At 51.1% G+C, this 57,671-nt stretch carries 44 protein-coding genes, 1 tRNA gene and 1 pseudogene (2 of these 46 cut by a window edge); 23 read left to right on the top strand and 23 right to left on the bottom strand.

Translation table 11 applies throughout. The features are described 5' to 3' along the window. The 11 genes from cobN to DESTI_RS31520 all read right to left on the bottom strand — a co-directional run. A protein-coding gene (cobN, locus tag DESTI_RS27095; protein ID WP_014813146.1) for a cobaltochelatase subunit CobN crosses the window boundary here: on the bottom strand, nt 1-3,067 show its 5' portion. It extends 722 nt beyond the left edge of the window; only the first 3,067 of its 3,789 coding nucleotides appear in the window; its start codon is at nt 3,065-3,067; its stop codon lies beyond the left edge, outside the window. A gap of 14 nt (nt 3,068-3,081) precedes the next feature. Continuing rightward, complete coding sequence (locus tag DESTI_RS27100; RefSeq protein WP_014813147.1) at nt 3,082-3,828, bottom strand: ABC transporter permease; 747 nt, start codon at nt 3,826-3,828, stop codon at nt 3,082-3,084. Next, nucleotides 3,825-4,658: an ABC transporter ATP-binding protein gene (locus tag DESTI_RS27105; RefSeq protein WP_014813148.1), complete on the bottom strand. Its 834-nt coding sequence runs from the start codon at nt 4,656-4,658 to the stop codon at nt 3,825-3,827. Before DESTI_RS27105 ends, DESTI_RS27100 begins: the two co-directional genes overlap by 4 nt. Further along, entirely contained in the window at nt 4,655-5,434 is a 780-nt protein-coding gene (locus DESTI_RS27110) for an ABC transporter ATP-binding protein (protein WP_014813149.1), read from the bottom strand. The genes DESTI_RS27105 and DESTI_RS27110 overlap by 4 nt, the downstream gene beginning before the upstream one ends. Continuing rightward, entirely contained in the window at nt 5,431-6,438 is a 1,008-nt protein-coding gene (locus DESTI_RS27115) for a FecCD family ABC transporter permease (RefSeq protein WP_014813150.1), read from the bottom strand. Before DESTI_RS27115 ends, DESTI_RS27110 begins: the two co-directional genes overlap by 4 nt. Continuing rightward, nucleotides 6,428-7,417 (bottom strand): ABC transporter substrate-binding protein, encoded by a 990-nt coding sequence (locus DESTI_RS27120; RefSeq protein WP_014813151.1) that lies wholly within the window; start codon nt 7,415-7,417, stop codon nt 6,428-6,430. Before DESTI_RS27120 ends, DESTI_RS27115 begins: the two co-directional genes overlap by 11 nt. Nucleotides 7,418-7,428: 11 nt before the next feature. Beyond that, nucleotides 7,429-8,418 (bottom strand): ABC transporter substrate-binding protein, encoded by a 990-nt coding sequence (locus DESTI_RS27125; RefSeq protein ID WP_157212291.1) that lies wholly within the window; start codon nt 8,416-8,418, stop codon nt 7,429-7,431. A gap of 19 nt (nt 8,419-8,437) precedes the next feature. Then, nucleotides 8,438-9,211 (bottom strand): energy transducer TonB, encoded by a 774-nt coding sequence (locus DESTI_RS27130; RefSeq protein ID WP_014813153.1) that lies wholly within the window; start codon nt 9,209-9,211, stop codon nt 8,438-8,440. A 100-nt stretch (nt 9,212-9,311) separates the two neighbouring features. Continuing rightward, on the bottom strand, nt 9,312-9,644 hold the full coding sequence (locus DESTI_RS27135) for an ExbD/TolR family protein (protein WP_014813154.1): 333 nt from the start codon (nt 9,642-9,644) through the stop codon (nt 9,312-9,314). 94 nt (nt 9,645-9,738) lie between these two features. Further along, nucleotides 9,739-10,158, bottom strand: a complete 420-nt coding sequence (locus tag DESTI_RS29545; RefSeq protein WP_052316115.1) for a MotA/TolQ/ExbB proton channel family protein — start codon at nt 10,156-10,158, stop codon at nt 9,739-9,741. Further along, on the bottom strand, nt 10,155-10,424 hold the full coding sequence (locus DESTI_RS31520) for a hypothetical protein (protein ID WP_052316116.1): 270 nt from the start codon (nt 10,422-10,424) through the stop codon (nt 10,155-10,157). The genes DESTI_RS29545 and DESTI_RS31520 overlap by 4 nt, the downstream gene beginning before the upstream one ends. 121 nt (nt 10,425-10,545) lie before the next feature. Here DESTI_RS31520 and DESTI_RS27145 point away from each other — a divergent pair, with 121 nt between their 5' ends. The 3 genes and pseudogenes from DESTI_RS27145 to DESTI_RS29555 form a co-directional block, all read left to right on the top strand. Beyond that, entirely contained in the window at nt 10,546-11,778 is a 1,233-nt protein-coding gene (locus tag DESTI_RS27145; protein ID WP_014813155.1) for an ABC transporter permease, read from the top strand. A gap of 972 nt (nt 11,779-12,750) precedes the next feature. Further along, nucleotides 12,751-13,635, top strand: coding sequence for a hypothetical protein (locus tag DESTI_RS27150; protein WP_014813156.1), 885 nt, complete (start codon nt 12,751-12,753; stop codon nt 13,633-13,635). A gap of 6 nt (nt 13,636-13,641) precedes the next feature. Next, nucleotides 13,642-14,199, top strand: a pseudogene (locus DESTI_RS29555) (tyrosine-type recombinase/integrase); the annotation flags it as partial. Here the strand turns inward: DESTI_RS29555 and DESTI_RS27160 are convergent. The 4 genes from DESTI_RS27160 to DESTI_RS27175 form a co-directional block, all read right to left on the bottom strand. After that, nucleotides 14,162-14,238, bottom strand: a tRNA-Pro gene (locus tag DESTI_RS27160). The pseudogene DESTI_RS29555 and the gene DESTI_RS27160 sit on opposite strands and share 38 nt — an antisense overlap. A 158-nt stretch (nt 14,239-14,396) precedes the next feature. Next, the gene (locus tag DESTI_RS27165) at nt 14,397-15,641 is read right to left on the bottom strand and encodes an acyl-CoA dehydrogenase family protein (protein WP_014813157.1); all 1,245 of its coding nucleotides are present in this window, start codon (nt 15,639-15,641) and stop codon (nt 14,397-14,399) included. 162 nt (nt 15,642-15,803) lie between these two features. Continuing rightward, a complete protein-coding gene (locus DESTI_RS27170; protein WP_014813158.1) occupies nt 15,804-17,309 on the bottom strand; it encodes a class I adenylate-forming enzyme family protein in 1,506 nt (501 codons plus the stop codon). A gap of 2 nt (nt 17,310-17,311) precedes the next feature. Next, entirely contained in the window at nt 17,312-17,719 is a 408-nt protein-coding gene (locus DESTI_RS27175; protein WP_014813159.1) for a MerR family transcriptional regulator, read from the bottom strand. A gap of 436 nt (nt 17,720-18,155) precedes the next feature. Between DESTI_RS27175 and DESTI_RS27180 the strand changes: the two genes are divergently transcribed. The 3 genes from DESTI_RS27180 (at nt 18,156) to DESTI_RS27190 (ending at nt 22,341) form a co-directional block, all read left to right on the top strand. Continuing rightward, nucleotides 18,156-19,079: a tetratricopeptide repeat protein gene (locus tag DESTI_RS27180; protein WP_014813160.1), complete on the top strand. Its 924-nt coding sequence runs from the start codon at nt 18,156-18,158 to the stop codon at nt 19,077-19,079. Beyond that, on the top strand, nt 18,982-20,091 hold the full coding sequence (locus DESTI_RS29560; RefSeq protein WP_083846926.1) for an ankyrin repeat domain-containing protein: 1,110 nt from the start codon (nt 18,982-18,984) through the stop codon (nt 20,089-20,091). Before DESTI_RS27180 ends, DESTI_RS29560 begins: the two co-directional genes overlap by 98 nt. 138 nt (nt 20,092-20,229) lie before the next feature. Next, on the top strand, nt 20,230-22,341 hold the full coding sequence (locus tag DESTI_RS27190; RefSeq protein WP_014813162.1) for a hypothetical protein: 2,112 nt from the start codon (nt 20,230-20,232) through the stop codon (nt 22,339-22,341). 392 nt (nt 22,342-22,733) lie between these two features. Here DESTI_RS27190 and DESTI_RS27195 read toward each other — a convergent pair whose 3' ends face one another. Beyond that, the gene (locus tag DESTI_RS27195) at nt 22,734-23,630 is read right to left on the bottom strand and encodes a CBS domain-containing protein (RefSeq protein WP_014813163.1); all 897 of its coding nucleotides are present in this window, start codon (nt 23,628-23,630) and stop codon (nt 22,734-22,736) included. Between the two features lie 47 nt (nt 23,631-23,677). After that, entirely contained in the window at nt 23,678-24,145 is a 468-nt protein-coding gene (locus DESTI_RS27200) for a CBS domain-containing protein (RefSeq protein ID WP_014813164.1), read from the bottom strand. Nucleotides 24,146-24,807: 662 nt separating this feature from the next. Between DESTI_RS27200 and nifH the strand changes: the two genes are divergently transcribed. The 11 genes from nifH (at nt 24,808) to DESTI_RS27255 (ending at nt 37,806) form a co-directional block, all read left to right on the top strand. Further along, entirely contained in the window at nt 24,808-25,632 is an 825-nt protein-coding gene (gene nifH / locus DESTI_RS27205; protein ID WP_014813165.1) for a nitrogenase iron protein, read from the top strand. Nucleotides 25,633-25,667: 35 nt separating this feature from the next. Then, nucleotides 25,668-25,994: a P-II family nitrogen regulator gene (locus DESTI_RS27210; RefSeq protein ID WP_014813166.1), complete on the top strand. Its 327-nt coding sequence runs from the start codon at nt 25,668-25,670 to the stop codon at nt 25,992-25,994. Between the two features lie 22 nt (nt 25,995-26,016). Further along, entirely contained in the window at nt 26,017-26,424 is a 408-nt protein-coding gene (locus DESTI_RS27215) for a P-II family nitrogen regulator (RefSeq protein ID WP_014813167.1), read from the top strand. A gap of 2 nt (nt 26,425-26,426) precedes the next feature. Next, nucleotides 26,427-28,055, top strand: coding sequence for a nitrogenase molybdenum-iron protein alpha chain (gene nifD, locus DESTI_RS27220; RefSeq protein ID WP_014813168.1), 1,629 nt, complete (start codon nt 26,427-26,429; stop codon nt 28,053-28,055). 96 nt (nt 28,056-28,151) lie between these two features. After that, nucleotides 28,152-29,525, top strand: coding sequence for a nitrogenase molybdenum-iron protein subunit beta (gene nifK, locus DESTI_RS27225; RefSeq protein WP_014813169.1), 1,374 nt, complete (start codon nt 28,152-28,154; stop codon nt 29,523-29,525). A 2-nt stretch (nt 29,526-29,527) separates the two neighbouring features. Continuing rightward, nucleotides 29,528-29,836, top strand: a complete 309-nt coding sequence (locus DESTI_RS27230) for a (2Fe-2S) ferredoxin domain-containing protein (protein WP_014813170.1) — start codon at nt 29,528-29,530, stop codon at nt 29,834-29,836. A gap of 211 nt (nt 29,837-30,047) precedes the next feature. Continuing rightward, nucleotides 30,048-31,439: a nitrogenase iron-molybdenum cofactor biosynthesis protein NifE gene (gene nifE / locus DESTI_RS27235; RefSeq protein ID WP_014813171.1), complete on the top strand. Its 1,392-nt coding sequence runs from the start codon at nt 30,048-30,050 to the stop codon at nt 31,437-31,439. 368 nt (nt 31,440-31,807) lie between these two features. Continuing rightward, a complete protein-coding gene (locus tag DESTI_RS27240) occupies nt 31,808-33,178 on the top strand; it encodes a nitrogenase component 1 (RefSeq protein ID WP_014813172.1) in 1,371 nt (456 codons plus the stop codon). Between the two features lie 12 nt (nt 33,179-33,190). Beyond that, nucleotides 33,191-34,462 carry a radical SAM protein gene (locus tag DESTI_RS27245; RefSeq protein WP_014813173.1) on the top strand — a complete coding sequence of 424 codons (1,272 nt, stop codon included), beginning with the start codon at nt 33,191-33,193 and terminating at the stop codon, nt 34,460-34,462. 433 nt (nt 34,463-34,895) lie between these two features. After that, nucleotides 34,896-35,837 (top strand): IS110 family RNA-guided transposase, encoded by a 942-nt coding sequence (locus DESTI_RS27250; RefSeq protein ID WP_014809154.1) that lies wholly within the window; start codon nt 34,896-34,898, stop codon nt 35,835-35,837. 430 nt (nt 35,838-36,267) lie between these two features. Next, nucleotides 36,268-37,806 (top strand): sigma-54-dependent Fis family transcriptional regulator, encoded by a 1,539-nt coding sequence (locus DESTI_RS27255; protein WP_014813174.1) that lies wholly within the window; start codon nt 36,268-36,270, stop codon nt 37,804-37,806. Between the two features lie 295 nt (nt 37,807-38,101). On the opposite strand, the gene DESTI_RS27260 is transcribed toward DESTI_RS27255, so the two are convergent. The 5 genes from DESTI_RS27260 to DESTI_RS30395 all read right to left on the bottom strand — a co-directional run bounded on the left by DESTI_RS27260 (nt 38,102) and on the right by DESTI_RS30395 (nt 45,128). Continuing rightward, nucleotides 38,102-39,949 (bottom strand): ASKHA domain-containing protein, encoded by a 1,848-nt coding sequence (locus DESTI_RS27260; RefSeq protein WP_014813175.1) that lies wholly within the window; start codon nt 39,947-39,949, stop codon nt 38,102-38,104. Nucleotides 39,950-40,153: 204 nt separating this feature from the next. Beyond that, nucleotides 40,154-40,876, bottom strand: coding sequence for a vitamin B12 dependent methionine synthase (locus DESTI_RS27265; RefSeq protein ID WP_014813176.1), 723 nt, complete (start codon nt 40,874-40,876; stop codon nt 40,154-40,156). Next, nucleotides 40,860-42,113, bottom strand: coding sequence for a uroporphyrinogen decarboxylase family protein (locus DESTI_RS27270; protein ID WP_014813177.1), 1,254 nt, complete (start codon nt 42,111-42,113; stop codon nt 40,860-40,862). Before DESTI_RS27270 ends, DESTI_RS27265 begins: the two co-directional genes overlap by 17 nt. Nucleotides 42,114-42,184: 71 nt before the next feature. Then, on the bottom strand, nt 42,185-43,459 hold the full coding sequence (locus DESTI_RS27275) for an L-lactate MFS transporter (RefSeq protein ID WP_014813178.1): 1,275 nt from the start codon (nt 43,457-43,459) through the stop codon (nt 42,185-42,187). Nucleotides 43,460-43,526: 67 nt separating this feature from the next. Continuing rightward, complete coding sequence (locus DESTI_RS30395) at nt 43,527-45,128, bottom strand: dihydropteroate synthase (protein WP_014813179.1); 1,602 nt, start codon at nt 45,126-45,128, stop codon at nt 43,527-43,529. Nucleotides 45,129-45,458: 330 nt separating this feature from the next. Here DESTI_RS30395 and DESTI_RS29565 point away from each other — a divergent pair, with 330 nt between their 5' ends. Together DESTI_RS29565 and DESTI_RS27300 are read left to right on the top strand one after the other, a co-directional pair. Continuing rightward, a complete protein-coding gene (locus DESTI_RS29565) occupies nt 45,459-48,584 on the top strand; it encodes a sigma 54-interacting transcriptional regulator (RefSeq protein ID WP_014813180.1) in 3,126 nt (1,041 codons plus the stop codon). A 472-nt stretch (nt 48,585-49,056) separates the two neighbouring features. Continuing rightward, complete coding sequence (locus DESTI_RS27300; RefSeq protein WP_237671475.1) at nt 49,057-50,274, top strand: IS4 family transposase; 1,218 nt, start codon at nt 49,057-49,059, stop codon at nt 50,272-50,274. Nucleotides 50,275-50,751: 477 nt separating this feature from the next. On the opposite strand, the gene DESTI_RS27310 is transcribed toward DESTI_RS27300, so the two are convergent. After that, the gene (locus DESTI_RS27310) at nt 50,752-52,149 is read right to left on the bottom strand and encodes a metallophosphoesterase (protein WP_014813181.1); all 1,398 of its coding nucleotides are present in this window, start codon (nt 52,147-52,149) and stop codon (nt 50,752-50,754) included. Between the two features lie 685 nt (nt 52,150-52,834). Here DESTI_RS27310 and DESTI_RS27320 point away from each other — a divergent pair. The 4 genes from DESTI_RS27320 to DESTI_RS27335 form a co-directional block, all read left to right on the top strand. Next, nucleotides 52,835-55,126, top strand: coding sequence for a fused MFS/spermidine synthase (locus DESTI_RS27320; RefSeq protein ID WP_014813182.1), 2,292 nt, complete (start codon nt 52,835-52,837; stop codon nt 55,124-55,126). Between the two features lie 591 nt (nt 55,127-55,717). Beyond that, the gene (locus tag DESTI_RS27325) at nt 55,718-56,797 is read left to right on the top strand and encodes an efflux RND transporter periplasmic adaptor subunit (RefSeq protein WP_014813183.1); all 1,080 of its coding nucleotides are present in this window, start codon (nt 55,718-55,720) and stop codon (nt 56,795-56,797) included. Nucleotides 56,798-56,823: 26 nt separating this feature from the next. Further along, a complete protein-coding gene (locus DESTI_RS27330) occupies nt 56,824-57,522 on the top strand; it encodes an ABC transporter ATP-binding protein (protein ID WP_014813184.1) in 699 nt (232 codons plus the stop codon). Beyond that, nucleotides 57,519-57,671 carry the 5' portion of an ABC transporter permease gene (locus DESTI_RS27335; protein ID WP_014813185.1) on the top strand. Its footprint extends 1,056 nt past the window's final position, so 153 of the gene's 1,209 nt are visible here — the first part of the coding sequence; it begins with the start codon at nt 57,519-57,521; its stop codon lies beyond the right edge, outside the window. Before DESTI_RS27330 ends, DESTI_RS27335 begins: the two co-directional genes overlap by 4 nt.

A 57,671-nucleotide genomic window follows, 5' to 3' on the forward strand; every position in this document is an offset into this window, starting at 1 on the left:
AAAGGTCCTTCTCAGTTTTCCATGCCGATGCGTATACCGCGAGTTGAGTGCCTGCCTGATACGTGCCCGGCATGCTTGCAAAGATACGATATGTGGCGGCTCGCACTGCTTCGGCGTCATCGATTGAAGAGCCGTTGAGCCTCTCCAGTGTGTGTTGTCGTACATAGTTCTGATCCAGCGGCTCATCAAGCATTGCAACCGCCTGAACGATCTCGTCGAGTACATCGATCGTGGAGGGGAAGTTGTCTCGCGTAATCCCTGAAACACGAATGGTGACGTCAATTCTCGGTCTTCCCAGTTCCTCAAGTGGAATGACATCGAATCCCTTGAGTCGGCCATTGTTGCGCCAAATGGGTCGAGTCCCGAGAAGGTACATCATCTGGGCCATTCCCTCGCCGTCGGACCACATGATGTCTGTACATTGCCAGTAGAATGCAATTGTCTCAGGGTAATGGCCTTCGTCATTCAGATACTTCTCAACGGTTCTGTCTGCCAGTTTCTTGCCTATTTCCCATGCGGATGTCGTCGGAACACGCTGAGGATCCAGGGAATAGAAATTGCGGCCGGTAGGCAGAATGTCGCTTCGACCGCGGGTAATCAAACCGCTTGGACCAGGCTCGATATAACCGCCATCAAAACCGTTTAGGAGCGATCCAACTTCATCGGTATCCTGAACATTGCAGATGACCGATGCTATGTTTTTTTCGAGTTGCGGAATGTGATAAGCGAGGTCGTCCGGAATGCGGTACCGCTCTTCCAGTGCGGTCCTCAGGGTTGAGTCGTTAAGGACCATCACTCTGCAGATTCGGTTGCATTCGTCATCCGCTTGCTCTCGAAGGGCCTCCTCATCCAACGTCTGCATCTGTTCGATAAGCCGGGCGATAAGCCATCTCAGTGATCCTTCTCCTGTATCAAATCTGATTATAGCATGGACGAAATCAGCAAGTTTTTCATCCGACGGCAGTCTGCCGAAGATGTGCATCCCTTTTGGTATGTGCATCTCCTTGAGCACCTGAAGCGAATCATGGAGATCGTGAATGCGTTCCGAGAAATTGTCATGGTTGAGTTCTTTGCCATCTAAAAGGTTCAGAGTCTTTGCTTGCTCCATTATCATGTGCTGAATAGTGTGGGCACGAGCCGGTTCCGTGTTTTGGAACCGTTGGTACTCATCGATCAGCCGAGCCAACTGGTCAAGATCGCCGTAAAGCTCGCCTTTGACCATGACGGTTTGCATGTGATCCACGAGAACAGCGATGCTTCTTCTCTTTGCAATAGTTCCTTCGGGTGGATTGTCGGCGTTGTAGATGTACAAGTGCGGCATAGTGTCGATGCCGATGTCCGGGAAACAGCCTGAAGAAAGGCCGGTCGCTTTTCCCGGCAGGAATTCAAGATTGCCATGAGTGCCCACGTGCACGATCGCATCGACCCCGAATTCACGTGAGAGCCATTTGTAAGTCGCCACATATTGATGTGGAGGCGGCACGTCGGGATCGTGAAGAATCTTACATACCTGTCCGTCGCATTTTGCCCCTGCACAGCCCCTTTTGGGTTGGACGCACACCACAGCATTCCCGTATTGCACGCCTGTAACAAGGATCTTGTTGTCGTATACCATCGCCGCGGGGATTCCGTCTTTTTCCTCGCCCGGTGGATTGCCCCACGCATCGGCCATTCGGACCCGCACTGCTTCAGGCAGCTCGTTGAACCACTCTTCGTACTGTTCCTTCGTGACCATAGCCAGCACACCGCCTTTATCCACTATCTCTTCCACCGTGGTCCACCGGAATTCCGAGATGGCCTTTCGATCCATTATGGTTTCGATCAAATCCTTGCCGTCGGCTGGTGGCTGAACTGAATAGCCTTCCGAAGCCAAGCGCTTTAGGATATCAGCGACAGTCTCAAGAGTGTCGAGATGCGCTCCACCGCCTACGGTAGCCTCCACTGATGCGCAAGGATTGTTGTGAAGAATGAAGGCAACACGCTTCTCCGGATTCGGCTTCTTCCGAAGATGAAGCCACCCTTCAATCCGTTTTGCGAATCGGTCTATCCGCTCATGAATTGGCTCGTACGACTCTTCCTCAGGCTGACTTATGTTTTGTGCAGCACCAATGATGATCGGCTCTATCACGCCCTCGAATTCAGGCATGGCCATACTCCAGGCCACCTGCATGCCAAGGCCGCTCGGATCTTCAAGCCATTGTTCAGCATTCTTGTAATACGATGTCACTGGGCTGAATAGAGGCATGTTCAGCCGTTTCATAACCTCGATACCCGATGGGGCATCCTCGGCCTTCATTTCTCCTCTGGAATTACCGAGGAAGAATACCGTCAACTTGATGACGCCCTCTACAAGGGGCTTGCCATCTCGAATGAGGAAATTCTCTATGACCTCTACTCCCCCAAGGTTGCCGAGTCCCGGATCTTTCAGCGGATACATGAAGATGGGAATCACTCCAACGCCCAATCTTTCAAAAGCAGCAATAAGGGAACGTTCAACATCAAGGTTGCCGGTAGCCCAAGCGGTTCGCAGATAGAGTAATCCCACGAACTGCAGCGGCTCCACACCAAGCCAGTCTCTATACCAGGAGAGGTAGGCATCCGTTTCCTGGAAAAGGTCTGGACCGGCAGGATGATATATGCCCTGCCACGGCACTTCTTCCGGTTCGCCATATTTGATGTCCTGACCAAACAGGCTGTGCATGAGGTACCGCAGCATATTTGCCATGTTTTCCCGCCCATTGAAGAGAATATAGCGGTACACAGTCGCAACTGTTTCTGGAGCGATGGAAGAGAGTGCCCAGAATGATGGGTCACTGCCGACCACCACTACAGGAATGTGGTCGCGAAGCTCGCGGATTTCTGGCTCAAGCTCATCCCAGAATCCTTCCATCGTCCGGTACAGAAGGATACAGTCCGCCGAACGAAGACTCGATTTCACTTCATCGACAAGACCTGGAGTCATGTTCAGTTGCTTGGTGGAAAAGGACGTGAGTGTGATCCCCAGCTCATCTGCTGCCTCTTTGATGAGAGGCAGATAATTTGACCACATGACTGTGCAAATATGCACGGCAACCTCCTGGACTATTCGCTGTAGTCTCTGATCAATCGGGAACCGATGATGAAGAAAGCGATCGCATAGAGAAGAAGAATCACCAACGATACCAAGCCCTCCCAATCCAGCGAATTCTGACGTATGAGAACATTGGAATGGGTGAGCGGCAAAACCCACACCACTGGGCGAAGCAGCTCCGGTATTCTGTCCACCGGGAAGAAAGTCCCGCCGAAGAATGCCATAGGCAGAATGAAGAAGTTGTTGTATGTGGCTGTATCCTCATGAGACTTGGCAATCATGCCGGTGATGACCCCGAGACTGGCAAAGAGGAAACAGTTGAGCAGAAGGGTCATCACGAAAAGGGGAGTGATCGACAGATCTCTCGCAGTGATGAATCCAACAATAAGAATCAGGCCCGATGCAAACAGCCCCTTCACCATTCCTGCCAATACTTCTCCCACCATAATGGCCGACGGCCGTATGGGAGCTTGGACGAAGACCTGGAAGGTTTTGAAGTATAGCCGGTTGAGATTCAGCGCATTGGCTACCCAGGTGTAGGAATTGTTCATGGAACTCATTGCCACGAGTCCCGGAATCAGATAACTGAGATAGTCCGTGCCCTGCATCTGCACGTTTCTCCCGAGGCCAAGGCCGAAAGTAAGGAGATAGATGATCGGCACAAGCATCGCGGAGAAGAGATAGCCGACTTTGAGGAGCTTTCTCCTGAACAGGAGCATCTCGCGAAGAAAAATGGGATACCAGTCTCGTCCAATCATTCGATACGCTCCCCCGTGAGCTTTATGAACACGTCCTCAAGATTGGACTTTCGAATTGTAACGGAGCAGTCCTGGCAGAGCGCAACGCCGTGAGCCTCCTCGCGGTCCTTGCATATGCGTTGAATGAGCTTGCCGTCACCGTTAACGAACTCGACGATATACTCGCCTACGGTGGCCTTTAGGTTCTTCGACGTGTCCAGTGCAATGAGCGAACCCTTGGCGAGAATGCCCACCTGATCACACAGCACCTCAGCCTCTTCGATGTAGTGGGTGGTGATAACGACCGTCCGGCCGTCTATACGAGTCTTGCGGATGATGTCCCACATTTGCCGCCTGATCTGGGGGTCAAGGCCAATCGAGGGCTCGTCGAGGAACAGGACCGACGGTTCAGTAAGAAGCGACCTCGCGATAAGAAGACGGCGCTGCATACCGCCCGAGAATCGCATGACTACACTGTCCCGCCGATCCCAGAGATCCACGAGTTGCAGGCACGAGCGAATCTTCGTTTCACGGTCGGACGTCCCATGTAACATGCAGTAGATCAAAAGATTCTCATACGCTGTCAGCTCGCGGTCGAGGTTGTTTTCTTGGGGAACTACCCCCATAAGTCTTTTGACTTTCACTGGATCTTTTGCTACGTCATGCCCTTCTATGAAGCAGTGCCCCGCGTCGGGCTTCGTCAATGTGGTAAGCATCTTGATGGTCGTTGTCTTGCCTGCTCCATTAGGTCCAAGAAGTCCGAAGACGCTGCCCCGTTCAATCCGAAAGGAGAGATTTTCGACGGCCCGTATCTTGCCGTAATGTTTTTCCAGTCCCATGACTTCGATCATGATTCGCAGAGCCTCGGCATAATTACTCTCCAGCCATTGACGGGAACTACCGAAACATCAATCCCATACACCTGGGATAAATTCTCCTCGGTTATGACCTCATGCGCCGCACCTTGTGACACCACACAACCATTGTTGATCATCACTACTCGGTCGCAAAAAAGCATAGCCAGATTCGGATCATGGATGGTCATCAGAGCGGTTACTTTCCTTTGTTCTGCGATCTCCTTCACCTTTTTGAGAACAAGCACTTGATTTTTGAAATCAAGGTGAGAAGTCGGTTCGTCTAAGAGCATCACGGGCGCTTCCTGCGCCAATGCTCGCGCAATGAGCACGAGCTGTCGCTCGCCTCCGCTTATCCTGGTGTAGGGCCTGTCCTTGAGGTGAGCCACACCGACACGCGCAATCGCCTCTTCCGCTTTGGAATAGTCGCTGCGGGATGGAACGGAGAACATGCCTAAATGAGCGGCTCTTCCCATGCTCACTGCTTCAAGCACCGAATACGGGAAAGGCGGCTCGTGCTCTTGTGGAACAACTGCGATGATTCGGGCGATCTTGCTATGAGGTGTGCCCAGGATGCTCTCTCCTCCGTACATTACGTCGCCCCTTTGGGGTTTCCATATGCTCGAAATACATTTGAATAAGGTAGTCTTGCCCGAACCGTTCGGCCCGAGGATGGCGGTGAGCTGGCCGCTTTTCGCTTGGAAACTCATACCGTTCAGCACAGCCACAGCAGCATGGGGGTGCCGATAGTGCATGTCAGTCACGGCGATCATGTGCCCCAGCTCTCCTTTCCGCCTTTCTTCATGAGATAAATGAAGAAGGGCGCTCCCGTAATTGCCGTTATGATGCCCACCGGCACATCGAAGTTGGTGAGGCTTCGTGCCAAGGTGTCAGCGACAATCATGAATGCCGCTCCGCCCGCCATGCTCAATGGAACAAGGCTTTTGTGGTCGGGTCCTGTCGTCATCCTCACGAGATGGGGAACCATCAAGCCGACCCAGCCGATGATTCCGCTCACTGACACGGCAACACTGACCGCGAGCGACGAAGCGGCTATAAAAATCATCCGTTCTCTTTTCACGTTGACCCCGAGGCTCTTCGCTTCGCTTTCGCCCATACTGAGGGCATTGAGGCGCCACCTCATCAGGAATACCGGTAGCAAACCTGCGGCAATGCCGATACCGGCTATTTTCACCAGCTTCCAATCGGACAAAGAGAAGCTACCCATCAGCCAGAACACAATGCTCTGCAGCTTGTGCGGATCGACCAGGAATTTGACGATAGAGACCATCGCAGTAAAGAATGCAGACATGATCACACCGGACAAGATGAGAGGAAGCCTCGAAACCTCCCCTTGTGTCTTTGCGATGCTATAGGTCAGCAACACAGACGCCATGCCGAAGACAAACGCCATCAACTGTAAGGGTAGATGAGAAAAGAATCCGATTGACAAAGCACATCCCAGAGCAGCTCCAGCAGATATGCCTAGGATAAAGGGGTCCACGAGGGGGTTCCTGAATATTCCCTGAAGCGTCACACCGGAACCGGCAAGGGCGGTGCCGACAAGTCCGGCAAGCACTACCCGAGGTAGCCTGATGTCAAGAATGATCGACGACTCTGGCGAGTTTGAAAACCCGGAATACGGCAACATGTCCTGGAAAAGGATTCTGAGAACGCTCATCGGTGACACGTGGAAGGCGCCCACAAACAGAGCGATCCAGCCGGCGAAGAAAGGGGAAATCAATATCAGTATCTGAATGATGGACTTACCTTTCAAACTTGCTCACCTTCTCATAAGGAATGCCGTACACTTCCTGGTAGAAGTCATCGAAACTGCGCTCAACATCAATATTCTTGAACAAATCGGGATAAGTCTTCATGGCCATCCAGAGAGCCACGGGCGCTATCCTTGGAGACCAGTTCGACCAGCGCGGAGCCTTAAACACGCGGCCTTCGTAGACTGCCCTGATGCGCCGCCACTGGTCACTGTCAAGGATATCCTGGGCCATATAGCCAGCATGGCCCCAGATGAAGATTACGTCCGGATTCCATGCGATAATCTGTTCCATCGATATGTCGGAACTCGTTTGAGGGATGTCTGATGCAGGATTAATACCTCTCATCAATTCAATCAGGCTATTAGGGACTCCGGTCTTGCACGCCACCTGGGTCGGCTTGCCAAAAAGCCAGAGGACCTTTTTCCTCCCTTGAGCGGGGATTTCTGACACCCTCTCCCTGACAAGTCCAAAAATCTTCTCCATTTCTTTGATGATGATCTCAGCTCTTTGTTCTTTTCCGAACAGCGTACCGTGAAGCCTCATCACCTCGTACAGCTCGGTGAGACCTTCCGGAGACACACCGATAACTCTCAGACCCTTCTGTTCTATGAACCTTATTGCCTCCGGTTGAAAAGTCCATGTGATGACGACATCAGGCTCGAGTTTCATGAGGACTTCTGCGCTCACATCAACGCCGCTTCCGGCAGATGGAATGGTACTGGTTATGTCCGGTCTGGCGGCTACCATGAGGTCGTTACTATAGGCGTACCTTCCAACCCCCACGATCTTGTCCCAGATGCCAAGCGCAGGAATAAGCTCGTACGTCTGAAAAACGACTGCCCTACTGACTGGCACTGGAATAGTTACCACTCTCCCGAGTTTGTCCGTATAGGTAAGTGTCTCTGCGTCCGCACCAACGACGAAGGCCGGAACGAGGACTGACAAAGCGAAGATAATTGTTATGTTCCGTATTTTCACGGGAGAACCTTTCAGTCCTCAATACTGTTCAGGCTTTGGTACGATATGCCGTACAGCTTCTGGAAGAAGCTTTCCGTGACTGCCTCCAGATTGACGTCCCTAAAATGCTCGGGGTAGGTCCGCTTTGCCATCCAGAGGGCAACGAGAGCTAAACGCGGCGACCATCTTGACCAGTGAGGCGCTTTGAACACTCTCCCCTGCTTTACTGCTGTGACATGCCGCCACTGATCACTATCCATGATGTCTTTCGATTTGTACTGGGCGCCGCCCCAAATAAATATGACTTCGGGATTCCAGGCTATTATCTGCTCCATGGAGACTTCGGTGTTTTCCTCGTGAATCGATGCCGCTACATTCTCCCCTCTAATCATCATGAACGTGTCATGAGGAATGCCTGTCCTACCTGCTACCGTGGTTGGCGAGCGACCCAACCAAAGAACCTTCTTCTTTTCGCTGTCCGATATTGCTGAAACACGTTCTCTTATGAGATCGAAGATCCGCTCCATAAGTATGATTGACTGTTGGACCTGTTCTTCCTTTTGGAAAAGTCTTCCCTGCAGCCTCATGACCTCGTAGAGCTCGGCTATGCTCTCAAGATATATCGCTATTACCGTCAGACCCTTTCTCTCCATGAACGGGACTATGTCGGGCTTGTATGTCCAGGTGAGGACCAAATCTGGGTTGAGTTTCAACAGGGCTTCGATATTGACATCCAACCCGCTTCCGGCAGATGGAATGGTTCTTTCTATATCTGGGTTAACCGCTCGCATGAGATCGTTTTCATAAGCGTACCTGCTGATGCCAACCATTCTGTCCCATATACCCAAATGGGCTACCAACTCGTACGTCTCAAAGAAGACCGCACGCTTAATAGGGAGGGGGACATCTACTGTCCTTCCAAGCTTGTCAGTGTAAGTGAGTGTTTCCGCGTACACCGTCCAGGTTGAAAAGAGCAGCAGACAGCAGAGCCCTGAAGCGATTCCCTCTTTACACCTCATCATGCCGCCAAATCACTTTCCATCATCGCGCTGCCGTGGCGCCGGATGACGTGCCGGACCGCTTCTCTTTGAAGAGAATAGGGAGCGTGTAGGCCAAGCTGTCCTGATTCACCGAGGCAGGAAAGGCAGGAAATTTTTCCGAAGCCTTTCGAATGATCTCTTTCGCGGCATCGTCCAAGGCTGCGCAACCGGACTGCCCGACCACTTCAACTCGGGTAATCTTTCCGTCGCGATTAATGGTGAACGACACCATCACCTCTCCATGGCGTTTCTCTTTCAGCGCATCACGGGGAAAGAACGTGGCCTGCCGTATCGCTGCCAGCATCAAGGACTGAAAATCTCGTAATTCCTTTCCCAAAGCGGCTCGACACATGTGGCGATTGCTCGCCTCTTGAGGCTTACTTGCTGACGAGTCGTCCTGTTCTTTCTTTCGAGGCTTCTCCTCCTCTGCGATCAAGGACTTGGAATTGGGGTCCTCTTGGATGTCTGTCTCGCCCCGTTCCAGGGGCGCGACCGAAGCTTGTTTGGTGAGCAACTCTGGCCGGTCTTCGGGTTTGACTTGTTCCTTGATCTTCTCAGACTCAATTGCCGCCGGAGAGTCAGATTCGCAGGCAGTCGTGGCGATAGGCGTCAAATCTTGGTCCGAGACGACACAGACAAAGACCCGGTCCGGATCGCCGTCGAGAGCACCAGCTATGCCTGTCCTCGCAGGCATAATCATGGCAAGCGCCCCGAATGCGCATGCGTGAACAGCTACCGAAACGCAAAGAAAAGGAATCAACGGCTTCATTGTCATTCGGTCACTGCTCTGTCAGAGCCGTTGTTCTGCTCCTTCTTGGGTTGAGTCATGATCGCGATTCGATGGAGACCCGACTGTTTGACAGTTCCAAGCAGATCTACCATCCGCCCAAAGCCGGTACCCCGATCACCTTTGATAAGGTTGTGTTATTGTCTTCCTGCGCTGATACCATCAACCGTGAGAGTAGGGCTTCCGGCTCCACTGGGTCCTTGTCGAGATAGACCGCTCCAGACTTCTCCACCGAGAGCGTGATTTCCTTTCGCTCTTTTTGAATTTTCTGCGAAGACGCCTCAGGGAGATCAATTCTGATGCCAGGGGAAATGCGAAAGGTCGTTGAAAGAAGAAAGAAGATAATCAGCAGAAACACCAAATCCACCAAAGGCGTAATGTCGAGAAGACTTCCCTTCGTTTTCTTGCGTTTGGCCCACATAAGGCTATTCCTATCTCTTCTTCCGATTTACCCCGACAACCGCATCGCTGATTGTCTCGTCTCCAAGCTGCCGGTATTTCGCGAATCCAGACCCTCAGGGTTTAGCGAGGGCCATATCATGCCCTTCCTCTTCTCGAATACTGAGCAATTTCAGCGATGGAGGATCTGAGAATTCTTTGATCAAGGCTTCGGTTATGGCCACGGATTTCTTTTCCAGTTCAAGGGAAATCCGTTCAGAACGACTCTGCACATATCGGTCCATAACTACGGCAGGGATGGCTACTGCCAGACCCGCAAACGTGGTGATGAGAGCCTCAGAAATCCCTGCCGCCAGGAGTGGCGGATCTACAACGGTATGCCTTGATATGACGTCGAAAGCCTTGATCATGCCTGAGACTGTTCCGAAGAGACCTAGTAGCGGGGAGATGTACGCGACTGTCCCGAGGATCGACTGATACCGTTCAAGTTCCACAGACTCCTGTTCGCCTATCTCAGAGAGCATGAAACGGATCATGTCCGCCCCTTGAGTGTGGTGGGTAAGACCGGCTCGGGCGATTCTTGCCAGAGGTGAGGAAGCGCACGCGTCGCAAAGTCCAAAGGCATCCGCCAGTCTTCCAGTGCGAGGTAGTCCCGGAAAGTCCGCACAAACCCTTCGGGAATCAACCTGCCCAGGCGAAGACACCAGAGTCGCTTGCAAAAGACAGTGACTGCCGCTACTGAACAAAGCAGAATCGGATACATCGCAATTCCACCGCGTTGAAAAAGATCAATGAAATCCATCACAACCCTCTCGGATCAGTCTCGGATGAGACACAATACTTCATTTTGTATTCGAATGGTAGCATCTTTTTAGTGGATGTGCTATTTTTCATCAGCTTCCATTTCTTTGAGGGTTGCAGCCATGTCTTCCAGCTTCCTGAACGCCTTGATCGTGGCAGCGGGTGCACTCCGCGTGAATGTCCTTCGCTCAGTCCTTACCATGCTCGGCATCGTCATAGGCGTGGGAGCCGTAATCGTTATGGTGGCCCTCGGTATGGGGGCGCGGGAGCTGATCGGCGATCGAATCCGCTCGATGGGTACCAATCTCATTCTCGTGATTCCCGGCGCTAGCAAACAGGGAGGGGTCCACATGGGCTCCGGTACTGTCCATACTTTGACTGCAAGAGATTGCGAGGCAATTTCCAAGAATTGTGTGTCTGTGACGGCAGCAGCTCCCAACTGGGGGCAAGTGACACAAATAGTCTACGGAAACCGAAACTGGCGCGCTCGTGTCTCAGGCACTACTGTGGACTTTTTCGTAGTACGCGAATGGAACATTTTGACCGGCAGGATTTTCAACGCACAGGAAGAGCGAGCCGGCTCCAAAGTTTGCGTAATAGGAACTACGGTGGCGAATCAGTTGATGGGGGGAACTGATGCGGCAGGCAAGATTATAAGAATTCAGAATGTCCCGTTCCAGGTTGTCGGAGTGCTTGAGGCTAAAGGGCAATCTCCTGGCGGAGAGGATCAGGATGATGCTGTGTACGTTCCTTTGGCTGCGGCTCACTCTCGGTTGTTTGGTACGCCGTTCAAGGACGAGGTCAGGGTGATCATCGTCCAAGCCGAGTCCCAAGAGTTTCTGCCGCGAGCGCAAGAGGAAATCACTGAATTGCTGGCCAAGAGGCATCGGATAGCCCCCGGCGCGGACAATGACTTCACAGTCAAGAGCTTGACCGATGTGATGCGCGCTTCTGAGGAATCCCTCAAAGTCATGACAACCCTTCTCGGCTCTATCGCAGCCATATCCTTGCTTGTCGGGGGCATTGGCGTGATGAATATCATGCTGGTTTCCGTAACCGAACGGACCCGTGAGATCGGCATTAGGATGGCCGTTGGAGCAAAAACTCTGGACATTTTGGGCCAGTTTCTCGTGGAAGCTTGCGTACTGACCATGCTAGGCGGGATCACGGGAATAGTCTTCGGTATAGCATCCTCTTACGTCTTTGCCCAAGTCAGCAACTGGCCAGTGCTGGTGAGTCCCATATCAGTGGCTGCAGCGTTCGGCGTTTCCGCCGCAGTGGGAATCTTCTTCGGATTCTTCCCCGCGTTCAAGGCTTCAAGACTGAATCCGATTGACGCTTTGAGATACGAGTAGACAATTCCGATTGTCTATTTCTGGCTCGAAACAGCGAAGCGAAAAGAACGAGCGCGAGGTCGATGCCGACGTGCTGGGGTCTCACAGCTGCAGTCTGGAAGCTCTCTCCTTACACGATAAGCCTAGCGACCCATTTGAGAAGATATTTTCATTAGACGCACAATTCTGTTGACTTGTTGTGGCACGTTTTTGTAATATGTAGTACGTCTCTAGCCACTCTCTTTGCTCCCGTAACCCCCGTGCACATCAGAAACCTGCTCGGGGGTTATGCTGCTCTGGTAGGTACAAGCTGGCGACAGATCATGTGATGGGTGGTTCTTCTTCGGTTCAAGCACCTCAGATTGGTGGAGACAAGGCGGGGATCGGGTGGAAAGAGTTCCACTGGGAGATAAATCAACCGGTACGGGGCTTAACTTCTTTCTCCTATGGGAAGCCCGGCAATTGACTCAGCGAGGGCTCTCGAATTTTGCCGGTCGCGATGGGTAACTATTCTGAAACTGATGTTCCACACCGATCGGCAATTTCTTCTCGCCTTTTGCCAGGTGTAAGATGCTCCGCTTCGCTTAAGACTGGAGGCGTTCGTTTACTGGGAGAATCGCCTTGATTCCAATGCCACGATTATGAAATAGGCGCCACGTCCCACAACGAAATGCGAAATCCCATTGAGGGGATTGAGGCCCGAGAAACGGGCCGGACCGGAAGGCTACACATGCGGTTGACCAAAGTTGGAATGCAGTTCATTCCTGGAGTAACGACTCTAACCGAGGATAGGACCTATCTAACCGAGGATAGGACATCCGAAATAAAGATGATACGACGGCGCGGCAAACCGCACTAGATTTCGATCTCCACGCTTTTTCGGCGCTCTTCGCGGCACATTCCGGCACTTCGACGGCTCCTGCGGGCGCAGATAGCTCACCTGAATCGGCCGATTCGGAGACAACGATCAGCGAGTCTGGTCTGCCTGATCATGTGGAGCAAGATGGGGCCGAAGACGAATCCGACATTGATCTGGAATCCGTAGAAGTTCGGGAGTCTGACGGCAGTGGCGAGGCTGATGATCGGGAAGTCATTCCTGTCACTACCATAGTGACCGCAACGGCGTCTGCTCAGGCGCTTGGCGAAACGCCATCTCTGTTGGACTCGCTTGAAGGCACGTTCCAAGATCTCGTGGAAGCATCTCCAGCCTTTTTCGACAACCTGGGAGAAACGTCGCGGAAAATGTCCCTTGATGAAATTGGGAAACTCGTGGAGGACACGGATCGTCAATCCGAGGATAAACAAAAGCACACCAGCAAAGTGATTGCAATCCAATTTGTACTTCAGCCGGGCCTGATCACCGAGATGAAGGAACGAAGAGACTTCCGCCATGCCGGGACCATCCGAAGGTTGAAACTAGGGGGAGATGCGGACCTCAAACTTGGTAAGAGAGGAGTAGATACGGCTCCTTTCGGAGCCTCGCAGCTCCAGGAGCTTGCCAAGTGTCCCATCGATCAGATCATGGTTGATTGCGCGAGAGAGGCAATCGCAAAAAAGCTGTCGGTTCGCGACATCCGCAAACTGGTCACACCTTTCGTCAGAAAAGCCAAAATGGAAGCATCCGGGGTGCTCACGGACATGAGAGCCGAGTGCGTGCAGATCATCGAAGGTCTTGAGCAACCTGGGAAACTTATGGAGCAACAACCAACGATGCGCCTGCTCCAAGACGCGGATAGGTTAAGATCGGAGTTCACTTTTCCCGAGCTATCTCGAATTCACGAGAAGGCACTCGCCGCCGAAACAAAAATCAAGAAGCAAAAAATGGCGCTTGAAGAAAAAAGCGCAGGATACGAGCCGCTTATCAATCTCTGCGTTTGATTCGTTGAACAGGAGGTCTGTAGTCTGCGTTGGGAGTGGGAAGTTGAAATTCCCGAGCTGAAGACCAGCGTTTTCCTGATTCCGGCGGGGATGGTGAAGAACAGGCAAGAACGCCTTGTTGTTCTGAATCGAATCGCCAAGCGTGTCGTAGATGAAATGCGGGGAGTTCATCCTGAGTATGTCTTCACATACCGGGGGAGACGGATTCTCAAGATGAATGGTCGTGCCTGGCGCGATGCAAGGAAGCGGGCAGGTCTTGAGGAAGTGCGGGTGCACGATCTGAAACACACGTTCGGCAGACGACTCAGGGCTGCCGGGGTGTCATTCGAGGACAGGCAGGATTTGCTCGGGCACAAATCCGGGCGGATCACCACGCATTATTCTCAGGCCGAACTGGGGAATCTTATCGCTGCTGCGAACAGGGTTTGCGGAGACGAGTCCCGCAAAAGTCCCGCACTGGTCATTCTCAAAAGAAAAACCGCCCATGCCGTGGAAAAGCAACTAGGCGGTTTATCTATGAAATCCGTGGTCGGGGCGACTGGATTTGAACCAGCGACCACCTGAACCCCATTCAGGTACGCTACCAGACTGCGCTACGCCCCGACTCTTTTGCGCCGATCTTCGGGATCGATGCAAAAGATAAGTTTACCGGGATTCGCTGAACTTGTCAAGCGAGAAGTTCAGCCCCAGACGCACCATGAAACTCTATGCCTCCAGTCCGGAAAGCCGCGCCCGAATGCATGGGGAGCGGCAACACTACGCTATTCGTATATCTTCTCTTCAACTTCGTCCGATGCTACAGAATCGGCCTCATAGTCACGAGGCAGACGAGCAGCCCTGATTTTCGCGTACTCTCTATACCATTCGCTCGCGGCGATCACAGACATAACTTCATTCGTTCCGGTCCAGATAGAAGCAAGGCGAAGGTCCCGGGATATGCGTTCGATGGGGTACACGTTTGTGTAACCGATTCCACCCATCACCTGCATAGCGTTATGTGCTACTTTTTGGCAAGATTCAGTAACGAATTTCTTCGTCTCCGATACCATTCTCCGGATCAGATTTTGCTCGGAACCAGCATCGACCGCACGAGCGGTCATATAGACCATTGAACGGGCAGCATCCAGCAACATAGCCGCTTCGGCAACCTGAAAGCTTACTCCTTGAAACTGATTGATAACCTGCCCGAAAGCCTTTCGCCGCGAACTGTAGCTCGTTGCCACGTCCAGCGCAGGGGAGGCTGCCCCTATGGTCATGGCCGCAGTTCCCAATCTTTCCGGAATCATCATGGTGTTGAAAACACTATAAGCGCCATGAAGCTTGCCTATAATATTTTCTTTGGGGACCCTTACGTCCTTGAAAACCACCCGTCCCGCACCGCCGCCTCGGCATCCCATGAGCCCATAGAGATATTTCGTGTCAACTCCTTCAGAACGATCGACAATGAAACAGGTGAGCGCTTTGTGCGGCTCCGCATCGGGGTCTGTTCGCGCGTACACGAGGAAGTAATCTGCTCCTTCAGCTCCTACGATGAAGCGTTTTTGGCCGTTGAGCAGGAAATAATCCCCTTTATCCACGGCCGTGGTGGTAGTGCCGAAGAAGTCGGAACCACCCCTGGGCTCGGTCAAGCATTCAGCCGCAAATAGTTCGCCCTTGATAAGTGGCTTGACGTACTTTTCCTTCTGCCCGTCCGTGCCGTGCAAGATAATAGCATCGCAGACGAGTTCCGATCCTATCCCAAAGGTGCAGGCAAAAATATAACCAAGAGTGCCTACTTCCTGCATGAGCATACAGGAGGTCACCCAATCCATTTCCTGACCGCCCCATTGCTTCGGATAGCGGCAACCGAAAAGTCCGCGTCCGGCTGCTTCCTGGAGAAATTCTTTGGGAAAGGTGATCTTGTCGGCATCCATGTCCAGGATCATCTTTCGAGGCACCCATTTGACGAGATCACGAGCTGCTTCACGCAACTTCAATTGTTCTTCGGTAAGTAAGAAGTCAAACATATGATTACCCCTTGTGTGAAACACTTATACCAATTCGCTTTTTCTTTTCATAATGTGGGAGGCTAGAGGTATCCCACGCTCCGGACGACGCAAAGCCGTCTAATCACTCCGCTCAGAACACCTCAGTCTTCACCATGTTATATGCATGATTGCGAAATGGCATTAGTTGATTTTCTCTCGCAACTGATATTTCTGGATCTTCCCACTCGGGGTATGCGGCAGAGATTCGACGATCTCGAATACCCGAGGAATTTTGTACTTTGCTAATTTGTCTGCAAGAAACGTCTTGAGCGTGTCTGCAGTGATCTGTTGATCCTTTGCAGGAACTACAAAGGCTGCAACCGTTTCGCCCCATTGGGGGTTGGGTACACCGATAACAGCAACTTCCATGACTCCCGGGCAACTTATGATGACATCTTCAACTTCTTTGGAATACACGTTTTCGCCGCCCGTGACGATCATGTCCTTGATCCTGTCGACGATAAAGAGGTATCCGTCTTCATCGATGCGGGCCATGTCCCCGGTTTTGTACCATCCACGGCTGAACGCTTCTTGTGTGGCGGATTCGTTCTTGAAGTAGCCGTTCATCATGCTATCGGCTTTGAGCCATATTTCACCGACTTCGTTGGGACCGGCTTCAGTGCCGTCCAACTTTATGAGCCTGAGGTCTGCCCCGGGAAGGGCTTTGCTCCCGATTGATCCGGCTTTTTTTATCTGCTCTTCAGGTTGCAGCACGGTGCCTGTCGGACCGGCTTCGGTCATGCCATAGACCTGGTAGAAATTGTCTGATCGGTATTTTTCCATAACCATCAGGGCAGTGTCTGCCGCCATGGGGCCGCCACCGTAGATCCAGCAGCGCATGGAACTGAGATCGAAATCCTGGAATTGAGGGATCATCTGAATAGGCATGATGTACGAAATGGGTGCTCCAAAATACACGGTACATTTTTCCTGCTGAATTGCCTGGAGAAAATGGAGCGGATGGTATTCTCGGATCAATACCGTGGTTCCCCCCAAATACTGAGTTCCCATGAACCAGTTATTCAACGGGGATGAATGCCATATGGGCATTGCCATGAGCGTGCGATCGTTCTCGTTGATCTTCACCGCAAGTGCGCCTGCAATTCCCGCCATGATGACATTACGATGCGTGTGGAGACATCCTTTGGGTTTGCCCGTAGTACCGCTCGTATACAGGATTTCAGCTATTGAATCGTCTGAGACGTTCACCGGTCTGAAGAGAGGCGATGAAGCCAATTCAGATTCAAAACTGTCGAACCCTTCGACTGGGGAATCTGTTGCCACTTTTCGGACATTCGTTTGAACCTTGCTCGCGACAGGTGCCAGAGTTCCGTCAAACAACAAAGCCTTTGATTCACTGTGTTCAAGGATATAGTCAACTTCAGGCGCCATGAGCTTGTGGTTTATGGGCACCACTGTCGCACCTGCTTTGAGAATTCCATAGAATGCGACCACAAAAGCGGGCGTGTTTTGGCTCATTAACGCAACTTTGTCTCCCGGAACAATCCCCCAACTCTGGAAAAGTCCAGCGGCTTGCTCTGCTTTTTGTTTTAACTCCAGATATGTCAGCGTGTTACCCGCGTATCTGATACATTCCTTGGGGCCGAATTTCCGTGCGTTCATGTCAAGCATCTGAACAAGGTTCATTTTTACCGATCCTCCTCTTCAAGTTCGTTCAAGCGTTTCAAGAGCTTTTCTTTGACACTCAGGATGTCTCGTTCCAATAATCTGAGTCCTTCAATACTGTCCCTGATTTCTTTCAGTTTTTTCTCGCCATACACCAGCGAAGCCCTGATTTGTTCGACTTCTCCTTTTTCCGCATCGGTCATGCCAATCATCTCGGCTATTTCTTCTAGGGAATAGCCGAAACGTTTGCCGCGGAGAATCAATTTCAGTCTGGCCCTGTCCCTTCTGCCATAGACGCGCTGATTGCCTGACGTACGTTTGGGCGAAAGCAGACCTTTTTCCTCATAAAAGCGAATGGACCTGGGGCTGATATCGAATTCCAGAGCCAGGTCGGATATTGAGTACCGTTTGTTCTTGGGATCGGATTTCATAGCCGGTCACATCTTAACGTTGACGTTAACGTTAACGTTAAGTATGGCAACAATTAACTGATATTGTCAATGCTTTTATTCTTGCCCAGAGCCGAGATCTAATTCGATTGGAGAGTTCGAAAAGGAAAAAGATTGACGTCTGTCCGTGGGCGAAGGTACGCTGTGCCGCGGGGCCTCCCCTTTTTTTGAGCCAGACGACTGAAGCATTGAGTTTTCCGCCAATTCAGGGGGAGATGCGATCCGCATTATTTTTGGGTTAGAGAGGCATCATTAACAAATCAACCCACACACCAAACAGTTGATCCAATCAGTAAGGATCAAGGATGCTCTTGGCTAAGGTCTGACATTTCTTAAACAATTTATCTTATGGTAATCCAATGTTACTTAGGAGCAGTAGAGCCTTTTTTAGTTGACCCAAATTAGACAGGAGACGGTTATGTTCAAGCGAATACTCATCGTCTTGGGAATAGCAGCCATAACATCATTGGCAATTCTGGCAACAGTAGATCTCTGGCTCGAGAGAATTGGAGACGTTCCAGCGAGCGACGCGAACAATACTCCCCAAACAAGCCCGGAAGCGCAGGAAGCTTTTCGGATTGACCGCGAAGGGCGTAAACTGGCATTTGGCCGGCAGAAAAACTTGAGACTGGCTGAAGAGAAGTTTCAGGAGTCATTAGGTATCTTCAGAAGAATCAACCATGAAGGCGGTCAAGCTGAAGTCCTCAACGACCTGGGGATTCTCTATGCAGATCAGCATCAGTACGCCAAAGCCATAGAATGTTACGAGAAGTCACTCGAGCTAAAGAGAAAGATGGGATGGTCCTGGGGGGAAGCGAATTCTCTCGCCGGCCTGGGCAACCTTTTCAGCGCCAAAAAAGAGTACTCCAAGGCTGCGGAATATTATGAGCAATCGCTCAAAGCATATGAAAAGGGAGGTGATTCGGTCCGCTCAAGAGGAACCCTCCTTTCACTGGCACGTACCTACCTCGATTCGCGTCAAGATGCTAAAGCAAAAGAATGCTATGAGAAATCGTTGGAATTAGCAAAAAAAGCTAAGAGTCTTAAGGACGAAGTTGATTCTTTGTCCGGACTGGCAAGTATTCTCCTCCGTAAGGATGAATATTCCCAAGCGGTCCCGTATCTTGAAGAGTGCTTCAAGCTTTCGAAAGCAACCGGCCAGCCTGACCTTGCCCAGTGGGCAGCGCACAGCCTCGGCTCGGTCTATTGTCGTTCGGGGAAGAGCTCCCAGGCAATTCAATACTATGAAGAGGCTCTGGCAATTCGGAAGCGCTTCCTTCATCGTGGACAGCACGGAAAGAGGAGGTATAGATCGTACCCATTGGGGTTTTTCTCAGTCTGAAACAAAAAAGCACCTGGTACAGCAAAGAACTATTTCAAACAATTTAGTGAGGTACGAAATCAGAGACTTTGAGCCGCAACCGGAAAGCACATTGTCGTTCATGTTCACGCAACGTCAACCCGGAAGATCGGGGGATATAAACGACCTCACTCACGCAGCTATGAACGGTCGTGTGGAACAGGTAAAGAAGCTTTTGGACAAAGGCGTCGATGTTAATTCAAGAAGCAACTCCGGCGAGACACCCTTGATGGCCGCTGCATGGGGAGGTCATGTAGCAGTTGCAAAATTGCTTCTGGAAAAGGGCGCTGACGTGAATGCAGAAACCGGAAATGGCCGGAATGCTTTGGTCAAAGCGATGGAAAATGCCTGGATGCGCGGTAGAGAGCAGATCGCAATGGCGAAGCTTCTGATCGAACACGGCGCCAAACCCACTAACCTGGCGGTGGCCGCATTCGTAGGCGATCTGGAGGCAATTCAGCATTTCACTGCCAACGGCTTGAATACGGATGAAAAAGGCACACTCAATAAACCCGCACCTTTGACGGCAGCGGCAATGGGTGGCCAAATGGAAGCCATCACCCTCCTTCTTGATAAAGGAGTACATAAAGATGCCAAGAACGAGCAGGGGCAGACGTCTTTGATGGCCGCAGCGGCAGCAGGTCACGCCGACGTGGTAAAGCTGCTTCTCGACAGAGGCGCTCATATCAATGAAATAGACGTCCATCGCAGGAATGCACTAAATCATGCCGTATTCCTTCGAGGTCACGTAGAAGTCGTAAGAGTACTCCTGGACAGAGGTGCCGACATTAACTCTAGAGATAATCCTGCCAACCGCACAATTCTCATGCATGCGGCCCAAAGCGGAAATCTGGCATTGGTGAATTTGCTATTGGAAAAAGGTGCTGAAGTGAACGCAAGGGACGGAAATGGCAAGACGGCTCTGAGTCTGGCTCGCGGGAAAGATATCGAAGAAATCGAAAAGGTGCTTATAGAGCATGGCGCGAAGAAATGATCCTGCTGACTTGGTGTCGAAAGAAAAAATGAGAATAGCTCAAAGGCGTTTGGCTTCATATTTGGCCTAAGTACTGTGACAACGTTCTATGAAGAACTTTGAAGCATCATGGTATTCACGAGAACAAAGGAGATCGGCATGAAAAAACCATTCGTGGTGACAGCAATATTCTCTCTTTTTATATGGCTAACTGCTGGAATCGCATTCGCAGCGAGCGAACCACCCCCGGTCACCAAGGTAGTACTGTACAAGCATGGCATGGGCTACCTCGAGCGGGAGGGGAAGGTCAAAGACAACGCGACGCTCTCTTTAGCTTTTCGCACCGATCAGATGAAGGATCTTCTCACGAGCTTCTTTGCCGTGGATCTCAGTGGCGGCAAGATCTCCGCTGTTCGGTACGAAACCCGCGATCCACTGTCGAAGCAGCTCCAGGATATTCTCATCAAGGTGCCTGAGGAAGCAGCGCTCAGCCAGTTTCTGACGCAACTCAAAGGTGCTCGTCTAAAAGCCAAAGCAGCGGGTGAAACCGTCGAAGGTCGCATCCTTGGTGTTGAACCCGTCATGGAAATTGTCAACAATCAGCCCGTGAAGAAAGGTTACCGCCTGGTTCTGCTGACTGAAGCGGGTCCGATCCGCTCCCTGGATCTCTTTGCGGTATCGGAATTCAGCTTGACTGACGAGGCGCTCCAGCGCGATCTTCGCAGACTCCTCGATATTACGCTCGACAGCAAGTACACCAACCGCAAGAAGCTCACCTTAAATGCAACAGGACAGGGCGAACGAGCTCTTCGGATGGGTTACCTGATCGAAATGCCCATTTGGAAATGCTCGTACCGTGTCATATTCGACGAGAAAAAGAAGAATGCTTCAACGCTGCTCCAGGGCTGGGCATTGGCGGAAAATAACACCGAGGATGATTGGAAAAACGTTCAGATTTCCTTTGTGGCAGGGAATCCGATGTCCTATGTGATGGATCTGTATTCACCCTACTACGTGAAGCGCCCTCAGGTGCCTATTCCGGGACTGCACGATTTGGCAGTGGATTGGGGTGCGGTGTCATCCCCGGATGCTGCGTCTGCAAAGGAAATTGAGTTAAAATTACTGGAACGTAAAGCTAAATCGAAGAGTGCTGCAAAGGTTCCCCATACTCAATACTTCATGGGGCCCCAACTAGCGCAACCTTCAGCGCCTCGTGTATCGGCTGATGCGGATGAAACTCAAAAGTCCTTGGGACAACTCCTAGCCGACAGTTATGGCAGCGGCCAAGGTGTTAAAGTTGGTGAAATGTTCAGTTATGAGCCCAAGGAGAAGGTTTCGATTCCCCGTGGACAGGCGGCAATGGTCCCCATCGTATCAAAACAGGTCAACGGACAACGGCTTCTGTTCTATAAAGCGTCCTTTTCGCCAAAGGTGACCAATGCCTTTGTCCTGCGAAACGATACGGACCTGACCCTGGAAGCAGGCGCTGTCACTTTCTTTGAAGGCAGCATGTCACTTGGCGAAGGGATTCTGGCAAATACACTCCCCCCTGGCAGTCAGCAGGTGATTCCTTACGCTGTGGACCCTTCGGTGGACGTCACTCCGGACGTAAGAATGAAGAAGGAACCGCATTTCAAGGCCACTCTTGCAGATGGGATACTCACGCTCACATCCACGGAGACTCTGACAAATACCTGGAAGATCGCAAATCGCGGCCGGGAGTCCGCTACCCTATGGCTCAATCATCCCAAGAATAGCGGTTACAGTCTCAGCAAGCCACAAAAGCCGCTCAAGGAAGTAGACAACCATTATCGATTCGAGGTGCCGCTGAAGCCTGGCGAGACCCTTGACTTCGTTGTTGAAGAGAAGCGCAACGTACACGAGACAGTGCATCTGGCAAAGAGCACCGAAGAACAGATCCGTTTCTATCTGTCCCAACCGTACCTTTCTCAGGGAGCCCGGGCCTTTATGAAGGAGTTGAGTGACCTCATGGCGAAAAAATCCGACTTACAACGGCAGATAGCAGAGTGGACTCAACAAGTGCAGCGGCTGACTGAGGAACAGGGTCGAATACGGTCGAATCTCCAGGCACTTGGTTCAAACGTGCCAAAGGAGCAGGAGTTGCGTGCAAAGTGGGTTGCAGCTTTGGCTTCTAATGAGGATCAACTTGCAGAGCGTCGCTCCAAGCTGGATGATGCCGGCGGCAAACTCAGACTGCTGGAAGAAACACTCGCTAAAAAGATCCGGGAATATAAAGAGGTAGGTGCCTGAAGCCGCTAATATAGCAGGCATTCAAAAATTCTCTCCAGATGAAAAATCCCCCCATTCCCCCCCTTTAATAAATGGGGGTAGAGGGCATAGGCGCTAACTTCTGGCGTTTTTGGTCGTTTGTTCCGGAGGAACAACTGACAATAGGCCGGCGATTCATCGCCGGATAAGGAAAAAACCTAATGATGTTAGAGTCCCGGAGGGACGGCTGATACACAAAATCCCGGCAATGAATTACCGGGCTATTTTCTTTGGTCCCTGCGGGACAAAGAATTGCAGTGAAGTTAGCGCCTATGGGGTAGAGAGGATCTCGTCTAACTTTGAAAGCAAATATTACAAGGGAGATAAGGGGGGATTTTCCCTACGCATTACTGAAAGCACGCGCCATAGTGAGTCTATTCTACACGAATGCGGCTGCTAATACAGGCATGGCAGGAGCCGGAGCGAATTCTTGCCGCATCGGATAAGGAGACTACTCCGACTATGTTTTCAGGTGATCCCGACCACACGAAAAGCCTTTGAAGATCGGTCACGATCATCTTGCGTATAGCGTCTTCGAGAAAGCTCGAGTCCTGGCAGGAATGGACACGAGATGACGCCAGTATATCACTTGCCGGAACTTCCGGTGGTGTGCCTCGGCGATATGCCAGAATGAGATCGGTCCTTGATACCACACTTATCGGAGTGCCTTGAGCGTTCTTGATGAGCACTGCCCCACACCTGTGTTCTGAAAGTCCTTCCATTATCTGAATGAGGCTATTACTCTCGTAGAACCACACAACCGACGAAATCATAACCTCCTTGACAAGGATTCGCGTCTCTTCAGGGGAATCTCCTGACCCCTTCTTGTGGTTCGTGATACTTCGATCGCAGGATCGACAATATTCGTAGAGTAGCCCTACAATGTCCGGATATGCCAGGACGCCGATAACCCTCTGGCGAATTTCATCAAGAACGTACAACCGATAAACTCGCTGGGTGCGCATAATATCAAGGGCCGATTCAAGTGAATCACCGGGATTGCAGAAAAGCGGAGGCGAAACCATGATGTGGCTTACGGGAGATTCGGGCGAAAGTCCTGCATAGTAAGCACCCATAATATCCGTTTTCGAGACAACACCGACAGGCTCACCGTATTCATTGGTGACCAGAAACGCATTGTTTTTGTACTTTATCAGTATTCTGATTCCGGCAATGATGGAGGAATCGGAGGGTAAGGCAGTAATCTGAATGCGCATGGCATCTCGGACGGTCACATCCGAGAGAACAGTCTTCTTAGCCGATTCAGTCATCTTCATACCTCTTCGGGACTGAGAAGGCTGCCAGTACGAGTACGGTTTTAACGAGATACCTTTTCCACCAGAAAATAGAAGAGATCGGAAAGGTACACCATGCCTTCAATAACTCCATCGTTCACCACCGGGAGCCTCCGAATATGCTTCTTGATCATGATGTCCAAGATGTGCATGACATGCGTATCCGGAGCGATTGTTATAACGTCGGGCGTCATGAGATCTTCCACCCGAACGGACTTGGCGCGGTCGGCTATGACCTCGAAGACACCTGAGACCTCAATATCGGTCATGATTCCCCAGACCTGGGTATGTTTCGGTCGGATGAGCAATAAGATGTCATACATCGACAGCATGCCGACAAGACGGCCTTCGTCGTCCTTCACAATCATGCCGAATACACGTCTTTGTTCCTCTGAGCTTGCCCGCTGAAATTGCCGAATGGCTTCAGCAATTGTCATGTGGGGAGTGAGTGCGCGAAAGTGTTGCTTCATGACATCTTTGGCTCTGAACATAGGAAACCCTCAGTAATAGAGTATACGGCATACCGTTTACGCGAGATCGATGCACATTATGACCCGGACGAGACAAGCGATTGATCCGACGATACCTGGAATCATAAGAAAGCTTCCAGACTGGGGCGGGTTTGCCGTGAAATCCAGCGGTTGTAAACAGGCCCACACTCCGACAATAGACCACGAGACACGAAAAATCAATTGAGCAATTCCCAAGCCGCAGCTTCAGCGGATATGCAGTAATACCAATTCGCTTTCATGCAAGTAACATCGAGAAGCTCGTTCATTGCCAGCTCCGGCAAATCTCCTCCGCTACGAACGGCGCTGCCTGACTTCGCTTCGGAGACCTGCCAGGGCCGGGTTCATCCAATGTCACTTCTTTGGCCGCGCATTGGTACAAGTGGCTGCAAGAGCGGTCGTAGCGCGGACGCGGCGGAATTTTCTGTTCATGGAAATTGCAGAGGTGTCTGCAAAAATGTAGGACGACCGACATTTTCGTAGATGCGTCCCGCAGGCCGTAAGGTCTTACAGCATTGCCGACGATGCAGGCCTAATGAAAATACTCAACGAAATAGCTTCCTTGAGAAGAGAGCGACCGCGTTTCATCATTTGGCACGCTTGTTGCCTCTTACCACGGCAAATTCGATGTGGCGGTTAATATCATGAGAAAAGTCGCAATCTATGGAAAAGGCGGGATCGGCAAATCAACAACCACACAAAACACTGTGGCAGGTTTGGCCGAACTGGAGAAGAAGGTCATGGTGGTCGGATGCGATCCCAAAGCAGATTCAACAAGACTGCTTCTCGGCGGTCTGGCCCAGAAAAGCGTTTTGGACACTCTCCGGGAAGAGGGGGAGGACGTGGATCTGGAGGATGTTCGGAAAGAAGGATTCGCGGAAACTCTCTGTGTCGAATCGGGAGGTCCCGAACCCGGAGTCGGATGTGCAGGCCGAGGAATCATCACTTCCATCAACCTCCTTGAATCTCTTGGAGCATACGACGAGAGTGAAAATCTGGACTATGTATTTTATGACGTGCTCGGCGACGTGGTCTGCGGCGGATTCGCCATGCCAATACGAGAGGGAAAGGCTCAAGAGATTTACATTGTCGTCTCCGGCGAAATGATGGCCATGTATGCAGCAAACAACATCTGTAAGGGAATCACGAGATACGCACAAACAGGCGGTGTCCGCTTGGGCGGTCTGATCTGTAACAGCAGAAATGTCGACAACGAAAAGGACATGATCAAAGCTTTTGCAGAAAGACTTGGAACCCAGATGATTTATTTTCTGCCCCGGGACAACATGGTCCAGCGTGCTGAAATCAACCGCAAGACCGTGATCGAGTACGATCCCACCTGCGAAATGGCGCAACATTATCGCAATCTGGCAAAAGCGGTAAACGAGAACGAAATGTTCGTAATCCCGACCCCCATGCACACCGACAACCTCGAGAAGATCCTCCTTGAATACGGACTTCTCAATTGAACGAAAGCATGCATACCACATAAGGAGCTGAACCTATGATCATGATTCGAGCTATAGTGCGACCTGAAAAGAGTGCACAGGTAATGCAATCGTTGCTGGAAGCGGGTTATCCGGCAGTCACCAAGATCGAGGTTGCCGGACGAGGGAAACAGCGGGGCCTCAAACTAGGGGACGTAGTATACGATGAACTCCCCAAAGAAATGCTCATGGTGGTCGCTCACAAGCACGAGAAGGATTTTGTAGTCCGAGCCATTATGGACAGTGCACGAACCGGAACAAAAGGAGCTTACGGAGACGGCAAGATTTTCATAACGGACGTAGAAGAGTCGTACACGATCAGCACCGGCGAACGCGAATCCTGAGGCGGTGATGAAGGAGCAGTCCATGAAAGAGATAACAGCGATCATCAGGATGAACAAAATAAACCAGACGAAGGAAGCTCTCATCAGTGCCGGATTCCCTGCTGCAACCGCAGTCCGTGCCGTTGGCAGAGGTCGGCGTCCGGTGGAACCTGACCTGCTCAATGCCATTAACGAGAATCCCAAGGACAGCGCCGATCTACTATCTACACTCTCTCAGGGTGGACGGCTCTATCCGAAGAGGATCATAACACTTGTTGTCCCCGACAGCAAAGTGAGTGAGATAATTCAGGCGATCATTAAGGTAAATCAAACCGGTAATCCGGGAGATGGGAAGATATTTGTGGGAACGGTAGCGGATGTTGTGAGAGTCAGGACTGGTGAAACCGGAGCAGCAGCTATCGACGAAATGAATGGAATAGAGAGGAGGTAACCATGCCCGGGCCCAGAATGAGTAAAGCTCCGGGAGTGGATCCCGAGGAATTCATCAAAGAAGTCACTGACCTTTATCCGACAAAAGTCGCAAAGAAGAGGCAGAAACACTTCATCGTCCGGAGACCGGACGAAGAGCAGGCAATCGAAGCAAATGTACGAACGATCCCGGGGATCATTACCCAGCGCGGATGCTGCTATGCAGGCTGCAAGGGAGTGGTGATCGGACCGGTGGGCGACATGGTTCACATAGTGCACGGTCCGATAGGTTGTGCATTCTATGCATGGAATACTCGCCGGAATTTGTTCACGCCCAGGGAGGATGGCAAAAATTATCTTCCCTATTGCTTCTCCACGGACATGCAGGATGAGGACGTCATCTTCGGCGGAGAAAAGAAGCTGAAACAGGCAATAAAGGAAGCGCACGAAATTTTTAAACCCAAAGCCATAAGCGTCCATGCAACGTGCCCGGTAGGTCTCATCGGAGATGATATTCAGTCAGTGGCACGGCAAATGAAAGAGGAACTGGGAGTCGAAATCCTTGCATTTAACTGTGAAGGTTACAAAGGGGTCAGTCAGTCCGGTGGCCACCACATTGCAAACAACAAGCTCTTCGACCAGGTGGTCGGAACCGATGACACTGAACCGGAAGGTAAATTCAACATAAACATACTCGGCGAGTACAATATTGGTGGAGACGCTTGGGAAATAGAGCGAGTCCTCCATAGATGCGGTATCAACGTGATCAGCACCTTTAGCGGTGACGGCTCGTACGATGAGATGAAGCGGTCTCATATGGCCGATCTCAATCTGGTGATGTGCCACCGTTCCATCAACTATATGGCTGAAATGATGGAGACAGGTTTTGGCATACCCTGGGCAAAGGTAAACTTTATCGGCATACATGCTATGGCCAAGAGTCTCCGGAAGATAGCCCGATTTTTCGAGAATGAAGAGCTTACAGTTGCAATGGAAACTGTGATCGCTGAAGAAGTGGCTGAAGCTGAGGCGGCTATAGCACCCTACAGAGAAAGACTCAAAGGCAAGACGGTGATGCTCTTTGTGGGCGGGTCCCGTGCTCACCATTACCAGGAAGTGTTCAAGGATCTGGGAATGCAAACCATCGTATCCGGATACGAGTTCGCCCACCGTGACGACTACGAAGGAAGACAGGTTATTCCCGAGCTCAAAGTGGATGCAGACAGCCGTAACATTGAGGAACTGAAGGTCCAGGCGGATCCGGATCGATTCAGAGCAAGAAAAAGCACTGAAGCTCTCGAAAAACTCAAAGCGGAAAAAGTGATCGACTACTATGAAGGTTTGATACCCGACATGGGGAACGGTACTCTCGTCATAGACGATCTAAGCCATGTGGAGCTGGAAAAGCTCATCGAGAAGTTCAAACCGGACATGATCTGCTCGGGTATAAAAGACAAGTACATCATCGAGAAGTTCGGCGTACCATCGAAACAGCTCCACAATTACGACTACAGCGGACCGTATGCAGGATTTCGAGGAGCAGTCAACTTCGCCCGTGATGTTGATATGATGATCAATAATCCCGCTTGGAAGCTACTCAAGACACCATGGGAGACACAACCGATTCTGAAAGCAAAACTGGGTTCAGAATGAAGCACACGGTGAAGTCGTAAGATATCGATCCGGCTTCGTGTTGAAGAGGCAAAATCGAAGGGCCATCCTCCGGGATGGACAAAAGAGGTAAGTACCATGTTGGACATGACTCCTAAAAATATCGTTGAGCGCACAGCTCTCCGTATCAACCCTGCAAAAACATGTCAGCCTATTGGGGCCATGTACGCCGCTCTGGGTATTCATCGTTGTCTGCCCCACAGTCATGGCAGTCAGGGCTGCTGTTCCTATCATCGCAGCCATTTGACTCGGCACTATAAGGAACCCGTTGTGGCTTCCACCAGCTCTTTCACGGAAGGAGCGGCGGTGTTTGGCGGCGCACCGAATCTTCGTCAGTCGCTCAAAACCATATTTCAGGTGTACGATCCGGACGTGGTGGCAGTTCATACCACGTGCCTGTCGGAAACCATCGGAGACGATATTCCGAGTATGATCAAGAAAGCCCGGGAAGACGATCTCATCCCTGATGGGAAATGGGTAATACACGCCAATACCCCGAGCTACGTGGGATCGCATGTTACTGGATTCTCCACCATGACAAAGGCGATGGTTGACTACTTCGCCGATCGTGACCTGCAGAATTCCCGGCGTATCAATATACTTCCGGGATATGTCGAGCCTCCCGACATGCGGGAACTCAAGCGGATGAGTTCGGAAATGGGAGTTGAGGCAATCGTCTTCCCGGATACCTCGGATGTTTTGGATACCCCTATGACAGGACAGTACCAGATGTATCCAAAAGGAGGTGCCCGCATAGAAAGCCTTATGGCCGTAGGCGGAAGCGCTTACACTCTTGGATTGGGTTCCTTCGCATCTGAAGCAGCAGCGACCGCTCTTGAGACGAAGTGCTCGGTACCGTTCAGGATGTTGGATCTGCCTCTAGGTGTCCGAGCAACCGATCGATTCGTCCAAGCGATAATGGAAGTCACGGAAAACGAGCCTCCTGAAACTATGATATTCGATCGGGGGCGTCTCGTGGATGTTATGACCGACATGCAACATTACTTGTACAACAAGACGGTTGCGATCTTCGGCGATCCCGACCACATGATTTCTTTGACGGATTTTCTCGTGAGCGCAGGTATGAAGCCGGTTTTCGTGATCACCGGGACCCCGGGAAAACGCTTTGAACAGCGGGTTAAAGATATATTGAAGGGTGTCGTGCCGAATCCCAGAGTGCATGCTGCTGCAGATCTGTTTTACTTGCATCAGCTCATAAAGAACGATCCAGTCGACCTAATCATCGGTAACACGTACGGCAAATACATTGCCAAAGCCGAAGATATTCCTTTCGTGCGTTTCGGCTTTCCGATACTGGATCGAGTCGGGCACAGCTACTTCCCCACGTTGGGTTATCGAGGAGGAATCCACCTGCTCATGAATATCGTGAACACTATTCTGGATCGTCAGGATCGCGATGCTCCGGATGAACGCTTTGAACTGGTGATGTAATCATGGAAAAACCAAAACACCATATTTTCGTATGTTGCAGTTTCCGTGTGGGCGGCGACCCCAAGGGCAAATGCATTAAACAGGACTCGGCCGAACTCATCGGCTACTTGGAAAGTGAACTTCCCGACCGCGGTCTGAGTGACGTGCTCGTTACCAGCGCAGGGTGTATGAAGATGTGTGATCATTCGCCCGTGATGGTCGTGTATCCGGAAGGCTGGTGGTATGCGGGCGTGGAATCGGAGGATGCGGTGGATGAGATTCTCGACGCACTGGAAGACGGCCGACCCGCGAGCAAGTACCTCATGACCTGATAAACAGGCAGCTTACCAGTTGGGGTTACGCAATCCGGGATTGCTGTCTCTCCCAATCGTTTACAGCAACTCTGCCCGTGTGCGGATGCTCTTTAGCGGTGATGAAGGTTGAATACCCATTTCTTGGGACAGCGACTTCAGACCGACAGGATTTTCTTATCCGAAACACAAGTACCACATAGTCCGGGACGGGCAGATAATGGAGTGAGAAATGGGATCCACCATTTTTTCCGAACGACAAAATCAGATAGTCCGTAAGGGCCGGGAACCCTTTCAGATAGCGTGCAATAAGGACAGTCTGGCCGGCGCAGTAAGCCAGCGTGCCTGCGTATTCTGCGGTTCCCGGGTTGTGCTGTATCCTATCGCCGATGCATTGCACCTGGTTCACGGCCCGATCGGTTGTGCGGCATACACCTGGGACATCAGAGGGGCTCTCTCCTCAGGTCCTGCTTTGCATCGACTGAGCTTCTCCACCGATCTCCAGGAGAGGGACGTGATCTTCGGGGGAGAGGAAAAGCTGGAACGGGCTTTGCTGGAGCTTATCGAGCGCCACGATCCGAAAGCGGCCTTCGTGTACTCCACATGTATTGTCGGTATCATTGGAGACGATCTTGACGCTGTATGCAATCGTGTCGCTGCCAAGACGGGCATTCCTGTATTGCCCGTGCAGTCCGAGGGCTTCAAAGGCAACAAGAGGGCAGGGTACAATGCAGCTTGCAAGGCCATGTTCAGACTGATCGGGACCGGAGACACCTCAGACGTTTCACCTTTGAGCATCAACATACTTGGCGATTTCAATCTTGCCGGGGAGATCTGGATAATCCGAGAGTACTTTCGAAAAATGGGTCTGCAGGTAGTGGCGAATATCACGGGTGACGGCAGGGTTGCCGATATTCAGCGGGCTCATGGTGCTGCTTTGAACGTGGTGCAGTGTTCGGGTGCCACCATGGATCTTGCTCTCATGATGAAGGAGGAGTACGGCACACCATTCTTGAGAGTCTCCTATTTCGGTATAGAAGATATGGCAGAATCTCTTTACAAAATCGCCGATTTCTTTCTGGACCAGGACCCGGACATGCTCGATCGAACTTCAGCGCTCGTAAAGGAAGAAGTGGATGTGATTTATCCCGAGTTGCTCAAGTATCGCAACGATCTTACGGGTAAGAAAGCTGCCATCTATGTTGGAGGAGCTTTCAAAGCTTTCTCTCTGGTAAAGGCTTTCCGTCTCTTGGGTATGGATGTTGTGCTGGTCGGATCTCAAACAGGTACAGAGGAAGACTATAAGGAACTCAGTGAAATTACGGACGATGGAACTATAATCGTCGACGATTCCAATCCGCTGGAGCTATCTTCATTTCTGCAAGAAAAGGATGTCGACGTTTTTGTAGGCGGCGTGAAGGAACGACCGATAGCATATAAACTCGGAGTCGGGTTTTGTGATCACAACCACGAACGCAAGGAGGCTCTGGAGGGATTTGTCGGCATGCTGAACTTTGCACGGGAAATTCACTCCTCGGTTCTCAGTCCTGTCTGGCGATTCGTTCCGAGAAAGACCGGGAAAAAGACTTTGCAGTTGATGAGGAAGGCCGAACCGGCTTCGTAGATGTGAGAGCTTTCTTTATCGGGTTTTCCGGGGGGCCTTCATCGTAACTGTTCAGTTACGAACGGGTAATAGGGATTCTGAGCCCTGGAAGGGCGGCCCAGTAATAGCCACGGGTGTCAACCCGTGGACAGCGCCATGTCCGTAAACATGGTTCAACGACCCTGAAAGGGTCGACCAACAGGCAATGATTCCCAAATGTGATTGGTGACCCTTTCAGGGTCCTGAAGACAAAGGATTTGCCGGATCGCTTCCGTGGGTTTGCACCCACGGCTACTGTTGGGTAGCCCCTTCGGGGCTGCAGAAACCTCTGCCATGCGTAACTGAATGGATACCCTTCATTATGCAAGCGATTGAACAAGGAATGCGCTATGAAACACCAAACTGAACCTTACGTATCTACCACCAATGCATGCAAACTCTGCAAGCCGCTTGGTGCATGCCTCGCCTTCAGAGGAATAGAAGGCGCCATACCCTTTCTTCATGGTTCCCAGGGATGCGCAACGTACATGCGGCGGTACATAATCAGCCACTTCAGAGAGCCGATGGATATCGCTTCTTCATCGCTGGGAGAGAAGCATGCGGTGTACGGCGGAGCCCCCAATCTGAAGCTCGGCATCAAGAACGTGTTGACAAAGTATCGTGCGGGCCTGATCGGGATCGCGAGCACCTGTCTCACGGAGACTATCGGTGACGACTTACCGATGATCGTTCGGGAATTCCATGGCGATTTTGCAGATCTGCTCCATGAGCACGGCGATCCTTCGATCGTGACAGTCTCTACTCCGAGCTACTCGGGCACGCATATGGAAGGTTTTCACGAAGCGGTCCGGGCTACGGTCGACCAATTGTCCGTGGCAGACGATCCAAACGAAAGTGTCGGGGTGTTTCCAGGCTTTTTGTCTCCTTCAGATATTCGTTACCTGAAAGAGGTTCTGGATGATTTCGGCATTCCTGCCACAATTCTCCCGGATATTTCCCTTACCCTGGACGGACCGGCTCTCGATGAGTACGAGAAGATTCCTCGGGGCGGTACCCCTATCTCAGAGATCAAATCGCTTGGAGGAGCGAGAGGTGTTATCGAATTCGGCCGCACGCTGCCCAGAAAAGGGACTGCAGGAACACTTCTGGAATCCAAGTTCGATATACCGCTTTATTCCATGGGCACTCCAATAGGTCTCCGGGAAAGCGATCGCTTGTTCGAGGCCCTGGAGGAATTATCCGGTCGAGAGACGCCGGAACGGCACATGCTGGCTCGAGGGCGTCTCATCGATTCCTTTGTGGACGGGCACAAGTACGTATTCGGAAAAAAGGCAGTTGTCTACGGAGAGGCGGATCTTGTAGTCGGATTGACTTCCTTCCTCGCAGAAGTAGGAATAAAGCCCGTGCTTTGTGCAACAGGCACACGAACGGGAAATTTAGAGCGGGCCATCGGAGATGTTCTCGAGGAATTCACCTTGGCCTCGCCCATGGTGAAAGAGGGTGTGGATTTTTACGAAATAGCGGAAGAAGCGGAAGCACTTGAGCCCGACTTCATAATCGGAAGCAGCAAAGGCTATCATTTGGCCCGGCGCTGGAATGTTCCCCTGATTCGAGTAGGTTTTCCCATACACGATAGATTCGGCGGACACCGTGTGCTCCACATTGGATATGCAGGAGGTCAGTCGCTTTTCGATCTTATCGTCAATACGCTTATCGAGCGGAAACAGGAACAGTCCCCTGTAGGGTACACATATATTTGAGAGGACTCAGCCATGATCACCCTGGATATCAGTCGTCATCCCTGCTTCAATGCAACTGCAAAAGGGCATTGCGGTCGGGTGCACCTTCCGGTAGCCAAAGAATGCAACATCAAATGCAACTACTGCAATCGCAAATACGACTGTGTGAACGAAAGCAGGCCTGGAATCAGCAGCGCCATTCTCGGACCGGAGCAGGCAGTTCAATATCTCCAGAATGTGTTGAGAAAACTGCCGAATATAACGGTTGCAGGTATTGCCGGACCGGGTGATGCATTCGCAAACCCTGAAAAGACACTGGAGACGCTTTCACTGGTGCGCCAACATTTCCCGTCCATGCTCCTGTGTCTCGCCACAAACGGCTTGAATGTGGAACCGTACGTCCCTGCGCTGGCAGCACTGCAAGTGTCCCACGTTACGATTACAGTTAATGCAGTAGATCCGGACATAGGGGCCAAAATCTATCGATGGGTCCGGGACGGAAAAGTGGTGTACCGTGGTCGCAAGGGGGCAGAATTACTTCTGAAACGACAAATGTCAGCCATTGTCGCGCTCAAGAGTGCAGGCATAACGGTAAAGGTGAATACCGTCGTAATTCCGGGAATCAACGATCAGCACGTTTGTGAAGTAGCGGCCCGGGTTGCGGAACTCGGCGCGGACATTCAGAATTGCATGATTATGCACCCGAATGCCGGAACTCCTTTCGAAGATATTCCCGAACCGTCGCATGAAGACATGAAAATTATCCGGTTCCAGGCCGAAAAGATGATCCCGCAGATGAAACATTGCGCGAGATGCAGAGCGGACGCTGTCGGGCTTCTGGATCAGGATTGTTCGGAAGAGTTTCGAGATGAACTCGTGTCCTGTGCAGGGAAATTTCAGTCTGCACCTTCAGACAAACCCTATGTGGCAGTGGCGACTCTAGAGGGTGTCCTGGTCAATCTCCATCTTGGTCATGCTCACGAATTCCATGTCTGGGGTAAAACCGATTCCGGATTCCAGCTCATCGAAAAACGGCCGGCTCCGGAACCCGGGTTGGGGGCTGAACGCTGGACCAGGTTGGCGGAAGTCCTGCATGATTGTCGAGCCGTACTCGTGGAAAACGTGGGCGATACACCTCGGGCGGTTCTCTCCGAGCACAACATCATCCCCGTGGAGATGACCGGACTCATCGAAATGGGTTTGGAAGCTGTTTACAACGGATCGAATCTTTCCGCTTTTAAAGCACGCCGAAAGAACAAAGGATGCAGCCGATCCGCATGCGGAGATGGAACCGGATGCGGTTGATCATAATGCCGGGTGATGGGAATGGAAATCCAAGGGAATCCATAGAGCGAATGCCGAAAATCTTGACGTTTATCCGACGCTCCAATACAAGATATTGGTAGGGACCGGCGTCCCTTGTATGTTTCTGTCCATGAAGTACTGAATCTCTGGAACCGGTACCGAGCTGAGGGGAGGGGCTGATACTGGATCAATGATACGAGGTACTTCAAAAAATAGGACTCTTGGTTGCCAAGATATAAGAGTCCTGATAGAGGGGGGATGCACGTCTGTCAGACTCTCTGCAGGAGTCGGGCAGAGGCACCGGTAGATCGTTCGTCCCTTGGTCCTCTGAGACTGCCCGGCAGCTGGATCACCGGAGGCCTTCGTGTAAAAAGCCCGAACAGTCGCCTGGACTCGTTGAGAAGTCCGTATCCACAAGGGTGGGATGTTACACATGCATGAAGAAGTTTTTGTTGGCATAGATATCTCTAAAGATCAGTTGGATGCGCATGTGCTGCCAAAAGGCATGCACACCACCGTCAAGAATGACACTCAAGGCATCGACTCGCTGATTGAGATCCTCCACGCAGAGACCCCCATGGTAATCGTGATGGAAGCCACCGGAGGCTACGAGATAACCGTTGCGGCCCAGTTAGGTCTCGCCGGCCTGCCGATCGCTGTCGTCAACCCTGGTCAGGTGCGGGACTTTGCTAAAGGCATCGGAAAACTCGCCAAGACAGACGCCATCGATGCTTATGTGCTGGCACGCTTTGCCCAAACGGTTAGGCCCATACCGAAGCCGCTGCCAACGGAGGACGAAAAGCAAATCAAGGAACTCGTAACACGTCGAAAGCAGCTTGTTGATTTGCGTGCATCAGAAAAGAATCGCCTCCATCGAGCCCGTTCCAATCGCGTGCAGCGCAGCATTCAAACGGTCATAGCAGCCCTAGATAAGGAAATCGAAGACATCGATAAAGATGTCGATGACCTTATCAGGAAATCGCCTCTGTGGCGTGAAACAGAGGAACTCCTCCGAACCTTCAAAGGCGTGGGCCCCATAACTGCCAGAGTGCTCATGGCAAAACTGCCCGAACTGGGACATGTCAGCCGTCATGAAATCAGTCGCCTCGTCGGCCTGGCGCCTCTCAACAAAGACAGCGGAAAGAAGAAAGGCAAGCGCGAGATTTCGGGTGGACGGGCGGATGTACGCTCAACCCTGTATATGGCTGCAGTCGCGGCCATAACGTCCAATGTAGTCATCAAGCCTTTCTATCAACGCCTCATTGAGGCTGGAAAACCTTTCAAGGTTGCCATCACGGCTTGTATGCGTAAGATGATCGTCATCCTAAACGCAATGCTCAAGAAAAAACAGCCTTTCCAGGTAGTTTTTCCTTGACAAGAAACACAGTCGCTGCCGGTCCATTTTGTCGATATCATTGATTATATTGAAGATGTGCCGGCACGGAGGCCGGCACCCACCAATATTTCCTAACTTTCAATCGGACATTAGTTTTGGCAACGGGAATAGCCATCGCCCATCCAGTCAGATCGAGTCTCTTCACCGGGTGTTGAAATCCAAAAAATACAATTGCGTACATTGAATATCAAAAAGCTACATAATAGTAAGATGCTTTCTGTCTCTCTTTCCTTTTGACAATATGTAACACTTCATTATCGCCTGCATTTTCTCGGTCCCACCAATTTTGGCATACATGTGGCAACCGGGCGGAATACATGCATCCATTGCATATGCATACCGGAGGGCAGCATTGGAGAAGTCCCAAAGATGAATGTCTTCTCCTATTTCCCCGTATTGGAACAGGATTATGCCTCGTAAAACCAAGGAATTGGAATTAAAGGTTCTTTTCGACATCAGTCAGATAATCGGGCAGGCTTTGGATCTGGACCGGACTCTGGAAGTAGTGCTCGGGATTCTCTCCGAATCCCTTTCCATGAAAAGAGCTACCATTACTGTCACCGATGAAGACGAAGATCATCTGAGAATCCGAGTCTCGCACGGTCTGACCGAGCGGGAACGGCGAAAAGGTGTATATCATTCTGAAGAAGGGATAACCGGACTGATTTTTCGCTCAGGAGAGCCTGTGATTGTCCCGGATATCAGCAGGGAACCTCTTTTTCTGAACAAGACCGGGGCCCGACAAATCGACAAGGGAACGATATCCTTCATTGGTGTGCCCATTAAGATTCAAGGAAGACCCGTTGGGGTGCTGAGCGTAGACAGGCTTTTTGGAGACGAAGTATCTTTCGAGGAAGACGTAAGATTTCTTACGATTCTTGCTGCAGTAATCGCTCAATTGGTGAGTCTGCACGAGCAGGTGAGGGCGCGGGAGAGAAGTCTCATCCGGGCAAACCGCTCTCTCAAAGCAAATATTTCCCGCAAGGCCGGTAGTTTTTTCAACATGGCGAAGAGTGTTGCCATGATGCAGGTGCAAGAATTGATTCGCAAAGTGGCACCGACCAGAGCCACTGTGTTGCTCCTGGGAGAATCGGGAACCGGAAAAACCCTGGTTGCTCAGATAATTCACGAGCTAAGCAAGTGTGGCGGAGCGCCTTTCATCAAAGTGAATTGTGCCACGCTCCCGGAGAATTTGCTTGAATCCGAACTCTTCGGCCATGAAAAAGGCGCATTCACCAGCGCGGGTGAGTCGAGAATGGGTCGTGTAGAAGAGGCTGACGGCGGCACATTGTTTCTCGACGAGATCGGCGAACTGGCTCTCGCAACGCAGGCCAAATTGCTGCGGTTTCTTCAAGACAAGGAATTCGAACGACTGGGGAGCAACAAGACCAGGACGGTTGACGTGCGGATAATCACTGCAACAAACCGGGATTTGGAAGAGGCTGTACGACAAGGCTCCTTTCGATCCGACCTTTTCTATCGGCTCAATGTGTTTCCGATCAGGGTTCCTGCAGTGAAGGAGCGCAGAGAAGATATCGAACATCTCATCAAATTCTTTGCCGGGACTGCCCGAAGAGAATACGGGTGCGACTTACGATTCACGAACAAAGCTCTGAACGCTCTGGTCGAGTATCCCTGGCCGGGCAATGTGAGAGAATTGGAAAATCTGATCGAACGCCTGGCAATCATTTCCAATGACGGCTTGATTAGTGAACGCGAGTTGAAACCATACATCAGAGTCGTGGATCAAGACGACTGCTGCGAGCAATCGTTGGAATGCGGGTCCCTCGCACATACAGAAAAGTTCCGCATCAAAGTGGCTCTGGAGAGACATCGAGGGGTACAGTCCTTGGCTGCGGAGGAACTTGGGATCACTCCACGACAAATAGGATACAAGATCAAGAAGTTCGGGCTTGAAGAATTCGTGGGACGAACAAAAGAAAGTTGAAGCAAATTGGGGAAACCCTTCTAATACGGACTTGCGGTTAAGATGATTTTGTAGAGTCAACGGCACGGACCTGCCCCGCAGGTCAGTGGCACCCAAATTCGACGTCGGCCACTGAGTACAGGGGTGCCACTGACCTTGACCTGCGGAGCCAGGTCAGTGGAAGCTCCCCGAGCATGACATCAGTCTTCGTGGTAGGGGTCGGCGTCCCTGCCGACCCACGTTCGGTTGAACACGTGCAGCGTAAAGATGAACATGCAACAAGGATTAACAAACCGTGCCCTGATCTTCTGCATGATCAGGAATGTGAACCCACAAATTCTAACGCCTTGGCAAACGTCTGGCTAAATTTCGGATGTGCGGCAAGCTCCAGATATCCGACTGTCTTTGCGATTTTTTCGGCTACTTGACGTTCCCGAGTTGATAGCAGCATCAGACGCGCTCCAGTGCCAGCGGCGTTTCCTACGTTCTGGAATCGTTCAAGAGGCACATTTGGAAGAAGTCCGAGGAAAACTGCACTCTCCACATTGATATTGGAGCCGAATGCCCCCGCGATGATAATCTTGTCGACATCGTCCTTGTTCAATCCCGCCTCGGATAGTAAAAGCCTGGTTCCGGTAGATATTGCAGCCTTAGCAAGCTGGATTGCTACAATGTCTTTCTGGGTGAGAGTAATATCGTGACCGGTCCCGGACTTTTCTTCGGGAACAATGACGTATTCCGGATGGCCGGTTTTCTCGTCTATTCTGACTTCCGAGCGACTTCTATCGAACAATCCCATGTGATTGACAATCCTGGCTTCGGCAAGTGACGCTACTGCATCGATCACCCCGGACCCGCATAAACCCAGAGCTGGAGCGTCCGCGATAGTCCGATAATGAAGCTTCTGTTCCTCTTCGGACCACGTGGTTGAGCTGACTGCTCCTTCAACGGCTCTCATGCCATGATGAATGTGAGCCCCCTCAAATGCCGGACCGGATGCACAAGAACACGAAGTGAGCCGACCTTCGACCGCCAGCACGATTTCCGTGTTGGTGCCGATATCCAGACCGAGAGTAACGCCTTCACACTCGAATATGCGACTTGCCGCAATCATCGCCACATGATCCCCTCCAACAAAACCGGCAATCAAGGGGGCAAAATACACGGATGCTCCGGTTGCGAGGTTCAGGCCCAAGGAACGTGATTTCACTTCTATGGGAAGCGTTGCAGCCGGAACATAGGGAGATCTCGCCAAAGCATGAACCGGTAGCCCGACCAGGATATGGTGCATGGCAGAATTACCGACGATTACTGCATGCTCGACCTGTTGAATGCCGGCTCCAGTCTTAGAAAGGAGATTCGCCAGGAGCTTGTTGAGGGAATCCACAACCAGTGCTTGCATCTGGCGGCTTTGGCTGGCACTTTCCCGGCAATAGGCAAGACGGCTCATCAAATCTTCGCCGTACGCGATTTGGGGGTTCATCCTTGCCTCGGAACCAATAGTATCGCCGGATTCGAGATCCACCAGGAAAGCGGCGATTTTCGTTGTTCCAAGGTCTACGGCAAGGCCTAGAGAACGAGGCGCTGGAAACACGTCAAATCTGTTGATAATCTCCCGGTCTTGCAAAGTTACTGTTGTTAACTGTCTTCCGTGCTCTTTAGGAATTTCCTGCCGCAGAAGCTCCATATCGATCGTCGGATTCTCGACATTGTGTTCCGACTCCAGCTCACGGACGATCTGCTGCCAGGTAGAAACCGGATGATGGATGGCGGGAGCTTCGGTTGAAATAACATACCGCCGACTGGCAGGCTCCACTTCGATTTCGTAATCCAATCCTTCAAGCTGCAAATTCTGTTTTCCAACCAGGGATTCCGGCGGAATCTCGATCTTCACCGGGCCGAGAACTTCGGTCTGACAAGCCAGGCGAACTCCCTGGTTCAACTCGTCCGCAGACAATAATTTCGTTTCCGATTCGGTAGGCTCGTTTACTGTCCCTTCCAGGAGGCGAATCCTACAGCGCCCGCATTGACCTCTTCCTCCACAGGGAGCTGTCATGATTTTCTGATCCTGAAAAACAATGAGCCTGGCAGCATCCAACACGGTCATATGTTCCTGAACGTCGACGCGACGTCCGATGGGCTGAAACTCTACGCAAACACTCAAATTACGTTCTCCCTTCTATCGCTCCCAAGCAAAACCGGGGAAACCTCCCTATATGGAGTGTTTCCCCGAGCAATTAAGCTTCTATTTTGCGCTATTATACGATGGGATTGTATATTTTCCACCCTTTATTTCTCTTTGTATCCGCGTCGAATTAAAGGTCGGAGACAAGACCGACTTTTTCAGCTCTGAAACAGACTGCAATCTTCATACTCTGTAGCGACACATTCTGTGAAGTGCGCATTGCCGGCACGACTGCTCTTTTGACCATGCGGGCATCGCGGGTCCTATTCCCACAACGAAAGCAGACGTTTTTTGAGGAAGCATGAAATAGCTTGAAGTGAGTTTCACGCCGATTTCTTCAGCAGGTAAAACCTGGAAAAGCAATCCGAGGTTCTGTATCGGTAAGCCGGGCGTGCCAAAGAAGAGGGGACCTCCCGCGGTCAGGTTAGCGCCCGCTGCATGGGAACAGAGCAATTGACTGACTTCTGCGGCCAGGCTATCCACAGCCGCACTACCGATACCATCAAGAATGAGTGATTTCAGCAGATCCTTTTGCCTGTATTTAACGGCAGCCTCTTCCAACTGCTCGCCGATAGTGCAAATTGCCAGTCCGATATGCGTTGCATCTGGCGCTTTACGCTGCAACAGAGTTCCACATAAAGTTATGCCTCCGGCTAAAACTACTTGGTTGGGGGAGACCTCAAGGATTTGCAGGACCCGAGTGACAGCCCGTGCGCGAATCAGAGTTCCCGACTGAACTTCTCCTGCTATCTTATCAAATTCCGCCAGGAGAATCGGAGCGACCGGCCTTTTTCGACCGGTCATTCCTGTGCGTCGCAACATCTCGTCTCTGTCAAGGTGGACGGACAAATCACCAAAAATCCTGATTTCGCAGAGACGTTCAATCGCTTTATCGATATCGTCCATACTCTTTCGAGGTCTCCATCCAAGCAGCAACGTTTTCCGGCCTCGCTTCATCGATCAGGGCAGAGGCGCTCATGATATATCCTCCGCCATCTCCGCAAACATCGATAAGCTTCTTCGTGTGCTCTTTCACCTGTTCCACAGTTCCTGTTGCCAACAGTGAATTAGGGAAATTGCCCATAATGCATACCGTATCGCCCAACTTCTTCTTGGCTTCAAAAATGTCAGTTCCCTCGAAATGGTAGATACAGGTTCCCGGAGGGACATCCTTTATAATATCGAGTCGTTTGTTGTACAAACCTTCGATCAGAAGGTACGGGTTACAACCACCTTCCACCAGATCGACGATCAACTTCTGCAAACTCGGCCAGTAGAACTCTTTGAAGTGTCTCACGGACATGAAGTTGTCCGTTCCCTTGTGCAGCGGAATGAACACTCTTGGATTCTTCTTTGCTTTGGCTCCGTTGATGCCCAGAGTACTCATGAATGGAGCTAACTGATCGACTGCCCGTTTCAATTTGTCCGGCTGCGTGAGAAGATCGGTTGCCGCTCCTGTTGTTCCTCGGAGATTGTCGGCAACGAGATCGTAAGGCGCTAGTACAGTCTGTTCCTTGATCGAGGGAAATCCCGAAGCAACAAGCTCCTGAGCAAAGGCTCCATAGATTTTTACCCATTGCGCCTGTTTCTTGGAAATATTCAAGAGGGTTTCCAGAGCCAGTTGGACTTCAGGGTCTGCGAAAGCCGGAAGCACTGCCGGCCAAACATAGCCCAGCGTCGCAGTGACCAAGGGTGGCAGTTTGGCAAGCCCTCGAAGATTTCCTGCCAATCGAGGAAGAAGCTTTCGCAAATAGAACTCCGAAGGATTATGAAAGAGCTCCTCGTATTCCTCCTCCCGCATGTATTCCGATTCGACGAATTGGAACGACTGGTTGTCCGGAACCCCGTGTCCCGGCCATTTCATAGCCAGGAAATCGAGTCCCGAAAGCACTTCATCCATGGCATATATAGTGAAATTGACGCTGTACGTGGCGTCAGGTTCGAAATCGTAAATGGTGCGGCGCCATGCTTCCAGAGCTTTTTCCGGATTTACGTACGCTTCTCTGGGCGAGATTCCGGAATAGTAGCAGTTGAAGAAAGCGAACAAGGGTACTACGGGAACCCGATCCGGTTCCCTGAGGGCGATCGCGTCCAGAAGTCTCTTTTCTCTCTCCTGATATTTCTGTTCATTGCTGGATTTCATACATATGCTCCTTCCCTGAATGTCTCAACGATGATGAGCGATCAAATGTCTTTCGTCGCCTGTAAGGACGCTCAGGGTTCTACCTTTGGTTTCGGGTCCTTGATGATGATCCCGGTGATAATGCCGATGACGGCCAGGGCTACAGACGTGAAAATGGCGTACTCGTACGACTTTGTGAGTGTTCGGATATAGCCACCCAAGTAGGGTCCGATAATCGCACCCACCATGAGGGGTGTTGTTGCAATCCCGTAATTCGTTCCGAAATGCTTGCTGCCGAAGCTTGAAGCAATCAATGAGGAAGCAATGGGAACGGAGCCGCCAAAAGCTGCACCGATGAGGACTACTGCCGTCAAAAGGGCAGCATATCCGAATGGGCCCACCAACAAGCCTAGACAGAGGAGCCCCGCCAACATGACGACTCCAGTGATAGTCATGGTGTGGTTGCGCCCCAGCTTGTCCCAGAGGAGGCCTACCGCGAGACGGCCGAGCCCGTTGCATACCGAGAAAACGCCCATTGCGAAAACGGCTGAAGCTGTAGACACTCCGCCCTCCACCGCGAATGGAACGATGTGACCGATAATCATGAGGCCGCCTGTGAGAATAACCAAATGGAATGTCCACCAGATCCACCACGTGGAAGTGTGAAACATTTCTCGCCAGTCGTAGTCTTGCGCCTTGCGGGCAGGACCCGCAGGACCGGCCTGTTGCATTCCTGCCGGAAGCCATCCGACGGGCGGATACTTCAGGAATTGAGCCCCCAACAAACAGAACACCAGGCTCAGGATAGCGAATAACTTGAACGCCCATTCCCAGCCGACTTTGATGATGATGTACCCGGCCGTGGACCCAAGCACGAATGCTGCAAGTCCGAAGCCCATCACGAGAATTCCTGAAACAAAGCCTCGACGATCTGGGAACCATCTCATGGCAGTCGCCATTGGAGCAATGTTTGCGTATCCGATGCCGAACCCGCAGAGTACGCCGTACGAAATGTACAGATGGATGAGGCTATCCGTCAGGGAGGCAAGAAAAAACCCCACAGCAAGCACTATTGAGCCTATGCTTACGACAACCCGAGGTCCTTTCTTATCGGTATGTTTACCGCCTGCAATCATTCCCACGACGAAGAAGATTATGGAAAGGGTAAATGCAAGTGATGTCTGGGCTCTTGTCCATCCGAATTGTTTTTCCAGAGGAATAACAAAGATCGACCAGGCATAGAGCAGACCGAGAACAAGAGAAATAAGGAAGCCTACGATTACGTAAAGCCAACGATTAGCCCCTTCAGCAGTTCTGTCGACAGGAGCCGAGTTGATTTGTCTTGATGCCATTGGTTGGGATGACATAATTTTTATCTCCTCGAAAGGTTTATTGCGTTTTTTCTCTATGGCTCACTCCGGACTTTACCGGCAGTCATTTTCCTGCTCCGTTTATCCATTGTTCGCACAAACGCACGGCATCCATGGCGTCATTGCCGTATGCGTCGGCTTGTGTATATTCTCGGATGTGGTCGTCAATCTGACCTCCTCCGATCATGAATTTGATTTCACGAATATTTTCCTCACGAATCGCGGCAATCGTGTCCTTCATGGGATCGTAGGCCAAGGTAAGAAACCCGCTGAGGCCAATCACATCCGGCTTGAAATCCCGGGCCGCCTCCACGAATCTTTCATTGGGAACGTCCACGCCGAGATCCAAGACCTCGTACCCGTTGATATCCAACATTGTCACGACAATATCTTTGCCGATGTCGTGGATATCCCCTGCCACGGTTCCGATGATCACTCGACCCTTTTTGGGGCCTTCTGAGGTTCCGTCTGAAAGGTAGGGTTTCACGGCATCGGAAATTTCCTTGAGCATCCTTCCCGCAAGAATGAGTTCCGGGACAAAGTACTCTTCAGTCTCGAACAGACGGCCCACTTCAGTCATTGCTCGTCGTGAAGCATCCAAAATCAGCATGGGATCTGTTCCGGACGAAAGCGCTTGCTCAGTGAGTGTCTTGACCCTGTCTTTCTTCATCCCTACGAGGGATTCGACGATATCTTCCAGGACGTTGCCTTCTGATTCTTCGGCAACAGTCTCTGCTTTGCTCGCCTGTTTTTCCTGATCCGATGCGGAAATAATCGTGGAATCGATAACCCCGGCCTGCTGAAGAGTAGTGATCAATCCCTGTAATGCACGGGAAATTGTCTCTTTGTACGATCCGGAAACACCCTTGGACGAACCGATGTGTCCCTCGCGAAAAGCCTGGTTAAAGTTCATGCAATCCGGATCTTGACCGAGAACCATTTCAGCCGAGTAGATGATGTTTCGTAGTTCCCTGTCATTGGGATCTACGATTGCACTGTCCAATCCCGCTCCAATGGCTAGCGCGGCAAACGCCTGATTAATAATTCCTCTGGATGGCTGGCCGAAAGAGATATTGCTCAGACCGCACGTGAGATGTATGTTCGGAAACTCCTGCTTGATCCGGCGAATCGTCTCGAATGCAACAATCCCGCTCTGATTGTCGGTCGCAATGGTGGTGACGAGAGGATCGACATAAAGCTGAGCTTCAGTCAGCCCGTTTTCCACGCATAACCCGACCAGACGGCGAACTATCTCGAGCCTGTCTTCAGCAGTCTTGGGAATTCCATTGTCGTCGAGTGCCAGTACAACCAGATCGGTCCCGTATTGGGAAGCAAGTGGAAGAACTCCCTGTATGCGGGCCTTTTCTCCGCTCAACGAGTTAATCATCGGCAGTTTCTTTGCCGCGGTTATTCCTGCCAACAGGGCCTTCGGATTCGCACTGTCGATGCAGAGGTTGGTATCGGTGACCTCCTGGACTGTATTCACCAACCAGGTAATGTCATCCGGCTCCGAATCCGGATGCGTCCCGGCATTGACGTCCAGAAAGTGAGCGCCACCTCTGACTTGTGATAGGGCAAGATCCTGGATGAAGCTCGAATCCCTTTTCTTGATAGCTGCGGCAACTGCTTTACGCGTGCCGTTTATCTTTTCGCCAATGATGATCATGCGTCCTCCTGAGGAGATGGATTGTCAACCGCCTGACGCGGAAGTGTAGAAGGGGGAGGTCGGATCCGCTGCGGTTCGAGGCGAGAAGCAGGGGCATAAATCCGACCGGTTGTCTGATATCTCTCGCTCGTTCACGGCGGTATCGTCACCGCAGCGCTGCCCTTGCCGAATAGGAGAGACAAGAAACATGCCATTCCCCGAGACCGGCTATTTATTTGATTTCATGGATCAATATTTGGGCACCGGAGGGAGAAGTCGGAATTTGGAATTATGATATTTAGCAACGTCACGTTATTTGGTAAGATCTGCAGCTACAGCGAGGAGTCAAACATGCAACATCCCTTTGGTCACCCTGATGAATGGACGGAAGAGCGCAGGCAGGTGATAATTCTCGCATCACTCATGCCACCCCCCATTTCATTGGACTTGCTCACAACAGTCACGGGCTTTTCACCAATCAAGGTTCTGAAGATTCTGGAAGAGCTGACAAATCAGGGGATCTTGCGATTATATGAGCCTGCAGGTCTTGGACATTATTGTTTTTCCGATCCCACCATGCCGGATACCACTCTGCGGGGCCTGGACAAGACTACCGTACGCGATCTCGCCCAGCTCCTCATACAGCACGTTTCAGGTTTGAACCTGTCTCCGGACGTGATTTCGCTATTCATCGCCAATGTATATTTTGTGTCCGAGTTGGAGAACAAAGCACTGGAACACATTCTGTGCGCAGCCAATTACTGTTTTCAGCATGGAGCCAACGAAGCTGCTGCTGTCTATTACAGAATGGCCCTGGATACCTGCGAACAGTCCGATCAATCGACAAAGATCGAAGAGTTTCTGATAGATTCAGCAGTAGGGTTGATATCGGCTCAGGGGCATTGCATGCCTCTGAGCGAACAACGAGACACGCTGTTGAAGGCACAGGTTTGCGCCCGGAAGCTCAGCGATCGAATTCGTTTGTGCAAAATAGACCTTCTTCTCGGGGAAATAGCAAAATCAGCCGGAAACTATTCAGCAGCCGGGGACCTCTTTGAAGAGGCATGGAATTTCGCCACACTGCTCAATGATGACGAGATGAGGAAAAAAGCTGCTCTGGTTACGGCGGATTTTCTCTTTTGGCAGGGGAAAGTTGCAGAAGCAGTCGCCCGCTATGAGGACGCGATTGGCGATCTCGAGCAGTTTCCCTCTGATGAAGCCACTCTCCGTGCATGCACCACCCTGGGATGGTGTTACGCTATCTGCGGTCAACCTGCACGAGGATTGGGGCTCATTGAAGCAGTTCGGCAAAAGGCGACGAGCCTCGGTTTTCGACAAGCCGAAATGGACGCCGGCGTCAGAAAAACGCTCACCTTGTTGGATTCCGGATATATTGCGGAAATGGAAGTGGTGCTTCAGGACGTTTTCAAGAATTCGGAAGAAGACTTGGGAAATTATCGCCTGTGGGCATGCTATGCCGCTCATGCGTATGCGCTCTATACCAAGGGCGATCTGGAAGGTTGCTTCAAATTTCAGAAGAAAGCCTACGCCAAGTCAAAGGCCGTAGGTTGGTTTCATCATCGCGGCCCATTCAATTTCGAGTACATGGATGCGTTGGAAGAAGCCGGGATGATTCATCCCGAGATGAACTATGAATCTGAGCTGGAACGTGTAGCGAATTGGCCGGACTTCTACATGCAGGGAGTCGGAATGCGCTATCGGGCGCTCAGATTGCTGAAACAAGGCGGTCCCACAGAACAGGCGCTCTACTATCTTGAACAGAGCAGCTCGGTTTTGAGCGGAGTGGGAGCAGATTTAGAACTGGCCCGAACGAAAATTGAGCTTGCCCGGCTGTATCTTCGAGGATCTGAAAATGAGCTTTCCAGAAAACTGTTGAAGGAGGCGTACAAAGTCCTGTCAGGAGTGAACGAGGAACTGTTTCCGTACGAACTTCGGCCGTACCTGGACGGCGAGAGCGATCATGACCGCATCATTCGGGTGTTGACGGATTTCGGAAATGCCGTGGGAACGGTTCGCGATCGCAAAAAGCTGCTGGAAAAGATTATCAGATTGCTCACGAGATTGACGTTGGCCGGCAGAGGAGGATTCTTCATCGCAGGACAAGACGGTAAGCCTGAACTGGTTGCAAGCAGAAATCTCGATAAGACGATGGTGGAGTCTTCTCTTTTCAGATCGAGCTACGAGTTGATTCTGAATGCATTTAATGCCGATCTTCCGACAAACCGTGCAAACAAAATCGACGATCGCTCTGACGCAAGATCCGGAGACCGGATGGGATGGGCTCTTTGTCGTCCCGTTGTGCTTCAGGATCAAATATTGGGGGTCATATACCTGGACAACACGCTTGTAGATCTGTCCCCGCCGGAAACAGAGTTGGCGTTCCTCGAAGTTATTCTGAATCACGTGGCAGTGGCTTTGGACAATGCCCAAGCTTACGAAGAGATTATTCATCTCAAGGAACGGCTTGAGGATGAGAACCGGTTCTACCGTATAGAAATGGAATCGTCGGCAAATCTTGTGTCGATCATGGGCAAGTCCCAAGGCATACAACGCGTGTTAAGTCAGATCAGACAAGTGGCACCCACGAATACTACGGTTCTGGTGTATGGGGAAACCGGAGTGGGCAAGGAACTCGTTGCTCGAGCAATTCACAATTCAAGCTCGCGTCGCGGCGGTCCGTTTATATCCGTAAATGTGGCATCCCTTGAGTTCGGCGTTATCAGCAGCGAACTGTTCGGACATGAAAAAGGATCGTTCACAGGGGCAATGCGTACGAGACGCGGTCGCTTCGAGCTGGCAGACGGCGGAACCTTGTTCCTGGACGATATAGATAATCTGCCTCTTGAAATCCAGGCTAAGATACTTCGCATTCTCCAGGAAAAAGAGTTTCAAAGGGTCGGAGGCGACAAGACGATTTATTCGGATTTCAGGTTGATCGCAGCAACGAATCAAAATCTGGAGGAGCTGATACGAAAGGATCAGTTCCGGTCTGATCTGTACTACAGGCTGAACGTATTTCCCATCCACGTGATCCCATTACGGGATCGCCTCGATGACATCCCGCTCCTGGCAGCGTTTTTCATGGAAAAGTACGCCGCCAAACTGGGAAAGAAGATATTGGGCATCAGCAAGAAAAATATGCAAAAGCTCTTGGCCTATCCGTGGCCCGGTAATGTAAGAGAACTCGAACATATTATCGAACGCGCGGTGATCCTGAGCGAGCACGAGCATCTTCTCGTCCCCGATCTCGTGAGCGGTGGAGGTCACCCAAGTACACAGGATCAACTCCTGCCATTTCGCGAAATGGAAAAAATCCATATCCTGGAATCCCTCAGACGCTGCAACTGGCGTGTAAGCGGCAAAGGTGGAGCAGCGGAACTCCTGGATCTGCGACCTACGACCTTGTATTCCAAGATGAAGAAGCTCGGAATCAGTAAAAATCTATCTTATGAATGAACCAGTGATTCTCAAAAGTAATCGCGGATTGTGCAGAGCGATAGGCGTCAAGATAAGGGCATGACTACCAACTTCCTGGTGGGGTCCGGCGTCTCTGCCGGACCGACCTGGTCGATTCATTATACCGATTCTCGAAAGTAATCACGGATTGTGAAGAGCAGTTCCCAGCAATTGGTAGCGCCGGCCTCCCAATGCTGTTGAATTAAGGAAAGGGTTCTTGATTTTTCACGTTTAACCTCCGAGAATTCAGAAGGAATTGTGTTGACATGCGGGTAGTTACGCGCGATAAATTCTTTCAAAACAAGCTGCTGAAAGGATTTTATTATGGCACGCATTATGCTTTGAAGAACCATGCCAACTTAGCGCGTACGCTGAAAAATTTCTTCACATTATTCCCGGACAAATCGACCCTTCCAAGAAACGCTCGCCTCAGGACTTTACTCGAAACAGAAAACTCGCCTTTGGAAAGCTTATCACCTTCATCTTGTCCATTGCCGCCAGTGGAAAGGGTAAAGGAGTGGACATGAAATCCGGTGAATTCTTTCGACATGCCAGAATTCTTGGCCTTTGGCCTGACGCCGAGGCGATCCATCGAAGCGCGCTCACCAAGGCGCGCAAAAAGGTGGATTGGAGGATCTTTCGGCAAATACTCGATGATGCGGTTGGTCTGGCTTATGAGTGTTGGCCTAAGAGCCCGAAGGACGAGTGGCATGGTATGTCCACTCATGCGATAGATGGCTCCGACTATACGCTTCCAGCCGCCGATGAGCTCAGGGCCGAGTTTGATCCTGAGAGCGGACTTGGGCAAGCGGGCAAAGGACATTATCCTCAGTGTCTTGTATGCACGCTCTATGACGTCTTCAGACGTCTGCCCATCGCAAGAACTGTGGTCCCGGTGAATTCTTCGGAGCGGGACCAAGCCAAACATCTCCTGCCCCTCGTGCCTGAGGGAAGTGTCTTGCTCCTGGATCGAGGTTACCCAGGATATGAATTTCTCAGCTACCTTTTGGACAAGTTCAAAGGCTATTTCGTGATACGTTGCCCCGCAACGTCCACCTTCGCCACAGTAAAGGAATTCATTCGGAGCGGGAAGAGCGAAGCCGAAATCGTGATTCCTCCGACATCGAACTATCTCAGCCAGGTGACGGCTGAACAACGAAAGGCCGCCAAGCCCATCAGAGTGAGAGTCATCAGACTGTCCAATCCTGACGGAACCCTCTCGGTTCTCCTGACGAATCTTTACGACAAGGTGGAGTTTCCGAGACAGGAGATCACTGACCTCTATTTCAGGCGATGGGAAATCGAGAGCTATTTCCGGGATGAAAAGATTGGGCTCGAAATCGAAAAATTTCATGGCAAAACCTGCAACAGCGTCCTGCAAGAACTCTTTGCAGCTGCGATCATGGCTGTGATCTCAAGAACTCTCATGGCCATTTCCACCCAGTTACTCGGTGGAGAGCTCGGAGAACCTCAGTTCAAGAATGCGGTCATGACGCTCGCGTCTGAAGCCGCCGTGCTCGCCGCAGACGATCCTGAAAGAGCCATCGAAATCTTTCAGGATATTCTCAAAGAAATCTATCGTGTCAAATACTATCGACCAAACAGTCAGCGACCACCCCAACCAAGGGTGAACAAGCAAAGCAAAAACAAATGGCTTTACCGCAGGTACAAAAATGTCCCCGCAGCTTAAGTCAACAGCATTGCGCCGGCCTCCGTGCCGGCGAACAATTCACCAAACAAATCAATAAGTTCTCGCCGGCAGGGACGCCGGCGCTACTGATTCTTCTCATTGCAGGCATTGGATTCCGTCAAGACTTTCGATAACCGCTATATGAAAAATGTGCCGGCACAGAAGCACGGCACCCACCGATTTTCGAGAAGCGCTTTTTGCAGCCGGACAAAAAACTCTGACATTTGGTATATAATACCAATGCAATGCCCGTTCAAGGAAGTGACTTGCGCCAGGAAGCAGCATGCCTCCGAAGCGCAGTCAGGCTGCGCCGTTCGTAGCGGAGGAGACATGCTGCTTTCTTACCCATTGGACAGCGCATTGGTCTAAGATAGCGAAGGCTTGGGTGTTCTGAGCGGAGTGATTAGACGGCTTTGCGTCGTCCGGAGCGAAGGATACTCCAGCCTCTCAGATTATAAGAAGAAAAGCGAATCGGCATCATATAACAGGGGTCATTTCGTCAGGTCGTTCCTGCGGCTTCAAACGAAACAACGCTATTTCAGGCGAGCAGTTGATACGCCAGGGAAGAAAACTCATTCCGATCCCGCGATTCAGGTACATGCGGCTTCCCATCTCTTTGTACCAGCCATGAGTGTATTCGGATACCAGCCCTGCCATACTCAATCCCCTCTTTGCACCGGGTGCGGGAAATATAAGCTGGCCGCCGTGAGTATGCCCTGCCAGGATCAAGTCAATACCATGTTCAGCAGCATGGGGAAGGATCTGAGGCCGGTGAGACAATAGCAATCGGAATCCTGAATGCGGCGCTTTGTTCAAGAATCGGGAAATCTGTGGAAAAGTCCTTCCCAGGATCCAATTCTTGCGAGGATCGTCAATCCCACCAATATGGAATTTACAACCATCTGCCCGGCACGTCATCCACCGGTTTCGCAGGAGTGTAAATCCGCTTTCCGTAAGAGCTTCGGCCGATCGTCTTTCCCCTGCATAGAACTCATGATTGCCCATAACAGCTATATTGCCGAATCGCCTGGGTTTGAGCCGCTTCAATATAGGGACGGCTCTATGTACGGGTGTAGTTGAAGAATGAAAAATGTCGCCAGTCAATATGAGAGCATCTGCTTCCAATCCATTGAGATTGTCAACAAGTCGCTCCAATTCCTCGCTCCAGAGAAATAGACCGAAGTGCACGTCAGTTATATGGAGAAACGTGAGAGGGCGATTAATGCCGCGAAGCATCGGGTGACTGACATCGTACTGTTCCACAGAAGGGATTTGATAGGCTTCCGCTATGCCGTGTCCGGCATATCCCGTTGCAAAGACCACTCCCGTTGCCGCGGACCATTTGAGGAAAGCCCTTCGTGTAGCCGTTTCGGGGATCCTCGAATACACTGTAGGCGCTCGTGCAGGGACCGGAGAGTCATCTCCCATTGGCAAGCTTGTCGAAGTCTCCTGCTCGATTTCCGGACCGATATCAGACGATTTGGCGGCTTTTACAAATTGTTCGTTCTGTCGCAGCCCGGAAAAGGCATGCTTTCGCTCTCTTACTAACTGATCGACAATTCTCCAGCCCAACCACACCAGCTCAATGAGAGCGAATACTAAGGTCAAGAGAATCACATAGCCGATATACGAATAATAAATAACGGAGACTATCTGTTTGGCCAGGGTGTCCGGAGCCAAAGGCTCAGGATGAAACACCAATCTGACCGCCACCATATTGAGGATTGCGAGGATTCCTATTCCGAAAAGAACAGATTTTATTCCGAGGCCTTGGTCTTTGGAGAACAGGTACTTACGTACGGATACAAAAACGAACCATTGAAACAGGAGCAACAAAATTGAAACTGTAAAAAAATACACAGAGCCTCTTGACATGCAGTATCTTCCCTCACACGAAGTATCGGGACGAATTCGTTCGTTGAAATAGCCTCAATTTCGATTATAAGAGCAAATCCCAGATAAGCAAGATCCTGTTAGTAACCCATTTGAACGAGAGCAGCCGGGAATTCCGGAAAAAAATGACCGTTAAAGGAGCTGTATAACCCGCCGGTTCCGCACAATCGCGATTGACGAAAATATAAAGAGAGCGGTATGCTCGTTTAACTGAAACAAACTCGTGCTATGACACGGCCCAGTTCAGACGATTCCGAGTTTACGGATTTTCTCGGCAACCTGTGAACGTCGGTCTGGATGGGGCGATATATCCTCACACCATTCTTGTATTCAGAAGAGCAAATCCGGGGGACCTTTTTGTGAATAGTCTCCCAGGAACCTCTTGCAGCAACTTAATCATTGGCCGGGGACTGAAATTTCTCACGGAAGTCCGTTTCCCGGCGAGTGTCAAAAGTTCGCTTGAAGTGGGGTTCCGGGAATCCCGTGAGAAATCGGATTGCAGGAACCTTCCTCTCGATTTCCTTCTTTTCTTGCGAAATCGTATCAGAATAGGTACAGACCAAAGGAAGAAATTTTTCTCGATGCGTCAGTACCGGATTTCAGAAAGCTGTAGACATTTTCTCCGCATGAGGATATTCGACGGGCCGGAAAAAGGGAGAACAGGATAATGCAGGTAAGATTTCTCATTTATGCAATCTTTTTCGCCTCAGGGATGAGTGGGCTCATATATCAGGTGGTGTGGCTCAGGATACTCTCAAGAACCACGGGAGTGACAATCCATGCCACGGCCATAGTGGTTGCAGCATTCATGGCCGGCCTTGCACTGGGCAGTTTCATCTTCGGGAGGATAATCGACAAACGCAATGATGCCTTGAAGGTCTATGCACTCCTCGAATTGCTCATTGCTGGTACGGTGTTGATTGTGCCGTATCTTTTTGCTGCTTCTGTGCCCCTGTCCTCTGCCGTATATGGAATGACCGGCGAAAGCGTCACCTTGACCGCTCTTTTCACCGGTTTGGTTTCGTTCCTGATCCTCCTGGTTCCTACCGTTTTGATGGGAGGCACGCTGCCGATCCTGACCTCATATCTGGTCAAGCAAGACCACTTTTTCGGCAAGCACCTGAGTCTGCTGTACGGCATAAACACCTGGGGAGCTGTTATGGGCGTAGTCCTTTGCGGGTTCTTTCTCATAGGACTCTTCGGTGAATCCGCTGCGGTAATGGTGGGAGTGGCAATAAATATCGGAGCAGCCGCATCTGCATATCTTGTGTATTTGAAATTCGGACAACCTCTTGTCCTGGAGCCGCAGGAAGCGGCAACGACAAAACCGGTCACCATTTCCCCGTATTCACCGGAAATAAGGCGCGCGGTTCTTTTCGTATTTGCGTTCAGCGGATTCACAGCTCTCGCTTATGAGGTGATCTGGACACGACAACTCATATTGTTCCTCGAGAATTCGATATATGCTTTTTCGGCAATGCTGGCCGTGTTTTTGGCCGGTATTTCGCTGGGCAGCATTGCTGTCCACAAATCAGCCGACCGGATGGAGACGCCTCTCTTCATATTCGGCATTTTGGAGTTCGCTATTGCAGGCATATCTCTTATCAATCTGCACCTGTTCCAGCCGCTGGACAGCCTCTTCATCACCGATCGAATGGGATGGATTCTTCCGTTTGCAGCCACGGTGATCCTGGTATTTCCCATGACGTTCGCTTTTGGCATGATATTCCCCATTGCGGGCCGGTGTTATGCGGAAGCTGTGGAACAAACAGGCTCCTGGGTGGGAAGGCTCTATGCCTTCAACACGGTCGGCGGCATTCTCGGGTCACTGGCAGCAGGATTCTTGCTGATTCCCGTGCTGGGTGCAGGCAAAACGGTTGTCCTCTTGGCTCTGCTCAATGGAGCCCTCGGTATACTGCTGGTGCTGCTTGAGCCGCGAAAAGTTCCGGCATTGGCCTGTGCAGGTTTATCAGGGCTGGTGATTTTGGCTTTAATGCTGTTCACCGTAGCGGGTGAAGACTCGTTTACAGCGATTATCAAGAAGCGAATCAATGAGGGCAGGTTGTCCCACGGGTACAAAATGAAAATAAAGACTCCGCCAAAAATCTTCTTTCATGAAGAAGGTTTGGAAGGAACTGTGACAGCCTTTCAGGTTAACAACTGGAAACAGCTCTGGATCAACGGGATTGGTATGACCAAGCTGTGCACGGAAACCAAACTCATGGCTCATTTGCCGCTGCTCTTCGCGGAAAAACCGAAGAGTTTTCTTGTCATCTGCTTCGGCATGGGCACTACGGTCAGATCGGCGGCTCTATACCCGCAGCTTGACATTACCGCGGTTGAGCTGGTTTCGGAAACGTTTAGAACCTTCAAATACTTCCATCCGGATTCGGAAGACCTCCTGAAAAAGAACAATATCCACCTGGTCGCGAATGACGGGCGGAATCATATTCTGCTTTCACCCAAAACGTACGATGTCATTACCGTAGATCCTGCTCCTCCCGTCTGGAGCGCTCGAACGGTCAACCTCTACACACGTGAATTCTTTGAACTGTGTAAATCGCGACTGAACAAAAATGGCGCAATGTGCCTCTGGTTTCCGGGAAGCAAGCATGAAGCCGATGAAATCGCGCTCCAGAGGACGTTTAGTACGGTTTTCCCCTATTGCAGTGTCTGGGGAGGGCCCGCTGGATGGGGCTTCTACCTCATTGGCACCCTGAGGCCGGTCACTCCGGAACAACTGGACGAACATATCGCCTCTCTGTACCATAACCCGTCCCTGGTCGCGGATCTTCAAGAATATGACCAGTCCTGTGCCACTCCGGAGCAGTTGAAAGGGTTGCTCAAAGTAACAGATCACGAAATGGACGTAATGCGAGACGATACGTATATTCCAGTGATCACGGATAATTTTCCTTTTACTGAGTTCTTCCTCTGGAGACAGAATTCTGCAGAGTAGACCATCTGGTAATGTGAACTGAAACCAGAACTGACGAAGCGCTCTCGGTAGAGATCTATTTTGTCGTTTCCAGGATACCAGTGTTGGTAGGTGCCGGCCTCCGTGCCGGCACATCTTCAATATAATCAGTGATATCGATAGAATGGACCGCCAGGGAGAAATCGTCTCAAAACTCAAAGTTGATCCTTGATCGTGGCACGAATCTTTCATCATCTTCCCGGTGTGAGTATTTGGGCGGACCTGCGTGTCCGCCCAAATAAGGGCAGACGCATTGGTCTGCCCCTACTCCGATGGAGAATCGTGGCACGATGTTCTGTGGATTGAATTTTGAGACAACCTCGGAACGCCGGTCCTCACTAGTATCTTCTATTGGAACGTGGGATAAACGTCAGAATTTGGCAATCGCTCTCAACGGGTCCACATCCTGCAGCAGCAACAAACCGAAGATTATTTTTCTCAAATCCCGCAAGTTTTTTTAATTTGGCAGGTATTCTAGTGTGAATTCGTAGAATACGCGTGTAACCGATTTTGGCAAGAAGCCACAGTAATGTTAGAGTATTCCGTCCAACTTGTCTCTGGAGACATAAAAGAATGCCACGTAAAAATTCCAAATTCAGGCTCGTGGGAATTCTCCTGGTTATCTCGGTCGTTCTCCTCGCTGGAGGTGTGTACTGGGTGAAAGGTGGATTCGCGAGCAAACCCAAAAAAACTTATAAAACGGCAAAGGTCCTCAAGCGCGATCTTGGCGCAACAGTCCAGGCCACGGGAATCGTAAAAGCCGTGGTGGGAGCGGAAGTCAAAGTTGGCGCGAGAACCCCGGGAAAAGTCGTGGAGTTGCCCATCAACGTGGGAGACAAAGTCGTCCAGGGACAGGTGATCGCAACCATTGAACAGGAAGATCTTATCGCGAAAGTGAAACTGCAGGAAGCTCTTCTCGCGGAGGCTGAAGCCGAAGAGTCACGCCTGTCGAAGGACTATGAACGTGACAAGCAATTGCATGCAGTTCAGTCCATCTCGGTTCAGAAGTTCGATCAAACCGAAGCCCTGTATGCCATAGCAAGAGCAAGGCTACTCAAAGCCAAAGCAGAACTCGATCTTGCCAAGACTCAGCTATCCTATGCCATTATAACCGCGCCGATTAAAGGGACCGTGGCTTCGGTAAACACTATACAAGGCGAGACTGTCACTACGGGGCTCAATGCGCCGACTTTTATCAAGATCATAGATCTGGATCGGCTCGAAGTGCTGGCCTATGTCGATGAAAACGATATCGGCAAAGTTCGGGTAGGGCAGGATTCCATTTTCACGGTAGCAGCGCATCCTGCTACAGAATTTAAGGGTAAAGTTACATCCATTTATCCGTCAGCTACCATCCAGGATAATGTGGTCTATTACATCACCTCCGTTAGCGTGGATAACAGAGAAGGGAAGTTGATGCCGGACATGACCACAAATGTGCTCATTTTCCTCGAGCAACGCAAAGGAGTTCTCACTGTCCCGAACAAAGCCATCCAGCGGGAAGGACACAGAAAATTTGTGCTCGCCCTGGAGAAAGGAATGCCCGATAAGCGCTATGTGGAAGTGGGTTGGAAAGATGCGTCCCATACTGAAGTGCTGGAAGGGCTGCGTGAGGGTGATCTTGTGGTCCTCGGGGATGCAAACAAGAAATAAAAATCTACAACAGAAAAGGATGTTCGATGATACGAGTCGAAAATCTCTCAAAAGTGTTTCAAAAGGACCGATTAGAAGTCCGGGTGCTCCAGGACATCTCCCTTTCCATCAGCGAAGGGGAGTTCGTTTCGATAATGGCACCGTCCGGAATGGGCAAGAGCACTCTGTTGAACATTCTGGGGTGTCTGGATAAACCGACTGGAGGGGTGTACATCCTTGACGGAGTCCCGGTTCAGGATATGGACGACGATCAGCTCTCCAACATAAGAAACCAGAAGATCGGGTTCGTGTTCCAATCCTTCCATCTGCTTCCAAGGATGACCGCATGGGAAAACGTTATTCTTCCCCTCATCTACAGTGACATAGAAACGGACATGAAGGAACGAGCGGTCCAAGTGTTGTCTTCAGTCGGACTTGCCGACAGAGTCGATCATCTGCCAAGGGAATTGTCCGGCGGCCAGCAGCAGCGGGTGGCTATTGCCAGAGCACTTATCAACTCGCCGCGAATAATACTTGCCGACGAACCCACAGGAAACCTTGACTCGGCATCCGGTCAAGAAGTCATGCGAATATTCCGCGATTTGCACGCGGCTGGAACCACTTTGATCATCGTGACCCATGACGTGGAAGTTGCCAATCAGGCAGATCGTATTATTTCCATGAAGGACGGCAGCATTTCCAGCGATCGACTTACCGAAAGCAAAACTGCGGAGGTGCCGAGATGAGAATGCTCCGTGTGGTAAAACAAGCTCTGAATGCCATGATGGAGAATAAGATCCGGACATTTCTCATGATGCTTGGCGTTATCATTGGTGTGGCAACACTGACGCTCATCGCCTCGTCCGTTGTCGGAGCCAGAGCAGATGTTATGGGC

This window comes from Desulfomonile tiedjei DSM 6799 (assembly GCF_000266945.1).
Classification (GTDB): domain Bacteria; phylum Desulfobacterota; class Desulfomonilia; order Desulfomonilales; family Desulfomonilaceae; genus Desulfomonile; species Desulfomonile tiedjei.

Excerpts from the sequence above, each read along its gene's own strand:
- DESTI_RS27100 (WP_014813147.1), bottom strand. The coding sequence starts at position 3,828 with ATGATTGGACGAGACTGGTATCCCATTTTTCTTCGCGAGATGCTCCTG.
- DESTI_RS27105 (WP_014813148.1), bottom strand. The coding sequence starts at position 4,658 with ATGATCGAAGTCATGGGACTGGAAAAACATTACGGCAAGATACGGGCC.
- DESTI_RS27110 (WP_014813149.1), bottom strand. The coding sequence starts at position 5,434 with ATGATCGCCGTGACTGACATGCACTATCGGCACCCCCATGCTGCTGTG.
- DESTI_RS27125 (WP_157212291.1), bottom strand. The coding sequence starts at position 8,418 with ATGATGAGGTGTAAAGAGGGAATCGCTTCAGGGCTCTGCTGTCTGCTG.
- DESTI_RS27130 (WP_014813153.1), bottom strand. The coding sequence starts at position 9,211 with ATGACAATGAAGCCGTTGATTCCTTTTCTTTGCGTTTCGGTAGCTGTT.
- DESTI_RS27135 (WP_014813154.1), bottom strand. The coding sequence starts at position 9,644 with ATGTGGGCCAAACGCAAGAAAACGAAGGGAAGTCTTCTCGACATTACG.
- DESTI_RS29545 (WP_052316115.1), bottom strand. The coding sequence starts at position 10,158 with ATGATCCGTTTCATGCTCTCTGAGATAGGCGAACAGGAGTCTGTGGAA.
- DESTI_RS31520 (WP_052316116.1), bottom strand. The coding sequence starts at position 10,424 with ATGGATTTCATTGATCTTTTTCAACGCGGTGGAATTGCGATGTATCCG.
- DESTI_RS27145 (WP_014813155.1), top strand. The coding sequence starts at position 10,546 with ATGTCTTCCAGCTTCCTGAACGCCTTGATCGTGGCAGCGGGTGCACTC.
- DESTI_RS27165 (WP_014813157.1), bottom strand. The coding sequence starts at position 15,641 with ATGTTTGACTTCTTACTTACCGAAGAACAATTGAAGTTGCGTGAAGCA.
- DESTI_RS27170 (WP_014813158.1), bottom strand. The coding sequence starts at position 17,309 with ATGAACCTTGTTCAGATGCTTGACATGAACGCACGGAAATTCGGCCCC.
- DESTI_RS27175 (WP_014813159.1), bottom strand. The coding sequence starts at position 17,719 with ATGAAATCCGATCCCAAGAACAAACGGTACTCAATATCCGACCTGGCT.
- DESTI_RS27180 (WP_014813160.1), top strand. The coding sequence starts at position 18,156 with ATGTTCAAGCGAATACTCATCGTCTTGGGAATAGCAGCCATAACATCA.
- DESTI_RS29560 (WP_083846926.1), top strand. The coding sequence starts at position 18,982 with ATGAAGAGGCTCTGGCAATTCGGAAGCGCTTCCTTCATCGTGGACAGC.
- DESTI_RS27190 (WP_014813162.1), top strand. The coding sequence starts at position 20,230 with ATGAAAAAACCATTCGTGGTGACAGCAATATTCTCTCTTTTTATATGG.
- DESTI_RS27195 (WP_014813163.1), bottom strand. The coding sequence starts at position 23,630 with ATGACTGAATCGGCTAAGAAGACTGTTCTCTCGGATGTGACCGTCCGA.
- DESTI_RS27200 (WP_014813164.1), bottom strand. The coding sequence starts at position 24,145 with ATGTTCAGAGCCAAAGATGTCATGAAGCAACACTTTCGCGCACTCACT.
- nifH (WP_014813165.1), top strand. The coding sequence starts at position 24,808 with ATGAGAAAAGTCGCAATCTATGGAAAAGGCGGGATCGGCAAATCAACA.
- DESTI_RS27210 (WP_014813166.1), top strand. The coding sequence starts at position 25,668 with ATGATCATGATTCGAGCTATAGTGCGACCTGAAAAGAGTGCACAGGTA.
- DESTI_RS27215 (WP_014813167.1), top strand. The coding sequence starts at position 26,017 with ATGAAAGAGATAACAGCGATCATCAGGATGAACAAAATAAACCAGACG.
- nifD (WP_014813168.1), top strand. The coding sequence starts at position 26,427 with ATGCCCGGGCCCAGAATGAGTAAAGCTCCGGGAGTGGATCCCGAGGAA.
- nifK (WP_014813169.1), top strand. The coding sequence starts at position 28,152 with ATGTTGGACATGACTCCTAAAAATATCGTTGAGCGCACAGCTCTCCGT.
- DESTI_RS27230 (WP_014813170.1), top strand. The coding sequence starts at position 29,528 with ATGGAAAAACCAAAACACCATATTTTCGTATGTTGCAGTTTCCGTGTG.
- nifE (WP_014813171.1), top strand. The coding sequence starts at position 30,048 with ATGGGATCCACCATTTTTTCCGAACGACAAAATCAGATAGTCCGTAAG.
- DESTI_RS27240 (WP_014813172.1), top strand. The coding sequence starts at position 31,808 with ATGAAACACCAAACTGAACCTTACGTATCTACCACCAATGCATGCAAA.
- DESTI_RS27245 (WP_014813173.1), top strand. The coding sequence starts at position 33,191 with ATGATCACCCTGGATATCAGTCGTCATCCCTGCTTCAATGCAACTGCA.
- DESTI_RS27250 (WP_014809154.1), top strand. The coding sequence starts at position 34,896 with ATGCATGAAGAAGTTTTTGTTGGCATAGATATCTCTAAAGATCAGTTG.
- DESTI_RS27255 (WP_014813174.1), top strand. The coding sequence starts at position 36,268 with ATGCCTCGTAAAACCAAGGAATTGGAATTAAAGGTTCTTTTCGACATC.
- DESTI_RS27265 (WP_014813176.1), bottom strand. The coding sequence starts at position 40,876 with ATGGACGATATCGATAAAGCGATTGAACGTCTCTGCGAAATCAGGATT.
- DESTI_RS27270 (WP_014813177.1), bottom strand. The coding sequence starts at position 42,113 with ATGAAATCCAGCAATGAACAGAAATATCAGGAGAGAGAAAAGAGACTT.
- DESTI_RS27275 (WP_014813178.1), bottom strand. The coding sequence starts at position 43,459 with ATGTCATCCCAACCAATGGCATCAAGACAAATCAACTCGGCTCCTGTC.
- DESTI_RS30395 (WP_014813179.1), bottom strand. The coding sequence starts at position 45,128 with ATGATCATCATTGGCGAAAAGATAAACGGCACGCGTAAAGCAGTTGCC.
- DESTI_RS29565 (WP_014813180.1), top strand. The coding sequence starts at position 45,459 with ATGCAACATCCCTTTGGTCACCCTGATGAATGGACGGAAGAGCGCAGG.
- DESTI_RS27310 (WP_014813181.1), bottom strand. The coding sequence starts at position 52,149 with ATGTCAAGAGGCTCTGTGTATTTTTTTACAGTTTCAATTTTGTTGCTC.
- DESTI_RS27320 (WP_014813182.1), top strand. The coding sequence starts at position 52,835 with ATGCAGGTAAGATTTCTCATTTATGCAATCTTTTTCGCCTCAGGGATG.
- DESTI_RS27325 (WP_014813183.1), top strand. The coding sequence starts at position 55,718 with ATGCCACGTAAAAATTCCAAATTCAGGCTCGTGGGAATTCTCCTGGTT.
- DESTI_RS27330 (WP_014813184.1), top strand. The coding sequence starts at position 56,824 with ATGATACGAGTCGAAAATCTCTCAAAAGTGTTTCAAAAGGACCGATTA.